Here is a 53827-nt window from a genome sequence, read left to right on the forward strand (position 1 = left end):
AACATATATTATAATATTAATAAAAATAATAAAATTTTAGGTTTAAAAGATGAATAATTTTTATTCACCTAATAGAACTAATTTGTGGTATTTAATATGACTGATGTAAAAAAAGAGTTACTTTATACAGGAAAAGCTAAAAACGTTTATAAAACAGAAAATGATGATGAAGTTCTAATAGAATTCAGAGATGATATTACAGCTTTAGATGGTGGAAAAAAGGATACTTTAAATAAGAAAGGTGCATATAATGCTCTTATTTCATCTAAATTCTTTAAAATACTTGAAGATGAGGGTATATTAACTCAATTTATAAAATTAATTAATGAAAATGAAATGATTGCAAAATCTCTTGATATGATACCTTTAGAAGTTATTTGTCGTAATATTGCAACAGGTAGCTTACTACGTAAATATCCATTCCACAAAAATCAACACTTACAACCACCAGTATTACAGTTTGATTATAAAAATGATGTTTATCATGATCCAATGCTAAATGATAGTATTATTATAGCATTAGAAATAGCAACTGAAGAACAACTACAACAAATACGCCAGATAACACTAAAAATAAATAAAGTATTATCAGAATTCCTATATGAACGTGGATTAATTCTTGTTGACTTTAAAGTAGAATTTGGATTTGATAAAGATGGAAACATTGTACTTGGAGATGAAATAAGTCCAGATACAACAAGACTATGGGATTCAGAAACACATAAAAACTTTGATAAAGATATCTTCCGTAAAGGAGAAGAAGGAGTAGTAGATGCATACGAAGTAGTTGTAAATCTAGTACTTAATGATGAAGAAAAACAAAAATGGAACATAGATTAAAAAAAAACATATATGAATAAAAGGAATGTGTAGAATATGAGTTATTTAGTTGAAGTAAAAACAAGCTTAAAAAAAGGAATGTTAAATCCTGAAGCATCTACAATACAAAAAGCATTAGCACTACTAAATTATGAAGTAGATGATACAAAAACAAGTAACATAATCACATTTAAAATGGATGCAGATGACATAAAAACAGCAGAAGCAGAAGTTGATGAAATGTGTCAAAAACTATTATGTAACCCAGTAATTCATGATTATGAAATAACTATTAGTGAGGAATAAATATTGACAGATAAAGATGTAAATGTTGGTATAATAAGATTTCCAGGAACAAACTGTGATCGTGACATAGAATATGCAGTAAACCTGGCAGGAGCAAAATCTGAATATATTAACTGGAATCAAAAAGATTTATCTGATGTAGATGTTGTAATAATTCCTGGTGGATTTTCATATGGTGACTATCTACGAGCAGGTGCAATAGCAGGAAACACACCAATTATTGATGCAATAAAAGAATTTGCAAAAGGTGGTAATCCTGTACTTGGAATATGTAATGGTGCACAAATTCTTGGTGAAATTGACCTTGTTCCTGGTGTATTTATTGAAAATGAAAATGCAAAATTCATATGTGAAAGTATGAAACTAAAAGTAAATACAACAAGAACACCATTTACAAAACTATATAAAAAAGATCAAATAATAGAACTTCCAATAGCACACAAAGAAGGACGTTACTACACAGAAGATGTAGAACAACTCTATGATGATGATCAAATAGTATTAAGTTTTGCTGAAGAAAATCCTAATGGTTCACTTGAAAACATAACAGGTGTATGTAACAAAGAAGCAAATGTAGTAGCTGTAATGCCACACCCTGAACGTGCAGTAGAACCACTACTTAGATCAACAGATGGTCTTAAATTCTTTGAAGGATTTCTAGATTAAAAATTATATACTACATGACCACCAACCCCTTTTTTTTAAACATTTTTTTTTAATTATAACTTATTTTCAATAAAAAAAAAAATCTATTTTCTATAAAAAAAACTAAAAATAACGTAAGAAACTATAATATATTAATTCATACTAAAATGATATTAGTTAATTCTAACAAAACTAATTAATAGATTATTACATTAAATAGTAAAATTTTTTAACAAAACAACCAAAAAAAATATAGGTGAAATATAATGACCGTATACATGTTAGGAGCAGGACCAGGAGATCCTGATTTAATAACCCTTAAAGCAATTAAAATACTCGAAAAAGCAGATGTTGTACTTTATGATAGTCTTGCAAATGACTCACTTCTTGAATATGCACCAACAACAGCAAGACTTATATATGTAGGAAAAAGAGCAGGAGAACACTACAGAAAACAACCAGAAATAAATCAACTACTAATTGATGAAGGTAAAAAATGTGAAACTGTAGTACGACTTAAAGGTGGAGATCCATTCATATTTGGACGTGGAGGCGAAGAAGAACTAGCATTACTACGTGAAGGAATAGATGTGGAAGTTGTACCAGGAATAAACTCAGCACTAGGATCAGCTGCAATGATAGGATTACCACTAACACATCGTGCAATAGCAACCAGCTTAACACTTGTAACAGGACATGAAGACCCTGAAAAATCAGAAAAACAAGTAAATTGGGATTACACAGCAGATACACTTGTAATATTCATGGGAGTAGGATTACTTAAAAAGTATGTGCCAAAACTACTTGAATATCGTGATGCTGACACACCAGTATGTGTAATAGAAAATGGAACACTTCCAGATCAAAAAGTAATCACAGGAACACTTGGAGATATTACAGAAAAGAAAATCAGACCACCAGCACTTGTAATAATTGGTGAAGTTGTAGATATTTACCTGGAAGCTGAAAAACTAAGGAGTAAACTTGAATAATGACAGACTTTAACAATAAGAAAGTTGTAATTACAAGACCAATACAACGATCTGAAGTACTTGCAGATCTCATTAAACAAAACAATGGAATACCAGTAATAATTCCAACATTAGAACTTAAAGTTGTAGAATCTGATGAACTACGCTATATTACAGAAAATATTGATGAATTTGACTGGATTATATTCACATCACCATCAGGTGTTGAATCATTCTTTAATCTTTATGGAGAACATGAAATTCCATCAAAAATAGCAGTAATCGGCGTTAAAACTGAAGAAGAGCTAAAAAAACATGCAAATAATGCAACTATGATACCTGAGAAATTCACAGCAGAAGGTCTTCTTGAAGTATTTGCAGAATATGACATGAAAGATAAAAAAGTTGCACTTCCACGCACACTAAGTGCACGTAAAATACTACCTGAAACACTAGAGAAATTTGGTGCTAAAGTATATGTTGCAGAAGCTTATAAATCAGCAATACCAGATGATACAACAGATATACTATCACTTGCAGATGATATAATAAATTCAAATATTGATATTATAACATTTACAAGTCCACTTACATTTACAAATCTACTAGATGTTATTAGAAATTCAGATGAAGATAAATATAACCAACTTCTTGATGCATTACGTGAAAATGTAGTAGTAGCATCAATAGGACCAATTACAGGAGCAAAAATCAGAGAACATAATATAACTCCAATTGAACCTAGCAGATATACAGTTATAGATATGATAAATTCAATTCTAAGTAGCATTTAAACTAAAAATTAATATTAATAAAAGAAGGATGATAGTAAATGGAAACAATTATTTGGCCAATATACATAGATTCATCAGTTTCAAGAAAACAAGGACGTAAAATATCACAACAAGAAGGTGTAGAAGAACCTAAAACTCGTGAAATAACACAAGCTTTAAGAAAGCTTAAATTAAACTACACAGTAGATCATAGTAAATCATACCCATCATCATGGTGGAAAAAATCAGGACGTGTAGTTGTAAATCAAGATCAAAAAACTAAACTTGAACTACTACGTGCTATTGCAAAGAATGTTAAATACATAAGACGAGAATCAAAATAATAAGGGAAAATAAATAAATTAAATTATATGACCACCACATAAAAAAAAAATAACCCCTTATTTTTTTTTAAAACACAATTTTTCTTATTTATAATAATCAACATATTTTTAGCATATTATTTTAAAATAATAAATAAGATTCTTATTTTTTAAATTATACTTATTATGGAGCTTTTAAAATTGACTATGGCAGATACAACTTATGAAGTTACACAACAAAGAGATCAGATGGATGATCTATTTAATAATGCAAAAGAAAAAATATTAGACTCAGAGGATGTTACAATTTACACTCATACAGATTGTGATGGAGTAACAGCAGGATCAATTCTCTCAACAATACTTGATAGACTAGAAATACAACATGATGTAAACTTTGTTGAAATAAATGAACTTGAAGATCAAAGATGTGAATCTGATCTTGCAATAATATCAGATCTTGGAGCAGGACAAGATGTTTCAAAAATAGTAGGACCTGACCAGAAAATGGTAATACTAGATCATCATCCTCCAATACGTAAAGTAGGTGAAGATCTAAACTTTGATTATGTTGAAATAAATCCAAATCATTACAATCTTGATGGATCATACACAATATCAGGTGGAGGATTATCATATCTTCTTGCAAAAAGCTTTGGATTTTATGATTTAAGCTGGATGGGAATACTAAGTGCAATAGGTGATATGCAAAATAGTATGACAGGAAAACTAAGAGGATTAAATCGTGAAATACTAGCTGATGCAAATGAAGTGGGAGTTGTAAATTATCAGGAAGACTTAATGCTTTATGGACGTCATACAAGACCTTTATTTGTTGCATTATCATACTTTGGTGATATTCATTTACCTTTAACAAATAATCGTAATGAATGTATATACTTTCTTGAAAATCTAAATATTCCTGTAAAAGATCAACTTGGAAATGTACGTTATCTTTATGATTTATCACAAGCTGAGAAAGGAAAGCTTTTTAATGCTCTTCTTAAGATGATGGTACGTGAAGTTCCAAATAAATACATAGAACATGTACCAAAACTTATCATGGGAGAAAGCTATGAATTTACATTTGAAGATCCATACACATCATTTAAGGATGCATCAGAATATAGTACTGTTGTAAATGCATGTGCACGTAATAAAAAATATAATCTTGCAATGGAAGTTATAAAATCACAGGATCGATCACATATTCAAGATGAACTTGAAAGCTTAGTAAAAGGTCATAAACAATACTTAGCTCAAAGTTTAAGTAATTTATCTAGTAATGGTGATGTTGAAATTCTTGATAATCTTCAATACTTTAATGCTGATGGAATACGTGCAAATGTAGTAGGAACAATTGCTGGAATGCTTCTTAGTAACTATGACTGGCAAAAGCCAATAATTGGATATACTCATGTTGACTCTGATGAACCTATGTATAAGGTGTCTCTTCGTTGTTCTAAACTTCTTAGTTATGATGGAATTCATTTTGGTCATATTGTATCTGATATAGCAGCTAAATGTGGAGGTTCTGGTGGTGGACATAGTGTTGCATGTGGAGCATATATTCCAGAGGATAATATGGATCAATTTATAAATTTACTTAATAATTCAATAAACCTAGTTTAGTAATATTTTAAAGTATTAGGTTTTAGTTTTTACATTACATGATAATATTAATTTACAAAAAAATACCAATTGACTTGAAAAAAGTTTCCTATTTTTGTAAATATTTAAATAAAATTATACTTATAATTAATAAGTAAGAAATGAAATTTATTGAATTAAAAAAATTTTTTAACATTTAATGGTTTTATGAAATTAAATAAATAGATAGAGGTATAAATACTATGAGAATCTTTAAAAATAAAGGGGAATTTACAAAATTCCAAATTCTAGCAAAAATTGCACAGCAAGAGCCTCACCTTAAACAAAAAGATATTGCTGATGAATTAGGTATAACAGTTCAAGCAGTTTCAGAAAATATTAAAGCACTTGTAAAAGAGGGCTATGTTGAAACTGGAAGTTCTAATTTCAGATATAAAATTACCAAGTATGGTATTGATAAAGTTAAAACTGAAGCAATTAATCTTAAATCATACTCTGATATGGTTCTTACAACAATGAATGGTTATAAATCAATATGGCCTGCTATTGCAGCTGAAGATTTACACCAAGGAGAACAAGTATGGCTAAATATGGAAGATGGAATATTATATGCAGATTTAGAAGATAAATCTAATGCTTATGCTGAAGTATTTAGTGATGTATGTGAAGGAGAAGATGTAACACTAATTAATCTTGGTGGAGAAATAGATATTGTTCCTAAAGATGTTGTTATAGTAAAAATACCTCCAATAGCTGAAGGTGGATCACGTGCATGTGATATGGATAAAATAGAAGAAATTTATGCACAAGAGTTTGATAGAATTGGTGTACTTGGTACAAGTGCTCGTGCTATTACAAATCATTTAAATGTATATCCAGACTTTGAGTTTGCAACAGCAGAAGCTACAGCTAGTGCTGCTGAGAAAGGTTTAAGAGTATTAGTATTTGCTGTGGGAAAAATGACTAATCGTGTAACATCAAGACTTGAAGAAAAAGGTATTATTTATTGTATTGAAGATGTTAAAAAAGTTTAAAGAAGAAAAAAAATAATTTCTTTTAAATTCAGATAAAGAGTTTTGTATAATGAATATAATAATTGGAGAAGATAAATAGAGTATTCTCCAAATAATTTTTTTTTTGTAACCACCATCTATTTTTTAAATTACATACTCTCTTTTTTTTAACTCATTTTTTTATTTAAAAAATAAAAGTATTTTTTTTATTTATTTTTGAGTGATATATTTAACACCACTCATATTAAGGCGTGTTATTATACAGTCTTCTATTGATATATCAGGTGTATATGATAGTGCAAATGCTGTATTTCCAAGCATTGCCATTGATGCACCTAGTGTTTCATCACGCATTATGTCTATAATTTCATTTAGTTCTGGATTTATTAGTTCTGTGTTTTTTGCAAATTTATATGATAAGTTAATAAAATTTTCAATATTAGGATTCCTTATTAAAGCATCAAGTAAACTACTACCACTACTATTAATTTTCATCTGATATGAAGGATCATCAATAATTCCACTAGTCTCTAAAGATCCTAGAGTTTTACAAATAACGTATATAGGTTGAGGAGTTATAATTTTATCAATTATGCCAAAACGAGGAGAACCCTCACGAAGACGAACTACACAACCACCCTCCATAGCAGCTATAACATCACCAAGTCCAGATGATAAACGAATCTCAGCAAGATGAGCAATTTCACCAGCCATATGATATGAAACATCAATACCTAAAAGAGTAGGAAGTGTAAAACTAACACCTAATGCAAAACCTGCACTAGTACCAAAACCAGAACCAACAGGAAAAGTATGTGAATGTTCAATAAAAATATCATAACATGACAAATCAACATTAAATAAATCACAAATCACATCAATTGTAGTTTGACTAACAGTATTAAGCTCATTTTTATGACCATTAACTAAAATTTCAACACGACCACTACCTGGTGTAACCTTAGTATGAGTAACTACACCCTCATCAAGTGTGATACCAGCACCACGAGATCCCTTAAATCTAGGATCATCATTTGTAATAATTTCAAAAAAACCCGTAATATGAGCAGGTAGAAATACTTTAAGTTCATTAATCATATAATTAATTATATAATTTCTTATTCATAAACCTAAATAATAATAAAATAATAAAAAAGGAGAGATAAAAGTAAATGTCTGAAAATAAAAGAATAGACTTACACACCCACAGCCTATTTAGTGATGGAGAATTACTACCATCAGAACTAGTACGAAGAGCAGATATACTAGGACATAAAGCAATAGCAATAACAGACCATGTAGATGCATCAAACATAGAAGTAGCAGGAAAAATAGCACAAGCAGCAAATGACATACGAGATTACTGGGATATAGAAGTAATACCAGGTGTTGAAATAACCCACACACCAATAGAAGTAATAGACAAACTAGCAAACAAAGCACGAAGTCTAGGAGCTGAAATAGTAGTAGTACACGGCGAAACACCTGTTGAACCTGTAAAACCAGGAACTAACATGATGGCAGCACAATCACCATCAGTTGACATAATAGGACACCCAGGACTAATCACAGAAGAAGAAGTACAAATTGCAGTAGATAATGATGTGGCACTAGAAATTAGTTACCGTGGAGGACACTGTCTTGGAAACGGACATGTAGCAGAATTAGGACTAAAATATGGAGCTGACCTAGTAGTTGATACAGATACACATGCACCAGGTGATCTGATAGATTATAAAATGTCAGAAGTAGTAGCACTAGGTGCAGGAATACCAGAATCAGAACTTGAAAATGTACTTAAGAAAAACCCTGAAAAAATACTTAAAAAACATTAAACAAAAATAATAATTGAAGAGAAGATTATGTAATATTTAAAAAAAAGAGGGGTTTTTTAAAATAATCTTCCTTCTTTTTAAAAAAAAAATTAAAAAACTAATTTTCATAAATTATCCTATATTCAACTAAGATATCATCATCTATTTTTTCAATATTTTCAATTTTAAGATTAATACATTCACTTGGATTAAATCCTTCACCATCAACAAGAGTTTTAGAATCAAATCCTCCAAGAATCTTAGAACCTACACATACTGATAATTTATCAACCAGTTTATCTTTAAGCATTGAAAAATTAAGAGTTGATCCACCCTCAAGAAGAATACTTAAAATACCCATATCATAAAGCTTACTCATAGCTAAAGGTAAATCTATTTGATCTTCACCTGCAACTATTACATTACACATATTTTTAAGTTTATCTACACGATCTTCTGGTGCTTTTTTTGATACTACAATAACACTATCAGCATCATCATTTAAAACACGTGCATTTAGTGGTGTTCGTGCTTTACTATCAATAATTATACGTGTAGGATTATCCTCTTTTTTTGCATCAATTTTATGTATTGTAAGTTTAGGATCATCAATTAATACAGTATTAATTCCCACCATAATACCATCATACTTACATCGAAGTTTATGTACACGTATCAGATCATCTTTTGATGATATTTGAAGTGATGAATTACTAGTTGCTATTTTTCCATCTGCTGTCATTGCAGAGTTAAGATGTATGTAGGGTTTCAAGTTTAATCACTCATAGTTTACTTTTAATTGTTTAAGTGTGTTAACTATGTTTTCTGCATTACGCACAGCATTTATTAGAACTTCCTTAAATCCTTCCTTAATTAGTTGATCATTTTGAATAATCCACATGATAAGATCAGGATTTTCTGTTATTGTAAGTTCACAAAGTGGTATTTCTGTAGGATTTTCATTTGTATATACTGCAATGTGTTTTTCATCATCTTTCATTATTGCCTTAATTGTTATTAGAAGTTCATCATTTTGTACACTAAAGTAGTCTCCTACTTCTGCTATGTCAATTGCTGATTTTTCGATTTTTTTGAGATCTTGTTGTATTTTTGCTTCGTATTTGTGTCTTTTTTCTATGTACATTTTAATCATGTCATCTGCCATAATGCTTCACCTTCTATATTTTTTTTTAAAATTTTTATGTAACATTGTACTTTTATTATATTTATAAGTTAAATACTTCTTTTGCATTTTTTTCTGTTTGTTTTTCTATTTCATCAAAACTAACATCTTTTTTAGTTCTTTCAATTCTTTCAATTGTCATCTTGATATTTAATGGCCGGTTATTTTCACCTTTTTGTGGTGAAAGATATGGACTATCAGTTTCTGTTAACATATTTTCTAGTGGTACAGCTTTTATGTTCTTTTTATGCTTTTTTGAATAAAGTGCATTAGTTGCAAATGATATGTAATATCCACAATCTACAGCATCAAGTGCTGTTTGTTTTGATCCACTAAAGCAGTGGAAAACAACATCAGGAATATTTGGATATTCTTTAATAATTTCAAGTGCATGAGCTTCTGCATTACGAACATGTAATACTACTGGCATATCGTATTCTTCTGCCATTTTAAGTAGTTGATGGAAGATGTCATGCTGTCTTTTAAGTTCATCTTCTGGTCTTTCTTTTGAAAAGTCAAGTCCTATTTCACCTATAGCTTGAATGTTATCTATATTCTCTGTTATCTGTTTTAGTGTTTTTTCCTGAATTTCTTTAACATTAGTTCCTGCATATTCAGGGTGATATCCCATTGTTGTTTTTATAATTTCAGGATATTGTTGGCTTAACTCATATGATCGTATGTTACTATCATAGCTTGCCCCTGAGTCTATGATGTATGAGAATTTATCTTTTGAATTTTCAATTATAGTATCTCGTTGTTCATTAAATTCTGGAAAGTTTAGATGACAGTGTACATCTATCATTACTTATTCACCTCATATTTTTTGTAAATTATTAAAATGTCCTCTTTTTTATTTTCCAAATCTTCGATCACGTTGTGTGTATGATCTTATTGCACGAAGGAAATCTACTTTTCTAAGTTCTGGCCATAAGCTATCTGTGAAGTATAACTCTGAATATGATGATTGCCAAAGTAAAAATCCACTTAGACGTTCTTCTCCACTTGTACGTATTACAAGGTTTGGATCTTCAAGTCCTGCAGTATATAAGTTATCATTTATCATTTCTTCATTTATTTCACTTGGCTCTATTTTACCACTTTTTATATCTTCTGCAATCTTTTTTAGTGCATCTACTATTTCAACCCTTCCATCATATCCTAGTGCAATATTTATTTGGTGGCTATCATAATCTTTTGTTTTATCTTCTGCATATTTTATTGCATCACGTACTTCTTGTGGAAATAGTTCTAGTTTTCCCACAGCTTTGATTCGTACTTTATTTTTATGTATTTTCTTATTTGTTGCAATATCTGTGAATGATTCAACAAATAGATTCATAAGTCCTTCAACTTCTTGTGGTGGTCTGTTAAAGTTTTCTGTTGAAAATGCATATACTGTTACAATTTCAATTCCAAGATCTATACACCATTCAAGTACATTTTCAAGTGTACTTACTCCTTTTTTATGTCCTTCAATAACATTCATATTTCCTTGAAGCTTTGAGTATCTGCGATTTCCATCCATGATTATTGCTACATGTTTTGGCATCTTATCTTTATCTAAGTTTCTTGAAATATACCATTCATATATGGAATATATGGGTTGTAATAGTGTCATTTTCTTTTGATTCCCTTTTTTTTGTTAATTGTTCTTGTTGTTTATTTTTATTTTTTAAAATTAAAATATGTTTATTTTATTTTTCTTCACCTATTAGATGTGAAAGTAGTTTAATTGCATTAACATATCCTTCAGTTGTCTGGGAGCGTGATGTGTCAATAAAGAGGTTTGGCTGTTTAAGTGTTAATGCTCCATAGCTTCGAACTTCAGATACTAATACTAGGCTTCTGAATATTATGTTTCCTATTATTCCATCTGGTGCTACTATTATGTTTGCTTGATCTTTTATTGCTTCTTCAATTAGGATGTAATAGTGTTTTATGTTGTATTGATCTTTAAGTTCAGATGTTAGTTGTTCACATTCATCTATTGTTTGATCAATCTTTGCACTTCGTCCTTTATCTTGTTTTCGTCCACCTGATATTAGAGCTATTTTAGGTTCAAGTCCTAGATTTTCTATCATCTTTGATGATTCTTCAATTATTACTCTTTTTGCACGTATTGTATCACATTCATCTATTCCAACTGGTGTTAAAAGAAAGATATGTCCATCTTTTTCAAGTATTGATGCTCGGAAGATGTGTGGATGTTTCTTTTTTAGATCCATTATGATGTTTGATTCAAGTGATCCTCGTATTACTCCATCTATTGTTGGATCTTCGATGTATTTTAGTAGTTCTTCATTTGTTTTTGCAATTTTTATATCATCAAATGGAAACATTTCCACAGCTTCTAATACATTTTTATTTTCGCCAAGTCCTATTGCAATTTTCATAGTTTTACAAAATCCTTTTACATTTATTTATATATTAATCCACTTTTTTTTCATGATTTAGAGAGGAAAAATTTTCTTTATTAAAATAAAACAATTATTTATAAAATGTGGTGTGGAATTTAAAAAAAATAATTTATGGGGGAGGTGAGTATATTTTTTTTCTATTTTTTAACTACTTTTTTTAGTGCAATTTCTATAGCATTTAGTGTTTTATCAATATCTTCTTTTGTATGTTGTATTGATAAGAATGCACATTCATATTGTGATGGTGCAATAAATACTCCATTATCAAGAAGTACATGGAAATATTTAAGGAAACCTTCAGTATCTGATGTTTGTGCTGTTTTATAATCATATACATCAACATCTGTAAAGTATATTTGTGTCATTGATTCAACACCATTTATCTGGTAGTTAATATCAAGTTTTTCTAGAATATCACTCATTCCACTACGTAAGTATTTTCCACTATCATGTAGTGTTTTATATGCTTTCATATCAAGTATCTTGAATGCTGAGAGTCCACCTGTTATTGACATTGGATTTCCACTAAATGTACCAGCCTGATATATTCCTCCACTTGGTGCAAATTGTTCCATAAGTTCACGACGTCCACATATAGCACCAATTGGGAATCCTCCACCAATAATTTTACCAAATGTAGCAAGATCAGGTGTAATACCATAGTATTCCTGAGCTCCTCCACGACTAAGTCTAAAACCTGTAATTACTTCATCAAAAATTAGAATAATATCATTTTCTTCTGTAATCTCACGTAAAAACTGTAAGAATCCATCTTTTGGAGGTACACATCCAATATTTCCCATGATAGGTTCAACAATAATACATGCAATCTCACCTTTATTATCATTTATCATACGTGTTAGTGCATCTTCATCATTAAATGGTACAAGAAGAGTATTACGTGTACTTTCTTCTGGTATTCCTGGTGAATCTGGTTTTCCTATTGCACCTGATCCTGACTTAACTAGTACTGCATCATGTGCTCCATGATATGCTCCTTCAAATTTGATTATTTTCTTACGATTTGTTACTCCACGTGCAAGTCTTATTGCACTCATTGTAGCTTCAGTTCCTGAGTTTGTAAATCTTACCATTTCAGCACATGGTACACGTTCTACTACTTCTTGTGCAAGTTCAAGTTCTTTTTGTGATGGTACACCATAATCTGTACCAAGTTTTAGTTGATTGGTTGCATCTTTTATGATTTGTTCATTTGCATGTCCAAATACAACAGGACCATATCCAAGACAATAGTCTATGTATTCATTTTCATCTACATCATATATTTTAGATCCTTTTGCTTTTTTAGCAAAAAATGGGTATGGCTTATATGCACGTACAGGTGAATTTACACCTCCTGGTAAGTAGTTCACTGATTCTTCATATAATTGTTTTGATCTTTCACGATTCATAATATATCACATATTCAACCTTTTTTTTATTTTTCCTAATTTTATTTTCTTATGTTAAGTAATGAATTAACCACAGCTACAGCAATAGGTGTTCCACCTTTAGGTCCTTCTGTTATAACATATGGAATATCAGTTTGACTAAGTGCAGCTTTAGAATCAGCAGCACCAACAAATCCTACAGGTACACCTACAACAGCACGTGCATCCATTTGACCTTCCTCAACAAGATTCATAACTTCAAAAAGAGCTGTTGGAGCATTACCAATAGCAACAATTCCTTTAAATCCATCTTCTGCTGCAACACGCATAGCAGCTGCAGAACGGGTAATTTCCTCTTTTTTTGCAAGTTTAACAGCACGTTCATCACGAATATAACACATTACATTACCATCATAACGTGTAATACCAGATTTTACCATGTTAATATCTGTTAAAATATCTTCATTATTATCAAAACATGTAAGGGCAGTATTTACAAAAGATGGTGAAATTTTAACAAGTTTTGCATATTCAGGATCTGCTGTAGAATGAACAACACGTTCTACAATATCTCGTTCTTCATAACTTAAATTCTTAGTATCTTCATCAATTAATGATTTAATAATTTCTCTACTTTTATTTGCAATATCATAGCCGGGTTTTGTAGAAGCTCCCATATTATATGAGTTCATATAAATTCACATCCTATATTTTTTTTGGAATATAATTTTTTTTTTAATAAAATAAATTAATTATGTATAAATTTACTTTTTTTTCATTTATTTGAATAATTATATATAACATATTATTTTCTTAATAATATATTATTTTAAGCATAAAAAAAGAGAATAAAACAATAATATAATTAAAGTTTACTTAAAAAAAAGGTGGAGGTTAGGAATTATTTTTTACTATCTCCAATTTTATGATCAATTTCTGCACTTTCAAATATCATAAAATCTTCATCAATTCCTAGTTTTTCAAATCTATTTTTAATATCTGGATGATCTTCTAGAAATTCTTCAGCTTTTTCTTTATCATGATCTACAATAGTTCCTGTCTTATTTACTTCATCATTAAGTTCTTTAATTTTTTGATAACTTTCAGAATATGGAGCTTTTCCATGATAATAATTTTCTAGAACTTCATACTCTTTATATAAAGTTTTCCAATGAGTTTTTTCATCTTCCATTCTAGTAATTTCTAAGTTAACATACTCTTTTAATGTTTCATTATGCAGTGATTTATTAAGATCTTTAAGTGTATTAATAGAATTATTCATAGTTTTTATACTTTGATTACAATCATACATTAAAAAAGTATTATTATTCGGAATTATTTTGAATAAATTCAGCTGCTCCTTTATCTGAATTATTTTCAGCATTACTTACATTCTTAATAGTTTCATAAAAGTTATTTTGTTCCATCTGATTTGATAGTGTAGTAGCTGTAAAATATATTACAGGAATAAGTATGAGGATTAATATTATAATTAGAATTTTGAATTTTTTATTCATATATTATCACATCATAGGGGTATTTTTTTTTAATCTTTAAAGTAGTCTTCATCTATCATCTTTATTTCATATTCTTGTATTTTGATTCCTACTTTGTATTTTATCATTAGTTTTATTAGGGTTTTTCCATCTATTAGTCTGATGTTTGCTGTTTTTGCTGTTTCTATTGCTCCTTTTGTAAAGCTTGATGTTGTTATGTATATTCCTGTATCTGCTAATTTGTCATTTAATGCTCCTACGAATTTTTGCATTTCTGGTCTTGATATGTTGTTTTTCCATCTTTTGGATTGGAAGTAGACTGGTTTTATGCTTAGTGGATCTAGGTATATTAGTCCATCTACTCCTCCGTCATTTGATTTTGCTGTTAGTTCTCCTTTAAATGATTTGACTTTGTAGAATTCCATTTTATTTAGCAAGTCTAATGATAGTTTTTCAAAGAAGTATGGGTTGCATGTTTTAACTTTTTCTAAAAGTTTTGCAGGTAGTGATTGGTTGTTTTGTTTGTATGTTTTGTTAAATATTGTTAGTGGATTTTCAGGTTTGGTTTGTGTTTTGAAGTGGGGTTTTTTTGGTGTTGTATCCTGGTTTAGTTGTATGAATCCATTTTCTGTTATTTCATAGTTATCATCTTTATTTTTGATTATGAGTTGTTTTTGTAGCATTTGTTTTAGTATTTTATGTACTTGGTTTTTAAATAGTTCAAATACGGATTTATCATAGTTATCTGGCATTATTATATTTAGTATGTTTTGTGTTATTGTGTTAATGTCTGATGAGTAGTTGTTACTTAGAATTTTAAATATCATTTCACAATACATGTTAAATGTAGCTACATTTGGAATATCTTCATTGATTGTATTGTTGTTATCTTCTATTTTAACTGGTTTTTTTACAGTTTTAATGTCTTGTGTTTGTTTTATTTTTGGTTTTTTACTACTTTGGTGTTCTTTTTTTGATTTTATTATTTTATACAGATTTTTTTCTTTTTTAATTAATCCATCGTTTTGTAGTTTTTCAAATGCATGATATAAACGATTGATGATAGCTGAATTTTTACTTCCATTAATAATTCCAATAAGAACTCCTAGTTGATCTTCTGTAAAATTATACTTCTCATCTACCATAGTTTTTATTATCTGAATTCTTGTTTTACTGCTTGGATGATGATAAAGATAATCTAGAATATCTTTATAGAAGAATTGTTGATTTGGTATTTCATATGCTTTTTTAATTTGTGTGTTGATTTGTTTTGTATATTTTATATCAATATCTCTTATTTTAGAGTTATATGATGGGTCATCTTCATTAATTTGATTTTTTTCATCTTTAATAGAATTTAAAATATCTATAGCCCATGGTGTAATTTGAAATTCATCATTTTCAAGTTCAACAAATCCAGATTTTTGTAGGTATTTAAGAGTTTTTTGAACTTGCATAAGAAGATCTTCATTGGAATATTTTTCAAATAACTTATTTTCTTTAAGTATTATGAAAAGATCATCAGATGTCCAGTTTACAAGTTCAAGTTCACCTAGAACAGGTATTATAAGTTCAATATAGGTTAATGTATTATCAAAGTCAGGTTTCATCCTTCATTCTCCTTTTTGAAGTATTCTTCATCTATCATATCAATGTTATATTCTTGTGTTTTTATTCCTACTTTGTATTCTATCATTAATTCTACAAGTTTTTCTCCATCAATAAGTTTAATATTTGCTGTTTTTGCACTATCACATGCTCCTTTTGTAAAGTTTGATGTTGTTATAAATATTCCTGTATCTGCTGATTTATCATATAATGCTCCTACAAATTTTTGCATTTCAGGTCTTGATATTGAACCTTTCCATCTTTTAGATTGGAAGTATACAGGCTTTATACTTAATGGGTCAAGATAGATTACTCCATCTACTCCTCCATCATTTGACTTAGAGGTTACTTCTCCATGTATTGTTTTAACTTTATAGAAGTCCATTTTTTTAAGAAGATCTAATGATAGTTTTTCAAAAAAGTATGGATCACAATTTTGAACTTTTTTAAGAAGTTTTTTAGGAAGTGTTTTATTTATTTTATTATATGATCTATTAAACACATCTAGTGGATCTGATTTTACTTGTTTTGGTATGTTTATTGGTTCTTCAGGTCTTACTGTTAATTTTTTATCTAATGTTTCTTCAGGATTTTCATCTTTAACTTCTTCTGTTTTTAAATTTTTAATATTACTACTATTAATTAAATTGAGTCCTTTTTGTGTAATTTTATAGTATCCTGTTTTTGGTGCATGTGTTATAAGTTCATCTTGTAGCATATGATAGGTTGTTTTTTCAACTTCTTTTCTAAATAAGTTGATAGTTTCTTGACTTTCATTACCTGGTATCATAAGATTAATTATATTATTTGTAATTATACTTTTTTTATATGGTAATTTGTTACTTAAGATACGTAGAATTAGGTTTAAGTAGATATTAAATGAGTTAAGTTCATTATTTTCAGATAAACTAGGAAGTTTTATATTTTCATCCTTATTTACTATTTTTCTCACATGTTTACCTAGATCTGGTCTTTCTATATTTTCTAATCCTTTTTGTGTTATGTGGAATTTTTTATCACTAGTTTCTTCTATATATTCTGCAACTTTTAAATTTCCAATAGAATGATATGCTCGTGATATTATAGTACTATATTTTTCTCCACCACAAGTACCTAGTAATACTTGCATTTGTTTATCAGTAAAGTTATATTTTTGATTGATAAATTCCTCTGTTAGTTGTTCTCTACCTTTAATAGATTCAGGATTATCACGTATATATTCAAGAATATCTTTATAGAAGAATGGTTGTTTTGGAATATTAAATTCTTCTTTAATTTTATCATTCACACGACTTATATTTCGTTTATTAGCTTTTATTACTTCTTTTTGTTTATCTGTATCATTAAGATTTTTTTTATCAATTTGTATAAGTTCATCTTGAAATGTATCTAGGAAATCTATTGCATCTTCTGTAAGTTGAAGTTGATTATCAATAACTTCAATGTATCCTATTTTTTGAAGATAAAATAATGTATTTTCAACTTCAACTGGAATACTATTTACAGGATAATCTTTAAATGCAGTATCATTTTCTATAAACTTATTAAGTTCATCTGATGTTTTTGAAGAATTCTTAAGTTCTCTTAAAACAGGTATTATAAGTTCAATATAGGTTAATTCATCTTTTTTTCTTTTTAATGTGTTTTTATTTTTCTTTCTATAATTGTCCCAGTATTCTTTAAGATCTGAATTTATCATATCAATGAGATTTTCATCATTAAGATATTCTAGTCCTTTTTGTGTTATGTGGAATTTATGATCATTTGTCTCTTCAACTAGTCCTGTATTTTTAAGGTCAATATGTGCTATAGTTGCTCTTGAATTAACCATGATCTCTTTTATTCCTATTGTTAAAATACCTAGTTGTTCATCTGAGTAATTTTGTGATTTAATAAAATCAACTACTACATTTTTATTTTTTGTAGGAGTATTATATGGATTATTTTTTATAAAACTAAGAAGATCATAATAAAGCATGTTAGTTGATGGAATATCATACTTTTTAACTAGTTCTCGATTTATTTTATTTGTATACCTTTTCTGAGTTTTTATGATTTGTTTATTAAGTTCATCTGGTGTAAGATCTTTTTGTCTGATTTTCTGTATTTTTTTGTTAAGTTCATTTTGATACTCAATACCTTTTTGTGTTATTTTTATTTCATTATTAATAGTAGGAGCTGTATAGTTAAGTTGTGTTATGTAAAATATTGTTTTTCTAATCTTTTTTAAAATTAAATCATCATCATATTTTTTAAATTTATCAATACTTCTAGTTTTTTCAAAAAGAAGATTCTCACCTATTGTATTTTCATTAATAATATTAATTACAGGTATTATAAGATCAAGGTAGGTTATTTCATCTTTAAATATGGTTTTAAATTCATTATTTTTTTTATCATCTATGGTTTGTGTTTTATCAGATTTTGAATTTTTAGATTTTTCATATTCTTCATATTCTTTTTCTACAATATCAGCTAAATTAGGATTATCTATATTTTCAAGTCCTTTATTTGTTATAAAGTATTCTTTTCCTTTCTTAGTTATGTAATTTGTATGGAATAGATAATAAACTGCGAAATCTACTCGTGAATATACAACAATTCCTTTTTTTGCTGTTATAATACTTAATATTTCAGGTGGATAATTACTTAAAATGATGTCTTTTTGCATATTTTTTCTATTTAAGTGATGATTTGGATTTTCTTTAAGATATTCTAATGTAAGTTTATAGAAATCTTGTCTTGTAGGAACATTATAATACTGATTTATTTTTTGAATAATTTTATTTAGTTGTGCATTTTCATTTTTTATGAGTCTTTTTTGTTTTTCTTCATAACGTATGTCTTTTTTCATGATTTTATTTTCTTCATGATAAAGATTTTCAATAAAATTAGAACCTGTAGTTGTTATCTGGTATTGATCATCATTATTTTGGTTAATATATTCCGTTTTTTGAAGATAATCTAATGTATTTTCTAGTTCATCTGTAATTGTTTGTTTATTATATGAACGATATTTATCATTTTTAAGTATTTCTATAAGTTCGTTTTCTGTTTTTGTTTCATTACCTAGAAGTTTTAATGTTGGTAAGAGAAGATCAACATATTTTAACTCATCATTAAATTCAGTTTTCATTTTTTTCTAATCTCCTTTCCTCTAAAATATTTATTTCAGATTTATTATTCAAAATATTCTTCATCAACAACTTCTATTGTTTTTGTTCCTATTTTAAATTCAATCATAAAATTAACAAGTTCTTTTCCATTAATTAATTCAATATTTGCAGATTTTGCTAATTCTTTTGCACCAGTTGAAAAATCAGATGTTGTTATGAAAATACCTGTATTTGCTGATTTTTCATATAAAGCTCCTATAAATTTATGAATTTCAGGTTTTTGAACATTGTTATTCCATCTTTTTGCCTGAAAATATATAGGATTTGTATTAAGACGTCCTAGATATATTATTCCATCAATTCCATTATCATGAGTTTTAGGAGTAAGTTCTCCATGATTGGGAGTAATTCCACTATAATCCATTTTCATTAGTAAATCATATACAATCTTTTCAAAAAATCTTGGATTACATGATTTCACTTTAGATGATAATTTTTCTGAAAGTGATTGACTGCTTTTATTATCTTCTTCCTCTTTAGAATTTAAAAAATTATTTTCCGGTTGATTTATTAATTTTTTATCTTCCTTTTCTATTTTAGTTGAGATGACTGATTTTTTATCTTTATTCTTATCATTAGACTTATTTTTATTTTTATATTCTTTCTCTACAATGTTAATGAGGTCAGGATTATCAATATATTCTAAACCTTTTTGTGTTACATAATATTCTCCATTTTTATCATTTGAAATAAATTTTATATTTTTAAGATAAGCAACAGCAAAGTTTAGTCTAACATATAATGAAATTGTTTTTCCTCTAGTTAAAACACCCATTTCTTCATCAGAATAATTTAATTTTGATAAAATATCTAAATTCATATTTTTTCTATTAAAAGCATGATTTGGATTTTCGTTAAGATAATCTAATATAACTTTATAAAAAAATTGTCTTGAAGGAATATTGTAATAATTATCAATTTTTTTAATTATTTTATTTCTGTAGGTGTTTTCTTTTTTTATAATTGCTTCTTCTATTTCATGTTGAGGTTTATTTCTTTTCAGAATTTTGTTTTTTTCATGATCAAGATCATTCATAAAGATTAATCCATCTTTAGTAATTTGAAATTGATTATTGTTATTATAGCTTACATAATTTGTTTTAGAAATATAAAAAAGAGCATCTGTAGTTTCTTGAACAATACTATTTGGATTATATTTTCTAAATCTCTCATTTTCCTGAAAAATGTTTATTATTTCATTTTCTGTTTTATTTTTATTATCAGAAAGAATTTCTAATGTAGGTAATAGAAGATCAGTATATTTCAGTTCATTTTCAAATTCAACTTTCATTATTTTTAAAACCTCATTATTATTTTTAATCAGTCATTTTTTTTTCTATATATTATTTTTTCATTTTTCTAAGATTATAATTTATGTTTTATAAAATATCTTAGTTTTAGATAAAGTATTATATATTGTAAAAGATAAAAGTTAGAAATTATAAAATTTAATTTATAGAATATAAATAGAATAATAAAACAATTTAATTATAATAAATTTTTTAGAAAAGAGAACATAATTTTTAAGGAAAATTTATTTTTTTTATATAATGATAATATGATAATTTTAAGACGTAATAAGAAGGTAATTGAGGTTTATCCTATTGGATCTCCTAAAGGTGCTTTAAATCATAGACGTGAACCATTGTTTTTTGGCTATTTTAAGTTAGTTGATGTTGATGGTAAGATTAGACCACAACGTTTTATTATACGCCAGGATAATGTTGAAACTTTTAAATCTCCTAAGGAACTTATTAAGATTTTACGTAAACAGAAGATTTTATTAGCAACTAAAGATGAGGAACTTGAAGAGATGTTAAATTCTCTTAATATTGCATATCAGTATGCTAATATTTGTCGTCATTGTACATTTGATGGATATATTACACTCCTTAGGAAGGATGATTCATATAAGTTATATGATGAGTATATCTGTAAAAATTGTGCAGAAAAAGAAATTAAGCGTGTGATGGATTTACGTGGTTATAGTAGTGTGTCTTATCCTCGTTTTAAGAAGCTTCTTGATGAAACTCATAATCTTGAAAAAGTTCTTAGTATGTTTGATCCTAAGTTTAATCCAATTAAGCATGATAAACTTACAATATATGATAAGATACGGGTAAAAAAGAAGAATTATCCAAAAATATCTGTTAAACAACTTAAACTTCCAAATAAATTTAAAAATATATTAAGCAAACGTGTAAAACACTTGCTTCCTGTACAGATACTATCTCTTAATGCAGGATTACTAAGTGGTGAAAATCAGCTTGTTGTATCAGCAACTGCTTCTGGTAAAACATTAGTTGGAGAACTTGCTGGAATTCCTAAAGCAATGAGAAAACAGAAATTCATTTATATCACACCACTAGTTGCACTTGCAAACCAGAAATATCGTGATTTTAAGGCACAGTATTCAAAGCTTGGACTTAAAGTTGCAATAAAGGTAGGGTCAAATCGTGTGAAAGCTAAAGGTGAATTAACTCTTAAAAATAAGTCAGTAAAAGATGCTGATATTATTGTTGCAACATATGAAGGACTTGACTTTATGCTAAGAGCAGGTCATTCAAATCAACTTAAAAATCTTGGATGTGTTGTAATTGATGAAATTCACATGCTTGATGCAGAAGAAAGAGGTCCAAGACTTAATGGACTTGTTCAACGTCTTATTTCAATGTTTCCAAAAGCACAGCTTATAGGTCTTTCAGCTACTATTAAAAATCCAAAACAAATAGCTAGTGATTTTAATATGAATCTAGTTGAATATAAAGAAAGACCAGTACCACTAGAACGTCATCTTATATTTGCAAAATCTGAGTATGAAAAACGTAACTTACTTGCAGAACTTGCTAAAAAAGAATATGATAGAAAATCATCTAAAGGGTTTAGAGGACAAACTATTATATTTACAAATTCCCGTCGTAAAACACACCAGATAGCACAAAGTGTAGAAAAAAAGGGAATAACTACAGCAGCATATCATGCAGGTTTATCATATGCAAAGAAAGTAAAAATAGAAAAAGACTTTGCAGCTCAGAAGATATCAACAGTTGTAACAACAGCAGCACTAGCAGCTGGTGTGGATTTCCCAGCATCACAGGTATTATTTGAAACACTACGTATGGGTAATGATTGGCTTACAAATAATGAATTTTCACAGATGATAGGACGTGCAGGACGACCAACATATCATGATATAGGACGAGTATACCTGATACCAGAACTTAACAAGGAATTTGATGGGGTATCTGAAGAACGTATTGCAATTGATTTGCTTGATAGTGATGTTGATAATATTAATGTTGAATATACAGAAGATGATCTTTATGAACAAGTACTTGCTGATATTTCAGCTATGCAGAATATAAGTGTTGATGATCTTAAAAAACGTTATACTAACATTGAAGCTCCAATACTATTTGATGAAGTGATGGATAAATTAGTAGATGTTAAATTAATACAACATTCAAAAAATGATAAACAACTTTATCATCCCACACGTTATGGTAGAGCAGTTTCAATGTCATTTCTTAAGATATATAAGGCTGAATATATTAGAACTCATCTTAAGCAACATCCACTTATTACAGTTGAAAATATTGAACCTTTTGAAAGTGCATATCTAGCTAACAGGATAATTAATAGACTTTCAAGTATTCTTAAAACTAATGTAAGTTCAAGGCTTTTTGCTGATTCAACTCGTGATATTATTACAACAGGTGAGGTTATTGCAAAACTTGACCCACAATATGCTGATAAACTCATCACATTACAGATGGATTTCTTATCTTGTAGTTGTAAAGAAAAACCTTTCTGTAACTGTTTTGAGGTAAATATATCTGATAAGATAATACATCAACGTCTTAATGGGTGGAGTCCTGATCGTATAAGTAAGTATTTTATGACAAACTATGATATTCACATCTATCCTGGTGATATTTTCACATGGCTTGATCAAGTAATTCGTACACTTGATGCAATATCACGTATTGCTTTAGCATTTAATAATAAGAAAACTAGTAATTTTACAAAAAGTTTAATTAAAAAAATAGAACGAGGAAAATAAATAAAAAAAAAGTAGAGTAATAAAAAAAATGGGCTAATTAACTTTAATTTTAAATTAGTCTTTTTATTACATCTATTATATCTTCTTGTGCTTTATTTAGAAGATTAAGTCCGAGTTCTTCATCTATCATGATGCCCTCAGCTTCCACAATTTGTGCTTCTTCATCTATTAAGGGCTCATTTTCACGTGCTTCTTTTAATCCTACCATTCCCACTTCTGGATTTAGATCAAAATTAGTATGTTCTTCTATCATTGTATCATCAATTATTCCAAGAACTTTTCCCATTGATAATTCACCAGTACATGCATGTGGTCCTTCATTTTCAATGATTGAATTGTTAAATATTATTTGAAGTTGTGTTTCATCTGCAATATATTTGAGACTATCTATTATTTGATTGTTTCCACCATGTCCATTTACGATTATTACTGTTTTTATATCTAGCATGTCGCGTATATTTTTTAGTTGTGGTATTATCTGATCATCTATAAGTTCATCTTTATCTAGGTGAATTCCATGTTTTACATAGTCATATTCTGTTGCTCCATAGAATATTCCTAGAAATGTTGCACCTGTTTTTATTGATACATTTAATGCTACAGTTGCTGCTATTTTTGAGTCTGTATCTATTGGTAATGCTGTTCCATGGTTTTCTCTGTGTGATCCTAGTGCTATTATTCCTATTTTATGGACTTCTTGGGATATTACATTTCCTGAGTTATATTTTAGTTTTATATTGTTTTTGTTTTTCATAGTTTAATAAACACACTCCTATATTTCTAGTGTCCAGATTGGATCTCCTACATAATGGAGGTTTTTTATAGCTTTTCCTTTGTTGTTTTCTACCATTTCAGGTCCTGTAATTAGTGCTGTTCCTATTGCTAGTGGTTTATGGTGTTGTTCATCGACTATTACTACTGTGTCACCTTCTGTAATTGTGTCTTGTGCATCTACTATTCCTGGTGACATGATGTCTGCTCCTTTTATTACAAAGTTTATTGCTCCCATATCAACTACTACTTCATTTTCGATTGTCTTTTGATTTAGTATTGCTTTTAGTGTTGGGATTATTTTATCTTCTGTTTGCATTAGTAGTGGTTCACCATCTATTAGGTAGATGTCTGGCATGTCTTCTACTTTTATATATTCTACTTGTGATTTTTTTGGTATTATGTTTTCATATATTCCAAGTTGATTTTTAATTTCTTTTATTTTTTTATTTTTTAGAAAGTTTCTTTTTTTAGTTTTCATTATTATCTCACGCACTTATTTGTAAATTTTTTTTTCTTTTGATAATTATTTTTTTTATAGTTTTTATAGTATAAAAGTTTATTATGTTATTTATATATAAATAGTAGTATAATACATTAAATCATTATTTTATGTTTTTTGGATTTTTATATGCATGCAATAAAAAAAATAGTAATATTTTTATATTATAAAGTATTAAATAGATACATTTAAATATAATTCAAAACATATAATAGATATATATTATTGATAAGGTGATTAATAGTGAACGACCAAAAAAATAGTAACAATACATCTAGACCTCTAGATGCGTTAGGACAAGCTTTAAATTCACAAGTTCTTATCAACCTTAAAGGTGGAAAAGAATTCAGAGGAGTTTTACAAAGCTTTGATATGCACATGAATTTAGTAATAAACGACGCAGAAGAACTAAAAGATGGAGAATCCGAACGCCGATTAGGTGTTGTTTTAGTTCGTGGAGATAACATAGTCTACATATCACCAGGATAATTAGTTAAAGGACATTTCTTTAGAATTAATCGTCCTTATTAAAAAAGAACTTTCTTATTTATTATTTTTATTAACATAAATAAGATTTATTTGGAGATATAAACGATCGTATATCTAAGGAATAAGATTTTAGTCTTATTCTCTTTTTTTATACCTTTTTTTAATTAAAAAGGTTTTATTTATAATAATTATTTATTTTTATTAATTATATTGGAGGAGATACTGTGAAAGGAACACCATCATTTGGGAAACGTAATAAAATCAATCACGTAAGATGTAGAAGATGTGGTAGAAACGCATACAATGCAACTAAAAAGTTCTGTGCTTCATGTGGTTTTGGAAGATCCAAAAGACTAAGAAGATACAGTTGGCAAAATAAAAAACCTACAACACGTCAAAGATTAAAATAGATAAGATGAAATAATTCTTATCTTTTAAACCATTTTTTTTAAAGTAGTATCAAAAGGTCTTATAATTATTACTTTTATTTTATAAATACTAAAAATTTCTTTTTTTTAAAAATATTTAATTTTCATAAAAAAATAACACTAATTTTTCTATTAATATTATTATTATTAAATAAAATAAGTACTTCTCTTTTTTTTAGATTTAACTACTATTTTTTTATATAAAATAATTTTTTGAATAATTTTTATAATAAATAGAAAAATAGGTATATTACTTTAAACAAATTATATAAATAGATTATAAAATAATGAATAAAAAGAATAATGGGATATTAAGTTAATATAAAAATTTTTACACAAAAAAATAAATGACGCGAAAAAAAGTATAAAATTACATAATAAAAAAAAATAAGTATAAAAAAAGTAGAATATCCCCCCTCAAAAGAGATAAAAAAATATAAAAGGAATTCTTTTTATAAAAAAAACTTTTTTAACAAAAAAAATAACAGTAGGTGTTGTAATGGCAAAAGTAAAAATAATCGAAACAGCCTTACGTGATGCTCACCAATCATTAATCGCAACAAGAATGAGAACAGAAGATATGGTGCCAATCCTTCAAGATATGGATAAAGTAGGCTATTTTTCACTAGAAGCATGGGGAGGAGCAACCTTTGATACATGTATCAGATTCCTAAATGAAGATCCATGGGAAAGACTCAGAGTATTTAAAGAAAACCTAAAAAACACTCCAATACAAATGCTACTAAGAGGACAAAACCTAGTAGGATACAAACACTACGCAGATGATGTAGTAGAAGAATTTGTAGCAAAATCATATGAAAATGGAGTAGATATCTTTAGAATATTTGATGCACTAAATGATATTAGAAACATGCAAACAGCAATAAAAACAGCAAAAGATGTAGGTGGATATGTACAAGGAACAATAAGCTACACAATAAGCCCAGTACATACAATAGATACATATGTAGAATTTGCAAAACAACTAGAAGAATTAGATTGTGATGCAATAACAATAAAAGATATGGCAGGACTTATAACACCATCAATGGCACGTGATCTAATCACAGCACTAAAAGATGAAGTAAGTCTTGATGTAAACTTACACAGTCACTGTACTAGTGGAATGACACTCATGAGCTATGAAGCAGCAATAGAAGCTGGAGTAGACATGCTTGATACTGCAATATCACCATTTTCAGGTGGAACATCACAACCACCAACAGAAAGTGTAGTAGCAGCACTACAAGGAACAAAATATGACACAGGAATAAATCTTGAAAGTTTAACACCTGTAAAAGAATACTTTGTAGAACTAGATGAAAAATACAAAGCATTACTTGATCCACTATCATCAAAAGTAGATGCAGATGTACTACTCTATCAAGTACCTGGTGGAATGCTATCAAATCTTGTATCACAACTAAAACAACAAGATGCTATAGATAAATATGATGATGTACTAGATGAAATACCAAAAGTACGAGAAGACCTTGGATACCCACCACTTGTAACACCAACAAGTCAAATTGTAGGAGTACAAGCTGTAATGAATGTACTAACAGGTGAAAGATACTCAAACATCACAAAAGAAGTAAAAGATTATCTACGTGGATTATACGGAAAACCACCAGCACCAATAAACCAAGACTTATATAAAAAAGCAAATGGTGATGAAGAACCTGTAACAGGAAGACCAGCAGACTTACTTGAACCTGAACTTCCAGAAGCACGTAAAAAACTTGAAGATGAAAAACTAATGAATAAAGAAGAAGATCTTCTAACATACGTACTTTATCCAACAGTAGCAGAAAAATTCCTAAAAGGTGAAGCTGTAGCTGAAGAAATACCAGAACCAAACAAAATAGAATATGCACCAACATCCATACCAACATCATATGATGTAGAAGTAGATGGAGAAACATTTAATGTAAAAGTACTTCCAACAGGATACATGGAAATGGAACCAGCATCTGAGAAAATCAAAGGATCAGTTGAAGGTGGACTTCAAGCAGCAATGCAAGGAATGATTGTAAAACTCAAAGTAAACAAAGGAGATAAAGTAGAAATCGGAGATACAGTAGCAGTACTAGAAGCTATGAAAATGGAAAATGATGTAAAATCCGATAAAGCAGGAGAAGTAACAGATATCTTCATATCAGAAGGAGATACAGTAGAAAAAGATGAAGTACTTATGGTAATAAAATAAATTACTTCATAAAATTAAATACTCTCCTTTTTAACCACCTAAACTCTTTTTTTTCTTATAATATTAAATAAAAAAACATATATCTGAAAAATGTATTACAGTATTACATTATGATGTATTACAGTATTACAAATATGTGATCTTACATTTTTTAACATCAATGCTAATTTTTATCATAATTTTAACAATTTCATATTGGAAATTTGTATTTACTGTGTTATCTAATAATAATAATTATTTATTTATATAATAATAAAAAACATATATCTAAGAAATGTATTACAGTATTACATTATGATGTATTACAGTATTACAAATCCTCATTGCTCATAATTTATTATCTAAAAAAATGTGTTATGGTGTCATAAAAATATATAACTTCATATTTTTCAACATTTAACAATACTAGTTTTTTATCATTTTTAGCAGATATTTTAATTATTTAAAAAAAAGAGGTAAGATTTTAAAAATTTATATAATAATAAAAAAAATAAAATAAAATGAAATAAACTATATTATTCTACATATGTCATAATTTGACACATATTTTTTTTCAACATACTATTTTTTAATCATATAATATAGCAGATACATTATTCATATAACGTGGTAATGTGCCTGGTTTAATAAGAATTAACTCAATATCAAATAAGTCATCTAAAATTAATTCTGAATCAAAGCCTAGTGCTGAGAGTGAATATCGTCTATGTTCGGGATGAAGACATTTATCAAACTTATTTTTACAATCAACTTGTGTTTTAAATTCATTTTTAAAATCTTCTTTACAGTATGTACATGGTCCTGTAATACTTTCAGATCGTAAATAGTTTTTTTCTTCATCTAGTAGTTTTTGTTTAATATTGCTTTTTTCTTTCATAAATGTATCATTAATGATACTATTAAGTTCATCTTGTGAATATTTCTTATTATAAACATCTTTTGTAAAGTCAAGTTTTGTTATTATAATATCCACATTATCAAAACTTGTTATATATTCTTGAATGTTGATATCTAGAGGTGAACAGGAGTAGTTCTGGTTGTAGTTAAAACATTCACGACAAAATCCTTGTGTTTTTTCATAGTTATTATATTTATCATAAAATTCATCTGTACTAAGGGTTTTACGTAGGGTTGTTAGAGTGTATGGTTTCATTTTTTTATGCATCCTTTTTTTTTAATTCAATTTTTAGTTTTAACGTATAAAAATTATAAGAAAGGGGTGATGATTTAAAAAAGTGGGGAGAGTGGTTATATTAGTTTTCATATTCTGTTGGATCTTCAATTTTTAGTTTTTCAAATGCTCGTCTTCGTCTTTTACATGATTCACATACTCCACAATGTAATTCACTTCCAGTGTAGCATGAGTAACTATCTTCAATTGGTGCATTATACTCAATTCCAGTTCTTACGATATCATCTTTATCAAGGTTAATTAATGGTGCTTTTATTTGTATAGAGTCAAAAGATCCATATTCTATTGTTTTATTAAATGCATCAAGGTATTCTTTTGAGTTATCAGGGAATGTTATTGCTTCTTCATAATCCCATCCTACAATTATAATCTTTGCACCCATAGCTTCTGCATATGCTAATGCTATTGAGCAAAATACTGTGTTTCGTGCTGGAACCCATACTGATTTTGCAGTTTGTTGTGCAACTTCTATGTTATCTAGATCTTCATCTGTTGGTGTTGGTATTTCATCATCTGTTGTTAGTGATGAGTTACTTATTTCTTTAAGCCATGGTAGATCTATTATGATATGTTCCATTTCTAGTTTTTCACATACCTTTTTTGCTGCTTTAACTTCACGATCGAAGCTTTGTTGTCCATAGTTAAATGTTATAGCTGTAATATCATATTTATCACTATATATGGATGTTGCTACTGTACAATCTAGTCCTCCTGAGAGTACTGATATTGCTTTAGGTTTTGACATTTATTCTTCTCCTTCATATTGTTTTATTGCCAGGGTTGTTAGTTGTTGTATTGTAAGATTTGTGATTTTTGATATTTTTTTAATATCTTCATATTCAGGTGTACATTTTATTATTTTATCATCTGTATATCCTATCTTGAAATTTACAGGATATGTTTTATCTTCTATTGTGATTTTACTTTCTACATTTTTTCGTGTTATTGCTGAGCGGTGTAGTGTTGGTATTATTCGTACACCCAGTGTTCCTGTATGTTTAATTAAAACATCACATAAGTGTTCTGCATCCTTATTTTTACAAATTATTTTAATTATATGTCCTGGTCTGTTTTTTTTCATGATTGTTGGTGTTATACTTATATCTCGTGCACCTTCACTTAGCATTGTATCAAATAAGCTTCCAAGAACTTCACCTGTTAGTGTATCAACATTTGTTTCAAGTACTGTGATTGTATCTTTTGGTGTCATACTAGTAGCATGTATTAATCTTAGTGCATTTAGTATTTTAAGATCTTTAGCTCCTGCTCCATATCCAATCTTCATATCTACTATTGTAGGTGTGGATTCTATGTATTCATCTGTTATATTAACAAGTATTGCTGAACCTGTTGGTGTTGCAAGTTCACATTCAGCTTCACCTGTATGTACTGGTGTGTGTGAGAGTATATTTGCTACTGCTGGTGCTGGTACTGGTAGTATTCCATGTTGTGTATTTACAGATCCATATCCTGTTGCAACAGGTAATGAGTATATTTTTTCATCATCAAGTTTAAGATCATAATAAGCATATGCTGATCCTATCACATCACATACAGCATCTGCATTTCCTACTTCATGAAAATGTATTTTATCAATACTCATGTTATGTGCCTTACATTCTGCATCAGCTATTGTTTTAAATATTTTCTTTGTAAGTTGTATTGTTTTATGTATCTTTTCATTCTCCGGGTAATGTTTTTGTGTGATCATATCAAGATTTTCTATAATATCATGATAATGACGTGCTTTATTGTTATCTTCAGCTTTGATCTGTGCATATGTTGTCATTATTCCTGCTTTTAGTTTTTTTTCTATTTTAACATCAATTTTTCCAAAGTATTCACCATAGGTTTTAATTACTTCAACTATTTTTTCCTGGTTTGCTCCAAGATCTATGAATGCTCCTATGAACATGTTTCCTGCTACTCCTGAAACTTGTGGATCTATGATTAATACCATTATCTATTCTCCTCCTAATAAAGTAATTTATTTTTTTTTAGTTATTTTAGCATGAGTAAGTTAATCTTTTTTTTATAAATATGATTTTTGAAAATTATATTTTATATATATGCTATTATGTAATTTTTAAAGTTTTCTTAATAAAATAAGACTATTTTTAAAGCAAATTTCCATATAAAATGAAATATTAGTTAAAATACTTTTATGATACAACAAATAAATCTATTAATTACATGTTTGTTAAAAAAAATAGTTGGAGGTGAGTTAAGAATATAATTATGAAAATTGACATTGAAGGAATATCTACATCAAAAATAGATAATGGAATAAAAATAGAATCAGATGAAGATATGTATATTCTTGGAAATATACATGGATATGATTTTCAAAATAAAAAATCATTTAACAACCACTATTCAAACAATCCAGAACTTAAACGTGTAGTAATCCAAAGACATGGAATATCAGTAATTTCATCAATTGAGAAATTTAAAGATAAATTCTTTACAAACATATCAGTACTTATTGATGAAAAACTTGATAATATAACAATGCTATTCATATATAATACAATACATCAGACAATATCAACTACACTCTGGAAAAACAATGCAATAGCAAAAGATAAGCTAGATAATGAACTAGGAAACTTCTATAATGTAGTGTACATAGCATGCAGGGGAAAATCAGAAAAATACCTACCATATGATATATCACTATTTTATGAAGTTAAAGAAATATTAGATGAAGCACTAAATGAATCACTACAAAATCTAAACTATCCTATAAAGATCATACAAACACTCGAAGATCATCATATAACACTAGATATGATAGATAAATTAGCTCTAAAATTTGATAAAAACATAGACATACAACAATTTAACAATATACTTCTAGAACTACTTAAAAATCCTGACATAATAGCATATCTTAACATGAGCTTACATCTAAAAGATGACATAAAAAATAATACAATATCTGAACTACAAACACAAAAGCCAGACTATAAAAAAATAATAACAAAACCAATAGCAAACATAACAAAAGACACAACAAACACACTCAACTTAATATATCAAAAACTACCACACATAACAATTGATGATAATATAATAATAGGCTTAATCACAGCAACAATAACAAATATGACTAATAAAACATAATAAATTATGGAGGTGAAATATAACATGGCAAAGGCAAAGTATAGAAAAAATGCAATAATTAAACCATCAATAAATGGAATACTTGGAATAATAGGATTTTCAACAAGAATACCAATAAAAAGATTTGTAACACTCGAAGAGATGCAAGGAAATGTATTCATCTGGCCATATGTAGGACTACTAATTGGAGTAATTGGAGCTATCATAGCATACATTGTATATGATCTACTTAGTTTACCATTAATATTATCTGCAGCAATAGTTTATTCATTTTTAATATGGTTTACAGGATTTAATCATATTGATGGTGTAATGGACTTAGGTGATGGTCTCATGGTACATGGAGATCACCAGAAACGATTAAATGTAATGCGAGATTCAATGGTGGGAACAGGTGGAATTGCAACATTTTTTATTGTAGCAATTATCACAATAGCAGCACTAGCATCAGTACCTGTAAATGAAATAATTCAAACTGTAATTCTTATGGAATTATGTGCAAAAACAGGAATGATAACAACCATGGAATTTGGATCAACAGATGATACTGGAATTGCACGAGACATAAAAAAAGGTATTGATTATAAAGTATTATCAATAAACATTATAATAGCATTCATAATTGCATATCTACTACTAGGAGAGATAGGAGTAATATCATTACTTGCAACAGTAATATTTGCACTATATCTTGCAATGGTAGCTGAGAAAAACTTCGGTTGTGTAACAGGAGATATGCTAGGAGCATCAAATGAAATAGGACGAGCTGTAGCACTAATATTTGTAGTACTAAACATGAGCATAGCAATCCTATAATGAATTTTGATGATTTATTTTTTTTGAGGTATAAGATATAATGATAACAGTATTAAGATTAGATCATAGATTAGGAAGAGACACAAGAATAACAACACATGTATGTCTAACATCACGAGCATTTGGAGCAGACAAAGTAATACTCAGTGGAGAACGAGATAGACACATCATAGAATCAGTAGAAAGCGTAGTAGACAACTGGGGAGGAGACTTCCAAGTAGAATATGATCCAAAAGCAATTAAAGTAATAAAAGACCATAAAAAACAAGGATATGAAATAATCCACCTAACAATGTATGGAAAACATGTGGAAGATGTAATACCAGAAATAAGAGATAATGGTAAAGATAAACTAATCATCGTAGGAGGATCACGAGTACCAACAGAAGTCTATGAACTAGCAGACTGGAATCTAAGTGTAACAAACCAACCTCACTCAGAAGTAGCAGCACTTGCAATATGCCTACACTACGCAATGAATGGTGAAGAACTAAATGTAACATATCCTGATGGAAAAATGCAAGTAATACCAAATAATGAGCATAAACAGGTAATAAAAAACGAATAAAAAAAACTATTATACTCACCACCACTACTTTCTCTTTTTAAAAAAAATACTAATTTTATAAAAACTTAGAAAAAATAGCTAATTTTTTTTTAATGAAATAGGTTAAAAAATAGGAAAATTAAAATGGGGGTTAAAAGAAGTGGTTATATGTTTATCCTTCTCCAATTTCTTTAAGAGTTCGAATAACTTCTTTTCTTGAAGTTCCTTTTGGGAATTGTCCTTCAAAAGCAGTTCTACCATTACTATCATACCATCCACCATATTCATTATCATACCAAAGTCCACCAGAGGATGATTTAGATGATTTTACTGAAGATTTTGATGATGATTTGGATGATTTTGTTGTTTGTGCTGATGATGATTTACTATTTGTTGTATCTTCTTTTACTGTTTCATTTGTATCATTACTTGTTTTTACTTCTAGTGGTTCTACTTTTAGAGTTTGTAGTATGTGTATTAGTGTGTTTTCATTTGGTGTGGTTATTAGTACGTTTCGTCCTGAGTAGTTTCCATAGTAACTACATAGTCCACTTTGTGATTTGTTATAGGTTACATTTGCTTTTGTTAGGCTTGTTATATTAGTTTGTGCTGTGTTTTTTACTTTATCAAAGCTTGTGGTTTCATTTGTATTGTTTGTTTCATATTCATCATATACTATTATTTTAAGATTATCTTTTGTATTATCATATATCTGGTAATCACTGCTATTTGTTATGTTAACATTACTTTCTGGAACTTCACATTTAAGTCCATTCATTGTAATGTTTTGATAGTTTTCATAGGATGTGTATGAATATATTCCTGCTATAAGTGCAATGATTATGAGTATTATGATAATAATTTTACTTCGATTACGCATCTTTTTTTCAAAACTCCCTTTTTTTTGTTATTATCAATGATATTGTTGTTATAATATTTAATTTTTAAAATATAAACTTTTTTAGGGGTACGTTTTAATTATTACCTTTTTATGAACCTTAAAATTAGTAAATATGACTTAAATAGGTATGAATTTAGTTAAAAAAATTAGAATATTTTCGAAAAAAAGATATGATTTAGATATAAAATAAAAAAAAGATATTTGAAAGAAGGAATTTGTATTCTATCTTTCAAGTTTTCCTTCGATGAATTCATCTACTTTATCATGTGCAATATCATCAGGATATTGGATTGGTGGATGTTTCATTACATATGAGGATATTGATGTGAGTGCTCCGCTAATTCCACGATCTAATGCTAGTTTACAACATCTAATTGCATCTATTACACAACCTGCACTATTTGGGCTATCTTCTACACTTAGTCTTAGTTCAATGTTCATTGGTACATCACCAAAGGTTCTTCCTTCCATTCTTAGGAAGCATAGTTTATTATCTTTTTGCCATGGTACATAGTCACTAGGACCTATGTGTATGTCATCATCATCAAGTCTTTGTGCAAGTACTGATTGTACAGCTTCTGTTTTTGATTCACGTTTTGATGCTAAACGATCATGATTAAGCATGTTTAAGAAATCTGTATTTCCACCAGTGTTAAGTTGGTATGTTCTATCAAGTTTTACTCCACGGTCTGCAAATAGGCTTGCAAGTGTTCTGTGTGTAATTGTTGCACCAATTTGTGCTTTAATATCATCACCAACACATGGTATTCCAGCATCTCTAAATTTTGCTTCATATTCAGGATCACTTACAATAAATATTGGTACACAGTTAATAAATGCAATTCCAGCTTCAAGTGCACAGTCTGCATAGAATTTTCCTGCTTCATCAGATCCTACAGGTAGATAGTTTACAAGCATTTCTGCTCCACTTTCTTTTAATACTTTTACAATTTCATCTTTACCATTTTCAGGTTCTTCTGATATTATAAAGGTTGAATCATCTTTGTACTCTTTCATATGTGGTGCTACACCATCAAGTACTTTTCCCATTGTAACTGTTACATTTGTTTTATCCATATCAGGGTAGAATATTGTTGTACAGTTTGGTTTTGCATAGATTGCTTCACTTACATCTTTTCCTACTTTTCTAGCATCAATATCAAATGCTGCCACTACTTCAATGTCTGATGGTTTATAGCCATCAATTGACCAATGCATTAATCCATCTACGTCTTCTTCTGTTTTATCTGCATAATAGTTTATTCCCTGAATTAATGAACTAGCACAGTTACCTAGTCCTACTACTGCTATTTTGATTTTGTCCATTTCGACACCTTTTGTGTTTTTTTTAATTAAAAATATAAGTATTTTTTAATTTTTAAATATTATTTGATTTTTCTATTATTATTTTATTAATTTAATTTATATTAAAACTATTTATAAATTTATTTTTCAATAAAAAAATATTTCTTTTCATCTATTTTGTTGCTTTTGCTAGTTTTGCACTTATATCATCAGCATAATGTAATGCTATGGCTTCAGGAATTTTAGGATCTACAGTTGAACCCCATCCTAGAGATTTTTCTCCATGATGTGATAGTATCATATGTATTAATTGTACTTTAAGTTTATCATCAATATCAAGATTACTTAGTTTACTTTCTAGCATATTAGCACCAATATAAAGATGATCAAGCATTTGTCCTTCATAATTTATGTCAATAATATTTGTATCATATGAGTATGTTTTTATTTTTCCAATATCATGAAGTAATGCTCCTGTAACTAGAAGTTGTCGGTCAAGTTCTGGGTAAATATCAGATAAAGCATTACATATTTTTACAACTTCATTTGTATGTATAAGTAGTCCACCTAGGTAGTTGTGATGATGAATTTTTGCTGCTGGTGCTTGTATAAACTTATCATAAAATTCAGGATCTTTAAAGAATGCATCAAGTACTATAGTTAGTTGTGTATCTTCAACTGAATCAAGAGTATCTTGTAGATATTTCAGGTTTTTTTCATAGTTTTCAGCCTTTTGTATGAAGTCATTTTCATCATATTTTCTTGATGGAAATATTGTATCTATTAGTATGTTAAAATTTCCTGATTCTGGTGGATATTCCTGGATTTTTCCTTTTATTGTAATAACCTGGTTTATCTGGTATTTTTCATATATTTTTCGTGGTCTTCCATCAAACATCCGAGCTTTTATATTTCCAGTTTTATCTTGTATTGTAAGTTCTAGGTATGGTTTGTTTGTTTTTGTTTTTCTGATTTGTTTTTCAATTAATAGAAATTGGCTGGTAATTTCCCTATCTTCATTAAAGTTTTTTATAAAATCGTTTTCTTTTTTCAATTTTTCACATCATCCTCAAATATTTTTTTGATTGTATTGTTTAATAGTTTTCTTTTTTCTATTATTTTATCCTTTTTTTTATATGGTAGGTTCCATGTTTTTAATGAAGATTATTATAAGTATTATGATAAGTGGGAAAAATATAAGATATAATAGTACTACTAGTTCTCCTTGTATTATAGGACCCATTACTGTTGTTGCTGCAATTATCATGATAAATAGTATTATAGGTATTAATACAGCTATAAACATGTACATGAGCATTACAGAGTTTAGTTTTTCTGAGTATTCTTTATACTTAATTTTCATGTTACGTGTATGTTCATTTGCTATTGTATTTAGAATATCAGCAAGATTTCCTCCATTTGTAAGTGTTCGTGTTATCTGATTTATTACGTTGTCAAATATCTGGGAATTAACACGTTTTGATAGGTTGTTAAATGCATCAATGTAGTTTGTTGAGTATTGTATTTCATTAAGTGTTATTTTAAATTCTTCAGATAATTCACCATAATTACTTTCAACTATGCTTTGGAGTGCATCAAAGAGTCCTATTCCTGCTTTTAGTTGTGTTGACATTTCACGTAGTGCAAATGGTAGTACTTTTAGTATGTTTTTTTGTCTTTTTTGCTGTTTTATTTCTGGCATCTTATATTTAACAAAGATTAAAAGTGCTATGATGATAAGTATTTCTATGCCTATTTGTGGTTGTATTATAAGTAATATTAATGGTATTATAAGTAGTGGTAGTAAGATTTTTCTTATATTTATTTTATTTTCATGTGTTTTTATTAGCTCATCTGTTATTTTATTATCAACTGAAGGTATTTCTTTTTTATTTAAAGTAATGGTGGTCTTTTTGTGTTTTAGTGTTATTTTTCCGATTTTTATTAATAATTGTTTCATAATATAACTTTTTTTTATCTGTAGTAGTATTGATCGATGTATTGTTGTACTTTTTTGATGTTATGATTTTTGTTGGTGTATTGTTTTAGGTAGTTTTGTCTTTTTATAAGTTCTTCATTTATTTGTTGTTTTGTCATGTTTTTATGTTGAGCTATTATATTTAGTGTATTTGTATTGATTGCCACATATTCTATTGTATCTTTTTGTGGGTTGTATTGGTATATTTTATTTAGTTGTATTTTGTTATTTTCCATTCCTACAACTTCTGCTACTTCTGTTATTCTTCTTATTGTTCCAAGATGTGGATTGTATAATCTTTTTTGCATTATGATGAAGTTTATTGAGTTTATCATTATGTTTGGTACATTCATTGGTGGATTTGTTAGGCGTGTTATGGTTTCATGTGTTGAGTTTGCATGAAGTGTTCCCATTCCACTGTGTCCTGTGTTAAGTGCACTAAAGAGTGTTATTGCTTCTTTTGATCTTACTTCTCCTACTATTATTCTATCTGGGCGTTGTCTAAGTGAGTTTTTTAGAAGCAGATCCATTGTTATTTCTCCTTTATTTTCTATATTAGGTGGTCTTGTCTCGGTTCGTATTATGTGTTTGTGTGGTATTTGCATCTCTAGTGTATCTTCAATTGATATTATTCTTTCATATGGTGGGATGAATTGTGTTAGTGTATTTAGTGTTGTTGTTTTTCCAGATCCAGTTCCTCCAGCAATTATGATGTTTGATGGATTTACTCCACATCCTTCAATTACAAGCCATAGAAATGCTGCTAGTTCATATGTTAGTGTTTTATTTTCTATTAGATCGATTATTGTTAGTGGATCTTTTTTGAATTTTCGTATTGTGAGTGTTGGTCCATCTGCACTTATGGGTGGTATTGTTGCATTTATACGACTTCCGTCATCTAATCTTGCATCAAGTAGTGGTGTTTGTTTGTCTATTTTTCTTTGTGTGTTGTTTGCTATTTTATCTATTATTTGTCGTATTTCTGTGTTTTTTAGTGTTATGTCTGTTATCATCATACCTATTGTTCTATGATATACATAGATTGGCTTGTTATCTCCTATTATCATGATTTCTTCGAGTTCATCATCATTTAGAAGTGGGTCTATTTTTCCGTATTGATTTATGTCTGATATTAGTTTTTGTATTATTTTGGTATTTTTTGTGTTTTCTTGGATTTTTTGTTTTAGTGTGGTTTGTGTATTGTCTGTGATGTTTTGTTGTATTATTTTTTGTTTGATTTGTTGGTATTGTTGTATTTCATTTTCTGTTAGTTTTTCTATTTTTTGGGTTTTATATTGTGGTATTTGTTTCATAATGTGTTTTTTTATAATATATTATTTATTACTTTAAATTATAAAAGTATTACTTTTTATTTTGTTATATAACTATCTAAAAACAAATATAAAAAACATGAAATGCCAATGTGATGAAAACTGTATAGAAAATTTAGATGAACTACTAAAAACAATAGATGAAAAATACACACCATGTAAAGAATGTAGCAAGAAAACATTTAAAAAAGCAATGCCACTACGAAAACAGATAAAACTTGAAAAATTAACCACACAATATGAAAGATGTCCAACATGTAACAAAAGACACATTGATGTTGTAATGGCACATGTTCTTAAAATAATGATAGAAAATGAACAAATCATAAAAACAGCATCAATAAGAAAAGCAGCAATGCCACTAATAACACCAGCAATAGAACTAACACAACCACCATATTTACCAGAGAGAAGTCTTGTAATAATAACACCACAAATAGATCTAAAAACTTCACAACAAATATATGAACAAGTTCCTGAAATAAAAGCAGTTATAAAAGGAGATATAAATCAAACACTTGGAATAAAAGATGAAAATACACAAAAACACAACTACCAACTAATGAGTGGCTGTCCAATACGCTGTGACATACAAAAAACAGATAAAGGATATATTCCAATTTATAAAGATCAAAGTAAACTACACATAGAATATGCAAAATCAAACAACGAAAAAATAGAACAAATATCACAAATACTCACAAATTATGAAAATCCAAAGATAATAGATGCAATGTGTGGACCTGGAACACTTGGAATATATGCACTAAAAAATAATGCACAAAAAGTACTATTTAATGACATAAACTCAGATTCAACAAATACAACACAGATAAATCTTAAAATAAATAACATCACAGATAACTATGAAATTATGAATGAAAACATATTAGATCTTCCAAATTTAGTTGATGAAAAATATGACATTGGCTTTATTGATGCATTTCCAGGAATTGATGTTGATAAATATGTAAATTGTCTTAAAAAAATATGTAATGAAGTTATAATAATCTAGATAACTCCAAGATATGTTAAAATAGATGGAATAATTAGTACTCCCATCAGTAAACTTTTATTTAAACCAAGCACATTTACCATAATTCCAAGTGCAATACTAACAACATAACAAATACCAACATACCATACACATCCACCCACATAAAAAGTATAACAAAATATGAAAAAAGTAATACCAACAATAAGTATCAAGTTAAGCTTCCTAAAATTAACACGATTCATGTGTGAAATAATATAATCACCAATAATAATTGACATCATACAACAAACACTAACAACCACAAGACTAATAAAAATAAAAAATACAATATGGGCTAATGTAATATCAGATATTAAATTTGAAACATAAACACTAATAGCACTACGAGGATTACTAATAAGATAAATTGCAATTAAAGAAAACAAAGTATCAGAAATATTAATACCACTATTTGTAATAAGAAAATCCTCAGATGTAACATGCTTATTTAATGTTAAACCTTGAGCAATCATCGTACCTTGTGCAGGTCCAAGTCCTGGAAGAAGACCAAGAATACAACCTGAAATACTACCTGCAAAAACAGATCTTTTAAAATTATTATCTACATTAACACTATGAACCTCTTTTTGAGGTGGAATAATGTTATTTGAATTAAAATTATAAATCAAATTACTAACACTAAAAAGACCTGAAAGCATACATAATAGACTAATATTACTACTAACGTTACCTGTTAGCATAATACAGCCAAGAATACCAGATATTAGAAATACTAAAATTGACAAAAGCTTGATATTATAATTACCACGCGTTTTAATAAAAATAATACACATGATAAAAATAAGAAGATATCCAATATAATCCTTTAATAAATCATATATCATTGGTAGAATTATAAATAAAAATGGCATTATTATAATAAGAAGTACTATTGAAAGATATCCACCAAAACTAACAAGTCTTATAACCTCATATGCTCGTCCTTCAAAAAGAAGCTTATGTGCAGGTTGAATTGACATAACGGTATCTTCTGATGGAATTGCTACTGTTATTGATGGTATAAATTCAAACATAGCATGAGTAATTGCAATTGATATAAGAAAACTTGCAATTGTCAATGCTGAAATATAATTTAAAAGTAGTGTTGATGCTGAAAATATTACAATACCTACTGTATTAACATGTAATGAGGGAATCATTCCTGTTATTATTCCAGCAAGTATTCCTAGAATTATTGCTATAAATATATTAATCATAATAAAATAATAATACTAATTTTATAAAAAGTAATACTTATGTTTTTTGTGTAAATTATTTAAAATAAGAAAGTTCTAAAAAAAATAGTAGTTTTTTCAATATAAAAAAAAGAAGATAATATGTAAATAAACTTACATTAATCTTCTTACATCTGTAACTTCAACACTTTGAATATCATCAATGTTTGCTAAAGCTTCTTCTACAGGTTCTGTTCCACCTTCACCATCGTCAACAACAATAGTTACATTAAGTGCAACAAGTCCAAATCCAATAGGTTCTTCTTCAATTCTTTCAAGAACATCACTATCAACTGTATCTTGGATTGTTTGTTTTAATGCTTCTAAGTCTACTTCAGGACTTTCAGGCATAACTTTTAATATAGCTGCTACATCAGACATTATAGATTTCCTCCCTTTTAATTTTATATTTTTTTTTAAAGTTTTTAATTTAATAGACGAACTTATGGTCCTTTAAATCCACATTCACATTCGTATTCGTGACCAAAAGTTCTGCATTTAGGACATCTGTATATTACAGAATCACATTCTGGGCAGTGGAATTTAACGTATTCATCTATTGGTGAAATTTCTTGTTTACATGATGTACAAATCATTTCTTCTACCATTTTAGTTTTCCTCCTATATGTGTATAAAATTCATTTTCTGAAAATTGATTGTTTAAAAATCGAAAAATCCTATCTGGATATTTTCCATTTAATATAAAACAGTCTACTTGATAATCAAGTAGTAATCGTGGTAAACATTTATCTACACAAGTTTCATCAAAAAATAATAGTTCATTTGGACTTATATCTTGGATAAGCCTTTTGTTTTTTGAGTAAATGTTACCATTATATATACCATTTATATTTGTTAATATTAATAATTTCGCATTTAACTTATGTGCAATCCAACATGCAATAGAATCACTAGTCACATCCCAACTATGAGCAAGTGGATCTAATTTCTTTAGTAATTCATATGATAAAATAAGTGGAATTTTACCATTTTTATGTACTTCATCTATTTCATCAAAACTCCTAACTGCTATAATATCATCACACATATCACATATCTGACTTCCTATTATATCCATACACATTATAGCATTCCAGTGATTAGTATCATCTGTGAAGTTATATTTATTGTTATATTCACGGAGTTTATTTGCAAGTTCTCCTCCACCATTAATGAGGATAATCTTTTCATCTGATTTTCTAAATACCTCATATAAGTCCATTATATATTCAGGGTAAAGACTTCCTCCAACTTTAATGACATAAACCATTTTATAATCACTTTATAGTAGTTTTAAATGTCCAGTCATTGCATCTATTTCTTTATCAGAAGCTGGACCTATTCCTATACATGTTCTTGTTGATGGTTCTATTTGTGTGTGTCCTGCATCTGTTATTAGAGTACATGGTAGTGATGTTGTATTTTTTATTTCATGGAAAAGTTTTAGAAGTTCTTTTTCTGATCCTACTTTAAGTACTACTTTTTTTTGTCCTTCATGTTCCCATTTTCTTTTATCATAACGGTCTGCTTTTTTATATGCATTTAATGATGCATGACATGCTTGTGCTGCTATTTTTCCTTTTCCCATCTTAAGGTCTGTTCTCATTACTATTGCTTGTTTCATTATTATCTATTTCCTTGTAATTTATTTTTTTTAATAAAATCCATTTTCTGGTCTTAATCTTTCACCAATACGCATTGTATCAACACTATAAAGTTCCATTCCTGGTATTATTACACGTACAACAGGAATTTTAATATCACGTGTTAAATCAACATAGTATGCATCATTTACATCTGATTTTTCAAGTTGTTTCATTGTAAATTCTATATTTTCACGGAATGTATCATGTGACATGTTTGGCATATCTTCAAGATTTATTTGTTTATCTGATTGCATAAACCAGTGTTTATTTAATCTTTTCATACGATCATATCCTGCATTACGTAGTAAGTTTGCACGTGTTGTATCTTCACGTGTTCCATGTATCTGTGTTGCTCGGCTTTGTGCTACTTCTGTTATTGCACGTATTGCTGCTATTGTTGGATCAAGATGTGTTCCAATTCCAAGAGTTAGTAGTGCTGGATCTTTAAGAGTTAAATCTTCTGATACTGCTCCTATTGTTGGTATCTGATTATCAGATGTTAGATCTATTAGTTTTATTGATACATTTGCATCACTAAATTTCTTAAGTAATTCTTGTATGTATTCATTTTGAGTATTATCACATATAATTTCAGGTTTTACTTTTCTAAATGCTTCAAATAAACTCCATGCATCACGTTCTATTACTTCCATCATTCCATGAAATATTGCTTCTTCAATTGTATTTCCTGAGGCAAGTCCATTTGTATTTGAGTAGAATAAATGTTTAACATCACTACTATTATATGGGTGATATACTGCATTTGCTGGTATTAGTATTTCAGCACCTGTTTTTATTGAATATCCTTTTGTCCATTCAAGTGTATCATCATGGTATATGTCTTTTGGAAGTATGAGACTTTCAGGATCTAGTGATGTTTCAGGGTTATATTTTTGGTTTATGAATTTATCGCTATCCTGGATTTCTGCTGAGTATCTTTCTATAGCTTCCATGATTGATGATACTTTTGCATGTGTTTCATTTGGTCCTTTTCCTGCATATACACTTACAGCACCTTCCTCTGCCATTGGTCTTACTGATGTAAATACTGGTATTTTTATCCGGTCAAGATGGGTGATATTTGATGTTCTTGTTAATCCTATGTCTTTTGTGATTTTTTCAATATCATGTAGTGTATCTTCAGGCGATTGTGTGCGGTGTGTTGACTTTTTATATTTAATTTGTGATTCGTTTAACATAAAATAAAGTCTCTTTATAAAATTTTTTTTTATCAATATAATAGTTAGTTTTATGATTAATTGTATTTAAATAAGATTGATTAATAAATAAAATATTTTATAACTATAACTGTAGTTTAAATATAACTCATAAAAAGAAAAATTTAGATAAAAAAAAGAGGGGGGGGGGTGGGGGTTATAATTTATCGTCTTAGTGGCTCTGTTATTTTCCAACTGTTTGAATTTAGTAATTCATCTGCTTGTTTTTTAGCATGTTTATATTCACGTGTTTTTCTTTGGATAAGATTTTTGAAATAATGTACTCTTTGTGTTTCATCATATGCTTTTTTAATGAGTTTGTATTCTTCATAGTTATCTGCTATCATTACACGTTCAAAGACTTTCTTATTTCTATAATTTAAATACCTAAATATTTGATTATAAAGATTTGGATCATCTATTAGCTGTGTGAACTTTGATTTTATCTGATTGAAGTATGCTGGTTTATATTCTTCAGGTGTTTCTGAAAAATTGGTAAATTCATAAGTTAAAAGATCACGGAATAATATCTTCTTTTCATCCTCATTATCCATATCCTGTGCATATGCTTTACGAAGTAAGTCAAATTCTTCATGTGTTTCTGATATTATTACTTGTTGGAATATTTTCTTATTTGAATAATTTACATTACTAATTAAGTCATTATAGTATACAGAATCTTTTAGTATTAATAGGAAGTCATCACGTAGTGCTTGGTAGTATGTTTCTTTAAATTGTTCTTTGATTTTATTATATCTCATTATTCCAAGTGATACTTTACGATTTAGCAGATGTTTTTTATATCTTTCATACTGATCAAATTCCTTGAAAACTTTAATCATAAGATTTATTACATCTATTGAGTTAAGGAATCTTAGATCTCCTGCTGTTGTTGAACTTGTTGCATACCATCTTCTGATAAATAAAAATTCCTTAAGGAAGTATATTCTTTTAGCACAAAATAATGCTTTATAGAAGAAAACATTATCTTCAAAGATAAGTCCTTCAGGGAAGCGTATGTTATTATCCATTATGAATTTACGATTATATAGTTTACTCCATGGTGTTACACTTGCTTCAAACATTAAATCTCCAATATCCTCATGACTAAATACATTTTCGCCAACACATTTTGCTATTTTATCCATTGAGTAAACTTCTGTTTCATAGTAACGATCATTTGGATGATCATAGTTTATTGCCTTAAAAAGTACAAAGTCAACATTTTTTTCTTCAGCCTTTTTATAGGAATCTTCAAGAGCATTAAGTTCTAGTATATCATCTGAATCCATTAAGAATAGATATTTACCAGTTGCCATATCCATTCCACGATTTGTAGCTACAGCATGACCACCATTTTCTTGTCGTACTACAGTCATTCTTGGATCTTTTGCAGCATATTCATTTAGTATGTCAATTGAATTATCAGGTGATCCATCATCTATACAGATAATCTCAATATCTTCTAATGTTTGATTTACTATACTATCAAGGCAATCACGCAAGTAGTTTTCCACATTATATACTGGTATAACTACAGATACTTTTACCATTTTATATCATTTCCTCCACTTATCTTTTTTTTAGGTAAATCTTATTTGTTTCTGTTTCTTAGATTTCTTAGTACTTCTGTCATTTTCCAGCTGTTGGATGTCATGATTTCATCTTTGATTTTTCTTTGTTTTCTGATTTGTTTGTCAAGTTTTTCTGTATCATCCATTAGTGTTTCATATTCCTGGTTTACATCTGTTGCTATTTTTTGTATAACATTATATGATGCTTTTCTAACTTCATCCTCTGGGTATTTATCTTTTAATTCATCTTTATATTTAAGATATTTTTGTAGCATATCATATCCTATAAAGTTATCAGATAGTAGTATTTCTTCAAAGAGGCATTTTTTAATTTCCTTAAATTCATCAAGTTCAGGGTTTGTTTCAGGATTTTCCAGATATTTTATGAAGAACATTTCATCATCTTGGAAGTATTCATCAGGGTTATTGAAGATTTTTGGTACTATTTGTTGTAGTTGTTCATCATTTAAGTTATCCTGGAATTTCAGATAGTTAATGAATTCTTTTTTATATTCTCTAAGTGGAGATTCAAATCCTGCATCTTTTAGTATGTCCATTGTGTCTTTGAAGTGTTGAATGTATGCTTCCTTTTTTTCGTAAGTGTCGGTTTTTACATTTACTCCCCCACTTACTGAGTGGTTATATCCATATAAGTCTGTGTTTATTACATGTATTTCATCAAGTGTTGTTAGAATGTTTGCCAAGAATATTGGATCCTGTCCTCGTATAAGATCTGGGAATTGTATGTTGTTATCTTTTATGAAACTAGTTTTGTATATGTTTTTATAAAATGCCCATGGTATTCCATATTCTACTGGTTCTAGTACATCTTTTTGTATGAAGTAACTAAATCTTGCTGCTTTTGGATCATATTCTTTTTCAATACTTCTATCTTGTTTTATTCGTCTTAGGTTTGCACATACTATATCTGCATTGTTTTTATGTCCATACATGTACATTTTTTCTAATGCTTTTTCATCAAGGAAGCTATCATCTGCATCTAGAAATGCTATGTATTCACCAGTTGCTTGTTTAATCCCATAATTTCGTGCTTTTCCTGATCCTTGATTTTCTGTTTTATATATTTTTATGAATGGATATCTTATTTTAAGATTTTCTAGTGTTTGTTGTGCATCATCTGTTGAGCCATCATTTACACAAATTACTTCTATATCTTTTAGTGTTTGGTTTGTTATACTTTTAAATGTATCTTCTAGAAATTCTGCTTGATTATATACTGGCATTATTATTGAGATTTTTACCATTTTTCTTATTCCTCTTCTTTTTTTTATCTTATCTAAATTTTTTTTTATTCGATTATAAATAGTGGTGATGAGTATTTGTAGTATAGTTTTTGGAAGTTAGGTTTTAGTTTTTTAACTTTATTTTCATCTACTTGTTTTAGTACTTTATTTATACTTCTTCGTGTTGGCATATCGAGGTTTTTTATGTCCATATTGTTATTTTCAAGTATTATTTCAATGTATCTAAATAGTCTGTTATAAAATAGTTTTTCAACATCCTTATTTTTATAATCATGTTTATTAAATACATCAAATATGTCAAGAACTCGGTTCATTGGTAGTGTAAATGAACTAAATGTATTTGATGATGAGTTTGGATTTGATTCTCGATAGTAGTAGAATGCATCTGGAATATAACGGATTTTACGAGCTAGCATTGCTGTTTCATAGAAGAATGGATTATCAACCCATCCACCTGCTGGTTCTTCAAGAAGTTTGATATTATTTTCTTCTAAAAATTTTCTTCGATAGATTCCACTCCAAATTGATGGGTGTCCTTCAATAAATAATGGTTCATCATCTAATGTAAATGAGCTATTATTTTCTAATCTATCTTTTGCTTGATCTATATTTAGTGTGAAAGTATTATCTAAGTAGTCATATTGGTGGTAGAAGTTTCCTTTTATGATATCAACAGTGTTATTTTCATTCAGGTTATATAATGTTTCAAACATTTTAGGGTCAATATAGTCATCAGTTTCAACAATTGCAATATAATCTCCACGAGCTTTGCTTATTCCAAGATTTACTTGGTATCCATAGCTTTTCTTATCAGTATTTATTATTTGTATTCTTGAATCTTCTTTTGCATATTTTTGTAGTATTTCAACTGTCCCGTCTGTTGATCCTGCATCTATACATATTATTTCAAAATCAGTTAATGTTTGATCTAGTACACTTTTAATACATTGTTCTATGTAATTTCCAACATTTAATGATGGCATAATTACAGATATTTTTGGGTTATTTTGAGGCATGCTTTTTTGTTTCTCCGTTAAATTTATTTTTTTATTAATTATATATAAATTAAAAAATTAAGAATTCATAATTTAATGACTTTTATCTTAAAAGAAGCATATATCTCTCTTTTAACGTTTGTGAAAATAATAATATTATATTATTATTCTTGTTTTTTTTACTATTATATATTTTATTTAAAAATAGTAATAAAGTTAACTTTTTATCATGTTCAAGCATGTTTTAATTATTTAAAAAAAAGAAAATAAAAAGAGTGGAGTTTATATAAATGAAATCACTTGTGAAGCATATACGAGTAATGCTGAAAATATGATTGTTATAAGCCATATTGCTTTATTCCACTTAAATATTTTTGATCCATCAAACATTGGAATTGGTAATAGGTTAAAAAATGCAAGAAATGCGTTTACATTAAAACCTATTGCACAAATAAGGGATATATAAAACATTCCAAAAGTATGAATGTATGGTGCTATAATTAATCCAAGTGCAAGGAATATTATGGCAAGTACTAAGTTTATAACAGGTCCTGCTAGAGATATAATTCCATCTTCTTCATATGAAATTTGACCAGTAAGAGATGATATATATACAGCTCCTGGTGCTAGAAATACAAATCCAAAAAATGATGTTATTACTCCAAGAAGAAGACCTAAATTCCATTTTCTAAATTCTGCATAAAATCCATATTTCTGAGCTGCAAATTTATGTCCTAATTCATGAAGTAAGAAACTTAGTCCTACAGCAATAAATGATAATGGTATAAGTATAAGAAATAAGCCCATACTGCCATTGTCACTGAAAAGATATGCAAAAATTAGTGTTATTATAATGATTGTTATTGATAAATCCTTAATTTCAATACGTGAAAAATGAACTATTTTAATTTCCCCCATTTTATTTTTAAATTTAAGAAGTCCTTTATTATTCTATAAAAAAAATTAAAAAAAAGAGAAAGAAACAAATTAATTTTTTTTTTGCTTCTAGGATCCAATCTGTATAGTTTTTGATAACTTATTAAGTAAACTAGCAGCTGAAAATGCTGCAAGCATACTTGTTTTTGGATTTTCAGGACTACTTACATTTGATGTTATAGTGGTTAATTCACCAAAACTTCCTTTAAGATGAATTTCATGAGTATTATTCTTAATTTTAGGATCTGCAATTATTTTAACATCAACATTTATTCCTGAAGCTAAGCTAAGAGTTGATGATACATTAATATTTTTTGGAAACTTCTCTACTGCTTCTGATGCTTTTCCTTCAAATAAAACTTTTTCTTTATCATCATCTAATGTAATTCCAAGTGAAACAGGAGGTTTTCTAGTTGTAAGTGATACTTCATATATCTCACCCATACGTGCAGCTTTCACAGTATCAATACCTGTTATTGCACCTGTTGGAAGATATATTGTTGCATTATTATCTGATGCTAATTTTTCAAGATTACATCTAAATTCATCATCCATTAATGCTCCTACACTCATAATAACTACATCAACACCACTTTCTACTACTTGTGGTATTACTGATTTTACAGCACCTTGTGATGCTGATTCGAGTATTAAATCACTTTTTTCTATTAATTCATCAACAGAATTTATGGCTTTGGCTCCTATTTTGTCTGCTAGTTGTCTTGCATTTTCTATATTCATATCATAGAAGTATGCTAGATTAACATCCATCTTTCCTTCTAATTGAAAATTTACTAATGTTTTGGCAATAGATCCACAACCTATGATACCTATATTCATCAAATTATCCACTTTCTCCTAAATTTTTTTATTCTACTTTTTGTAATGATTGTTTTTTAATTGAAGATTTTTGGTTGTTGTTGAAGTGGTGCTTTTGCTTTTTTACTTAAAGCAGCATGGTATTGTGCAAGTTTATTTTGGTCAATAATTATAATATCTCCAACTGCTGTTACAATTTCATATGGAATATCAATTATATCTTCTGCTGCCATAATTGGTTGTTCTTCTTCTTCCTCATCTGGTACTAATCTCATTGAGTTTCTTAGTACATCACGTAGTCCACCAACACTTTTTGTATCTTCTGCCATTGGTTTGGTTTTGAAAAATGAAATTCTTCCTTTTTTAATGTTTAATACTACTTCTTTTACTTTCCCTACGTATTTTCCTTCTGTGTTGTAGATGCTTTTGTCATAAAAACTTTTTAAATGTATCATTTTATATCACACTCGATTTTTTTAAGTTAATCCTTAATTTTCTTTTATATAAATATTCTTTTACATTTTTCAAGTATCTAATAATATTTATATTAAATCCTATATTTTTTCTCTCTTTTTTTAATATTTTCCAATTAAAAAGAATATTTTCTAAACTGTTAATAATATATATTTGATTTATTATATATTTATTTTCTTTAAAAAAGTAAAGTTTAAATTAAATTTATCATTCATCATACTAAATTTAAGATAAAAGATAAAATAAACCCTAAATAATAAAATAAAATGAAAAACAAAAAATACTAATAGAATAACAAAATATTTTTTTAGAATATTATTATATATTTATTGAGAGATTAAACATGTGGGATACAAGTAAAGATTACAGATTAAAAGTTGCAGAAAAGTCAATAGAAGACTTTATACGAGTTGTTGAAGGATCAAATTTACGTGGATCATGGAATAAAAAAAAGGTACGACTTCTTGCAAAAGATATGAATCCTGATATTCAAACATTATATTATTCATACATTACACCAGCAGAAATGGCTCAAACACCACAAATGGAAAGTTTACTAAATAGTATTGATGAAATTATTGAAAATCTTGGTGGTGAAGATTACTCTAAGAAATTCCAAGCTGAACTAAATCGTGAAGAACGTGAAAAAATAGAACTTCCACTTTCTAAGATGAAATTCTTCTTTAATACATTTAGAGGATTACCTGATAGACTTAGACTTGGAGAAGTTGATGATCCTGTAATGGGTGTTGATATTAAAGTTGGTGAACTTGTAAGTGTAAGTAAACATCCAAGAACAGATAATTTAATGGTATGTAATGTTAATCTTGGAAGTCGAGCAATAACAGTTATAACAAATGATTTATCTGTAAAAGATAATGACCGTGTAGCTGTTGCTCTTCTTCCACCAACAGCATTTATGGGAATTTCAAGTGAAGGAATGTTTTTAGGTGCAGGTGAAGGAATTCTAAAAGATGTAGAAGGTGATCTTGGAGCACTTCCACAACATTTTGATGTAGCAGCACTTAATGAAACACGTAACATGGTAGATCAATATCTTAAAGATTAAGAAATTATACTTCATCTTATTTTTTTTCTTTTTTTTCTAATTTTTTATATGATTATTTATTTCATCAAGACTTGAAATAAGACTACTTAACTCATTTTCACGAATTTCAGTGTCCATATCAAGAAGATATGTTTTATAGATATTAATTGCAATAACAACTACAATTATTACAGATGCAAATATTAAAATTAATTCAACTGATATTTGAGCTTTATCATCGAGAAAATTCATATAAGTCCTCCAAGAAGTACAGTTTTAAAAAATATGCCACTTATATAATATATTCCAAGGGAGGTTGGTATTATTATGAGGCTAAATTGTAGTGCTTTTTTATAGTTTGAATACATTACAATTGAAAGTAGAAAACTTATAAGAATTGAATGAATAATGATATATCCAATACTGACAATTGGCATTATTCCAATTAGTGGATTTGTACGTCCTGCATGTTGAATAAATTCAGCATATAAACTTATCATTGAAAATGAAAATGGTATTGCTATAATTGATGATATTAAAAGAAACATTACAGACATCATAATACTTGCACGTCGTTCACGCTTTAGGATGATATTTTCTGTAAGATCTTCTGAAATCATAACTAGAATGTCAGCAAGGTTTGCTCCAGATTCTTTTGAATGTATTATTATTTCAAATGTATGATGTAAGTTTTCAGATTTATTTCGTTTTGCTATATTTAGTAGAGATTCATTAAATGGTTTTCCAAATCGTATTTCTGTTAATGCTCTTTTTATTTCATTATTAAGATATCCTTTTGTATTTTGTGATATTTCATATAGTGCTGATTCAAGTCCTAGTCCTACTTTAAGAAGACTTGAAAGTTGATTTAGGTATTGTGGTAGTTCTGATTCTATTTTGTCTTTAATTTTCTCATTTTTATAGATTATATAGTTTATAATTAGAATTGTTGGTATGAAAAATGCTATTATACAACTAAGTTTTGAGATATTTAATATCCATGATATTATGAATGTTATGATGGATAAAATTAAACTTATTAGTACTATTATTATGACTAGTTCTTCAATTTTTATATAGAAATTTATTTTTATGAGTGTTTCTTGTATTGAATTTAGTTTTTGTTCTGATATTGTGTTTTTTATGAGTTGTGATGTGATGTTGATTATTTTTTTATACATAACAAAATTATTACTAATATATCTTAAAAGTATTACATTTATATTTTTTTAAAATAAGCAAAAAAAATTATAAAAAAAGAAAAAAATAAAAAGCGATCTTTTAAATTTTAAATTACAAAATCAAGTTTTTTAGGAAGTTTACGTGTTAAAACTTCAGGATTATTAGAAACTAAAACATCATCCTCAATTCTTACACCCAGTTCTCCAGGAATATAAATACCAGGCTCAATTGTAATAACCATATTCTCCTCAAGTAAAGAATCATTATTAAATGATATATTTGGTGACTCATGAATATCTAAACCAAAACTATGACCAGTACTATGAATAAAATAATCACCATAACCATAATCTGCAATTACATCACGTGCAGCTTTATCAACATCACTACATTTAACACCAGGTGCTACTACATCATATGCTGCCTTTTGAGCTTCAAGTACAATATCCCATATTTCTTCTTGACGTTCTGTATCTATAAATGTACGTGTTATATCAGAACAGTAATGATCATAGCGTGCTCCCCAGTCAACCACAATAGGAGTTTCCACCTTATTATCTGTAGGAACACTATGTGGTGAACTTGAACGTACAGCTGATGCTACAATAGTATCAAAAGCAGGATTATTTGAACCATTAATATTCATATTAAATTCAAGTGTTGCAGCTGCATATTTTTCAGATTTTGTAAAGTCAATTTCATATATTGATTTTGAAGCAATTTCTATAGATTTTCGAATTTTATCAATTTCATCAGATGTTTTTATCATCCGTGCTTTTTCTATTGCATCAGACATTTTAAGCTTTGAAATGTCATTAGTTAAGTATTTTAGATATTCAAAGTCAACACTTCCTTCAACTGCAATATTACCTACTAGTAGATCTTTTATTTCTGATAATTTTTTAATATCACACGTTTCAATTTTACTTTGAGCTTCTGCATCTTGTTTATCAATACTATTTACATATAATATTGGTTCATCATTTGCTATTACTAGATATGCAAAGCTTGTTGGATAAAAGTCTGATATGTATTTAATATTTTCAGGTTTAAATACAAACATTGAATCAAAGTTTTCCTCAGTTAGTTTGTCTATTATTTTTTCATTATTCATTATAAATCATCTATATCTTTTTAGTTTTTTTTTTATATTAAAAATTTTAATTTTTTATATTTATATTATTATATAAGAT

The 53827-nt window shown here is 28.1% G+C and carries 56 protein-coding genes; 18 read left to right on the forward strand and 38 right to left on the reverse strand.

Annotated elements, in window-relative coordinates:
- Nucleotides 1-96: 96 nt before the first annotated feature.
- The 8 genes from purC (at nt 97) to MSCUN_RS07940 (ending at nt 6482) form a co-directional block, all read left to right on the forward strand.
- Entirely contained in the window at nt 97-840 is a 744-nt protein-coding gene (gene purC, locus MSCUN_RS07905; RefSeq protein ID WP_095609188.1) for a phosphoribosylaminoimidazolesuccinocarboxamide synthase, read from the forward strand.
- Nucleotides 841-876: 36 nt separating this feature from the next.
- Nucleotides 877-1125, forward strand: a complete 249-nt coding sequence (gene purS, locus MSCUN_RS07910) for a phosphoribosylformylglycinamidine synthase subunit PurS (RefSeq protein WP_095609187.1) — start codon at nt 877-879, stop codon at nt 1123-1125.
- 3 nt (nt 1126-1128) lie between these two features.
- Nucleotides 1129-1791 (forward strand): phosphoribosylformylglycinamidine synthase subunit PurQ, encoded by a 663-nt coding sequence (gene purQ, locus MSCUN_RS07915; RefSeq protein WP_095609186.1) that lies wholly within the window; start codon nt 1129-1131, stop codon nt 1789-1791.
- 245 nt (nt 1792-2036) lie between these two features.
- Complete coding sequence (cobA, locus tag MSCUN_RS07920; protein WP_095609185.1) at nt 2037-2762, forward strand: uroporphyrinogen-III C-methyltransferase; 726 nt, start codon at nt 2037-2039, stop codon at nt 2760-2762.
- A complete protein-coding gene (locus MSCUN_RS07925; protein WP_095609184.1) occupies nt 2762-3535 on the forward strand; it encodes a uroporphyrinogen-III synthase in 774 nt (257 codons plus the stop codon). The genes cobA and MSCUN_RS07925 overlap by 1 nt, the downstream gene beginning before the upstream one ends.
- 38 nt (nt 3536-3573) lie before the next feature.
- Nucleotides 3574-3858 (forward strand): signal recognition particle subunit SRP19/SEC65 family protein, encoded by a 285-nt coding sequence (locus MSCUN_RS07930; protein ID WP_095609183.1) that lies wholly within the window; start codon nt 3574-3576, stop codon nt 3856-3858.
- Nucleotides 3859-4044: 186 nt separating this feature from the next.
- Nucleotides 4045-5469 (forward strand): single-stranded-DNA-specific exonuclease RecJ, encoded by a 1425-nt coding sequence (recJ, locus tag MSCUN_RS07935; RefSeq protein ID WP_095609182.1) that lies wholly within the window; start codon nt 4045-4047, stop codon nt 5467-5469.
- Between the two features lie 221 nt (nt 5470-5690).
- Nucleotides 5691-6482, forward strand: coding sequence for a DUF7839 domain-containing protein (locus MSCUN_RS07940; RefSeq protein WP_095609181.1), 792 nt, complete (start codon nt 5691-5693; stop codon nt 6480-6482).
- Nucleotides 6483-6671: 189 nt separating this feature from the next.
- On the opposite strand, the gene MSCUN_RS07945 is transcribed toward MSCUN_RS07940, so the two are convergent.
- The gene (locus MSCUN_RS07945; RefSeq protein ID WP_095609180.1) at nt 6672-7559 is read right to left on the reverse strand and encodes a pantoate kinase; all 888 of its coding nucleotides are present in this window, start codon (nt 7557-7559) and stop codon (nt 6672-6674) included.
- 74 nt (nt 7560-7633) lie between these two features.
- Between MSCUN_RS07945 and MSCUN_RS07950 the strand changes: the two genes are divergently transcribed.
- Nucleotides 7634-8296 (forward strand): histidinol phosphate phosphatase domain-containing protein, encoded by a 663-nt coding sequence (locus tag MSCUN_RS07950; RefSeq protein WP_095609179.1) that lies wholly within the window; start codon nt 7634-7636, stop codon nt 8294-8296.
- A gap of 97 nt (nt 8297-8393) precedes the next feature.
- Here the strand turns inward: MSCUN_RS07950 and MSCUN_RS07955 are convergent, their stop codons facing one another.
- From MSCUN_RS07955 to MSCUN_RS08010, 12 genes are all read right to left on the reverse strand, one after another.
- On the reverse strand, nt 8394-9047 hold the full coding sequence (locus tag MSCUN_RS07955; protein WP_095609178.1) for a 2,5-diamino-6-(ribosylamino)-4(3H)-pyrimidinone 5'-phosphate reductase: 654 nt from the start codon (nt 9045-9047) through the stop codon (nt 8394-8396).
- Between the two features lie 6 nt (nt 9048-9053).
- Entirely contained in the window at nt 9054-9440 is a 387-nt protein-coding gene (locus tag MSCUN_RS07960; RefSeq protein ID WP_095609177.1) for a hypothetical protein, read from the reverse strand.
- Between the two features lie 61 nt (nt 9441-9501).
- Entirely contained in the window at nt 9502-10263 is a 762-nt protein-coding gene (locus MSCUN_RS07965; protein ID WP_095609176.1) for a TatD family hydrolase, read from the reverse strand.
- A 48-nt stretch (nt 10264-10311) separates the two neighbouring features.
- Complete coding sequence (gene uppS, locus MSCUN_RS07970; RefSeq protein ID WP_095609175.1) at nt 10312-11079, reverse strand: polyprenyl diphosphate synthase; 768 nt, start codon at nt 11077-11079, stop codon at nt 10312-10314.
- A 76-nt stretch (nt 11080-11155) separates the two neighbouring features.
- Nucleotides 11156-11854 carry a methanogenesis marker protein Mmp4/MtxX gene (gene mtxX / locus MSCUN_RS07975; RefSeq protein WP_095609174.1) on the reverse strand — a complete coding sequence of 233 codons (699 nt, stop codon included), beginning with the start codon at nt 11852-11854 and terminating at the stop codon, nt 11156-11158.
- A gap of 161 nt (nt 11855-12015) precedes the next feature.
- Nucleotides 12016-13290: a glutamate-1-semialdehyde 2,1-aminomutase gene (gene hemL, locus MSCUN_RS07980; protein ID WP_095609173.1), complete on the reverse strand. Its 1275-nt coding sequence runs from the start codon at nt 13288-13290 to the stop codon at nt 12016-12018.
- Nucleotides 13291-13331: 41 nt separating this feature from the next.
- Nucleotides 13332-13961 (reverse strand): cobalt-precorrin-8 methylmutase, encoded by a 630-nt coding sequence (locus tag MSCUN_RS07985; protein WP_095609172.1) that lies wholly within the window; start codon nt 13959-13961, stop codon nt 13332-13334.
- Nucleotides 13962-14170: 209 nt separating this feature from the next.
- Nucleotides 14171-14581: a hypothetical protein gene (locus MSCUN_RS07990; RefSeq protein ID WP_095609171.1), complete on the reverse strand. Its 411-nt coding sequence runs from the start codon at nt 14579-14581 to the stop codon at nt 14171-14173.
- Nucleotides 14582-14594: 13 nt separating this feature from the next.
- Nucleotides 14595-14786: a hypothetical protein gene (locus MSCUN_RS07995; protein ID WP_095609170.1), complete on the reverse strand. Its 192-nt coding sequence runs from the start codon at nt 14784-14786 to the stop codon at nt 14595-14597.
- Nucleotides 14787-14815: 29 nt separating this feature from the next.
- Nucleotides 14816-16375, reverse strand: a complete 1560-nt coding sequence (locus MSCUN_RS08000) for a restriction endonuclease (RefSeq protein WP_095609169.1) — start codon at nt 16373-16375, stop codon at nt 14816-14818.
- Nucleotides 16372-19509: a restriction endonuclease gene (locus MSCUN_RS08005; protein WP_095609168.1), complete on the reverse strand. Its 3138-nt coding sequence runs from the start codon at nt 19507-19509 to the stop codon at nt 16372-16374. Before MSCUN_RS08005 ends, MSCUN_RS08000 begins: the two co-directional genes overlap by 4 nt.
- A gap of 44 nt (nt 19510-19553) precedes the next feature.
- Nucleotides 19554-20840, reverse strand: coding sequence for a restriction endonuclease (locus MSCUN_RS08010; protein ID WP_095609167.1), 1287 nt, complete (start codon nt 20838-20840; stop codon nt 19554-19556).
- 267 nt (nt 20841-21107) lie between these two features.
- On the opposite strand from MSCUN_RS08010, the gene MSCUN_RS08015 reads away from it, so the two are divergent.
- Nucleotides 21108-23612, forward strand: coding sequence for a DUF5814 domain-containing protein (locus tag MSCUN_RS08015; protein WP_095609166.1), 2505 nt, complete (start codon nt 21108-21110; stop codon nt 23610-23612).
- Nucleotides 23613-23661: 49 nt separating this feature from the next.
- Here the strand turns inward: MSCUN_RS08015 and arfB are convergent, their stop codons facing one another.
- Together arfB and MSCUN_RS08025 are read right to left on the reverse strand one after the other, a co-directional pair.
- On the reverse strand, nt 23662-24366 hold the full coding sequence (gene arfB, locus MSCUN_RS08020) for a 2-amino-5-formylamino-6-ribosylaminopyrimidin-4(3H)-one 5'-monophosphate deformylase (RefSeq protein ID WP_095609165.1): 705 nt from the start codon (nt 24364-24366) through the stop codon (nt 23662-23664).
- Nucleotides 24367-24384: 18 nt separating this feature from the next.
- Nucleotides 24385-24870 (reverse strand): RNA-binding protein, encoded by a 486-nt coding sequence (locus tag MSCUN_RS08025; RefSeq protein ID WP_211305563.1) that lies wholly within the window; start codon nt 24868-24870, stop codon nt 24385-24387.
- A gap of 258 nt (nt 24871-25128) precedes the next feature.
- On the opposite strand from MSCUN_RS08025, the gene MSCUN_RS08030 reads away from it, so the two are divergent.
- From MSCUN_RS08030 to oadA, 3 genes are all read left to right on the forward strand, one after another.
- Nucleotides 25129-25374, forward strand: a complete 246-nt coding sequence (locus MSCUN_RS08030; RefSeq protein WP_095609163.1) for an LSm family protein — start codon at nt 25129-25131, stop codon at nt 25372-25374.
- Between the two features lie 224 nt (nt 25375-25598).
- Complete coding sequence (locus tag MSCUN_RS08035) at nt 25599-25784, forward strand: 50S ribosomal protein L37e (protein ID WP_095609162.1); 186 nt, start codon at nt 25599-25601, stop codon at nt 25782-25784.
- Nucleotides 25785-26301: 517 nt separating this feature from the next.
- On the forward strand, nt 26302-28011 hold the full coding sequence (oadA, locus tag MSCUN_RS08040) for a sodium-extruding oxaloacetate decarboxylase subunit alpha (RefSeq protein ID WP_095609161.1): 1710 nt from the start codon (nt 26302-26304) through the stop codon (nt 28009-28011).
- A 568-nt stretch (nt 28012-28579) separates the two neighbouring features.
- Here the strand turns inward: oadA and MSCUN_RS08045 are convergent.
- From MSCUN_RS08045 to larC, 3 genes are all read right to left on the reverse strand, one after another.
- Nucleotides 28580-29164: a DUF2284 domain-containing protein gene (locus MSCUN_RS08045; protein ID WP_170104132.1), complete on the reverse strand. Its 585-nt coding sequence runs from the start codon at nt 29162-29164 to the stop codon at nt 28580-28582.
- 100 nt (nt 29165-29264) lie between these two features.
- A complete protein-coding gene (gene queC / locus MSCUN_RS08050) occupies nt 29265-29948 on the reverse strand; it encodes a 7-cyano-7-deazaguanine synthase QueC (protein ID WP_095609159.1) in 684 nt (227 codons plus the stop codon).
- Nucleotides 29949-31163 carry a nickel pincer cofactor biosynthesis protein LarC gene (gene larC / locus MSCUN_RS08055; RefSeq protein WP_095609158.1) on the reverse strand — a complete coding sequence of 405 codons (1215 nt, stop codon included), beginning with the start codon at nt 31161-31163 and terminating at the stop codon, nt 29949-29951.
- Between the two features lie 278 nt (nt 31164-31441).
- Between larC and MSCUN_RS08060 the strand changes: the two genes are divergently transcribed.
- Genes MSCUN_RS08060 through MSCUN_RS08070 form a run of 3 tightly spaced genes read left to right on the forward strand, consistent with a single transcriptional unit; the run spans nt 31442 to nt 33713 of the window.
- Complete coding sequence (locus MSCUN_RS08060; RefSeq protein ID WP_095609157.1) at nt 31442-32329, forward strand: hypothetical protein; 888 nt, start codon at nt 31442-31444, stop codon at nt 32327-32329.
- 24 nt (nt 32330-32353) lie between these two features.
- The gene (cobS, locus tag MSCUN_RS08065) at nt 32354-33145 is read left to right on the forward strand and encodes an adenosylcobinamide-GDP ribazoletransferase (RefSeq protein ID WP_170104134.1); all 792 of its coding nucleotides are present in this window, start codon (nt 32354-32356) and stop codon (nt 33143-33145) included.
- A gap of 40 nt (nt 33146-33185) precedes the next feature.
- On the forward strand, nt 33186-33713 hold the full coding sequence (locus MSCUN_RS08070) for a tRNA (cytidine(56)-2'-O)-methyltransferase (protein WP_095609155.1): 528 nt from the start codon (nt 33186-33188) through the stop codon (nt 33711-33713).
- A 151-nt stretch (nt 33714-33864) separates the two neighbouring features.
- On the opposite strand, the gene MSCUN_RS08075 is transcribed toward MSCUN_RS08070, so the two are convergent.
- The 5 genes from MSCUN_RS08075 to MSCUN_RS08095 form a co-directional block, all read right to left on the reverse strand.
- Entirely contained in the window at nt 33865-34572 is a 708-nt protein-coding gene (locus MSCUN_RS08075) for a hypothetical protein (protein ID WP_095609154.1), read from the reverse strand.
- A gap of 243 nt (nt 34573-34815) precedes the next feature.
- Complete coding sequence (locus MSCUN_RS08080; RefSeq protein ID WP_095609153.1) at nt 34816-35919, reverse strand: inositol-3-phosphate synthase; 1104 nt, start codon at nt 35917-35919, stop codon at nt 34816-34818.
- A gap of 151 nt (nt 35920-36070) precedes the next feature.
- On the reverse strand, nt 36071-36952 hold the full coding sequence (locus tag MSCUN_RS08085) for a 3'-5' exoribonuclease YhaM family protein (RefSeq protein WP_095609152.1): 882 nt from the start codon (nt 36950-36952) through the stop codon (nt 36071-36073).
- Nucleotides 36953-37030: 78 nt separating this feature from the next.
- Nucleotides 37031-37858 (reverse strand): type II secretion system F family protein, encoded by an 828-nt coding sequence (locus tag MSCUN_RS08090; RefSeq protein WP_095609151.1) that lies wholly within the window; start codon nt 37856-37858, stop codon nt 37031-37033.
- Nucleotides 37859-37872: 14 nt separating this feature from the next.
- Nucleotides 37873-39189: a CpaF family protein gene (locus MSCUN_RS08095; RefSeq protein ID WP_095609150.1), complete on the reverse strand. Its 1317-nt coding sequence runs from the start codon at nt 39187-39189 to the stop codon at nt 37873-37875.
- Nucleotides 39190-39286: 97 nt separating this feature from the next.
- Here MSCUN_RS08095 and MSCUN_RS08100 point away from each other — a divergent pair, with 97 nt between their 5' ends.
- Complete coding sequence (locus MSCUN_RS08100) at nt 39287-40222, forward strand: 50S ribosomal protein L11 methyltransferase (protein ID WP_143744878.1); 936 nt, start codon at nt 39287-39289, stop codon at nt 40220-40222.
- On the opposite strand, the gene MSCUN_RS08105 is transcribed toward MSCUN_RS08100, so the two are convergent.
- The 12 genes from MSCUN_RS08105 to MSCUN_RS08160 all read right to left on the reverse strand — a co-directional run bounded on the left by MSCUN_RS08105 (nt 40219) and on the right by MSCUN_RS08160 (nt 50385).
- Entirely contained in the window at nt 40219-41460 is a 1242-nt protein-coding gene (locus tag MSCUN_RS08105; protein ID WP_095609148.1) for a tripartite tricarboxylate transporter permease, read from the reverse strand. The two genes, MSCUN_RS08100 and MSCUN_RS08105, sit on opposite strands and share 4 nt — an antisense overlap.
- Nucleotides 41461-41592: 132 nt before the next feature.
- On the reverse strand, nt 41593-41859 hold the full coding sequence (locus MSCUN_RS08110; protein WP_095609147.1) for an elongation factor 1-beta: 267 nt from the start codon (nt 41857-41859) through the stop codon (nt 41593-41595).
- Nucleotides 41860-41921: 62 nt separating this feature from the next.
- Complete coding sequence (locus tag MSCUN_RS08115) at nt 41922-42086, reverse strand: zinc finger domain-containing protein (RefSeq protein WP_095609146.1); 165 nt, start codon at nt 42084-42086, stop codon at nt 41922-41924.
- On the reverse strand, nt 42080-42748 hold the full coding sequence (locus tag MSCUN_RS08120; RefSeq protein WP_095609145.1) for an amino acid kinase family protein: 669 nt from the start codon (nt 42746-42748) through the stop codon (nt 42080-42082). Before MSCUN_RS08120 ends, MSCUN_RS08115 begins: the two co-directional genes overlap by 7 nt.
- Before the next feature lie 12 nt (nt 42749-42760).
- Entirely contained in the window at nt 42761-43102 is a 342-nt protein-coding gene (pth2, locus tag MSCUN_RS08125) for a peptidyl-tRNA hydrolase Pth2 (RefSeq protein ID WP_211305562.1), read from the reverse strand.
- Nucleotides 43103-43132: 30 nt separating this feature from the next.
- Complete coding sequence (locus MSCUN_RS08130; RefSeq protein WP_095609143.1) at nt 43133-44323, reverse strand: YcaO-related McrA-glycine thioamidation protein; 1191 nt, start codon at nt 44321-44323, stop codon at nt 43133-43135.
- 182 nt (nt 44324-44505) lie between these two features.
- Nucleotides 44506-45894, reverse strand: a complete 1389-nt coding sequence (locus MSCUN_RS08135) for a glycosyltransferase family 2 protein (protein ID WP_095608905.1) — start codon at nt 45892-45894, stop codon at nt 44506-44508.
- A 41-nt stretch (nt 45895-45935) separates the two neighbouring features.
- On the reverse strand, nt 45936-47180 hold the full coding sequence (locus tag MSCUN_RS08140) for a glycosyltransferase family 2 protein (RefSeq protein ID WP_095608906.1): 1245 nt from the start codon (nt 47178-47180) through the stop codon (nt 45936-45938).
- 44 nt (nt 47181-47224) lie between these two features.
- Nucleotides 47225-48196 carry a glycosyltransferase family 2 protein gene (locus MSCUN_RS08145; protein WP_095608907.1) on the reverse strand — a complete coding sequence of 324 codons (972 nt, stop codon included), beginning with the start codon at nt 48194-48196 and terminating at the stop codon, nt 47225-47227.
- A gap of 261 nt (nt 48197-48457) precedes the next feature.
- Nucleotides 48458-49093, reverse strand: a complete 636-nt coding sequence (locus MSCUN_RS08150; protein WP_245837657.1) for a site-2 protease family protein — start codon at nt 49091-49093, stop codon at nt 48458-48460.
- 87 nt (nt 49094-49180) lie between these two features.
- Nucleotides 49181-49951, reverse strand: coding sequence for an aspartate dehydrogenase (locus MSCUN_RS08155; protein ID WP_095608908.1), 771 nt, complete (start codon nt 49949-49951; stop codon nt 49181-49183).
- Nucleotides 49952-50007: 56 nt separating this feature from the next.
- Nucleotides 50008-50385 (reverse strand): PRC-barrel domain-containing protein, encoded by a 378-nt coding sequence (locus tag MSCUN_RS08160; protein ID WP_095608909.1) that lies wholly within the window; start codon nt 50383-50385, stop codon nt 50008-50010.
- 362 nt (nt 50386-50747) lie between these two features.
- Here MSCUN_RS08160 and MSCUN_RS08165 point away from each other — a divergent pair, with 362 nt between their 5' ends.
- Nucleotides 50748-51473, forward strand: a complete 726-nt coding sequence (locus tag MSCUN_RS08165; protein ID WP_095608910.1) for a tRNA-binding protein — start codon at nt 50748-50750, stop codon at nt 51471-51473.
- Between the two features lie 36 nt (nt 51474-51509).
- Here MSCUN_RS08165 and MSCUN_RS08170 read toward each other — a convergent pair whose 3' ends face one another.
- The 3 genes from MSCUN_RS08170 to MSCUN_RS08180 form a co-directional block, all read right to left on the reverse strand.
- The gene (locus tag MSCUN_RS08170) at nt 51510-51704 is read right to left on the reverse strand and encodes a class III signal peptide-containing protein (protein ID WP_095608911.1); all 195 of its coding nucleotides are present in this window, start codon (nt 51702-51704) and stop codon (nt 51510-51512) included.
- A complete protein-coding gene (locus tag MSCUN_RS08175; RefSeq protein ID WP_095608912.1) occupies nt 51701-52633 on the reverse strand; it encodes a type II secretion system F family protein in 933 nt (310 codons plus the stop codon). Before MSCUN_RS08175 ends, MSCUN_RS08170 begins: the two co-directional genes overlap by 4 nt.
- 107 nt (nt 52634-52740) lie before the next feature.
- Nucleotides 52741-53748, reverse strand: a complete 1008-nt coding sequence (locus MSCUN_RS08180; RefSeq protein ID WP_095608913.1) for a M24 family metallopeptidase — start codon at nt 53746-53748, stop codon at nt 52741-52743.
- Nucleotides 53749-53827 lie beyond the last annotated feature (79 nt).

The organism is Methanosphaera cuniculi (genome assembly GCF_003149675.1).
Classification (GTDB): domain Archaea; phylum Methanobacteriota; class Methanobacteria; order Methanobacteriales; family Methanobacteriaceae; genus Methanosphaera; species Methanosphaera cuniculi.

Coding starts and splice junctions, on each gene's coding strand:
- MSCUN_RS08000 (WP_095609169.1), bottom strand. CDS start 16,375: ATGAAACCTGACTTTGATAATACATTAACCTATATTGAACTTATAATA.
- purS (WP_095609187.1), top strand. CDS start 877: ATGAGTTATTTAGTTGAAGTAAAAACAAGCTTAAAAAAAGGAATGTTA.
- MSCUN_RS08180 (WP_095608913.1), bottom strand. CDS start 53,748: ATGAATAATGAAAAAATAATAGACAAACTAACTGAGGAAAACTTTGAT.
- MSCUN_RS08105 (WP_095609148.1), bottom strand. CDS start 41,460: ATGATTAATATATTTATAGCAATAATTCTAGGAATACTTGCTGGAATA.
- MSCUN_RS08080 (WP_095609153.1), bottom strand. CDS start 35,919: ATGGACAAAATCAAAATAGCAGTAGTAGGACTAGGTAACTGTGCTAGT.
- MSCUN_RS08095 (WP_095609150.1), bottom strand. CDS start 39,189: ATGAAACAAATACCACAATATAAAACCCAAAAAATAGAAAAACTAACA.
- MSCUN_RS07960 (WP_095609177.1), bottom strand. CDS start 9,440: ATGGCAGATGACATGATTAAAATGTACATAGAAAAAAGACACAAATAC.
- MSCUN_RS08135 (WP_095608905.1), bottom strand. CDS start 45,894: ATGGTAAAAGTATCTGTAGTTATACCAGTATATAATGTGGAAAACTAC.
- cobS (WP_170104134.1), top strand. CDS start 32,354: ATGGCAAAGGCAAAGTATAGAAAAAATGCAATAATTAAACCATCAATA.
- MSCUN_RS08075 (WP_095609154.1), bottom strand. CDS start 34,572: ATGCGTAATCGAAGTAAAATTATTATCATAATACTCATAATCATTGCA.
- MSCUN_RS07925 (WP_095609184.1), top strand. CDS start 2,762: ATGACAGACTTTAACAATAAGAAAGTTGTAATTACAAGACCAATACAA.
- MSCUN_RS07940 (WP_095609181.1), top strand. CDS start 5,691: ATGAGAATCTTTAAAAATAAAGGGGAATTTACAAAATTCCAAATTCTA.
- MSCUN_RS08100 (WP_143744878.1), top strand. CDS start 39,287: ATGAAATGCCAATGTGATGAAAACTGTATAGAAAATTTAGATGAACTA.
- MSCUN_RS08165 (WP_095608910.1), top strand. CDS start 50,748: ATGTGGGATACAAGTAAAGATTACAGATTAAAAGTTGCAGAAAAGTCA.
- MSCUN_RS08005 (WP_095609168.1), bottom strand. CDS start 19,509: ATGAAAACTGAATTTAATGATGAGTTAAAATATGTTGATCTTCTCTTA.
- MSCUN_RS07945 (WP_095609180.1), bottom strand. CDS start 7,559: ATGATTAATGAACTTAAAGTATTTCTACCTGCTCATATTACGGGTTTT.
- purC (WP_095609188.1), top strand. CDS start 97: ATGACTGATGTAAAAAAAGAGTTACTTTATACAGGAAAAGCTAAAAAC.
- uppS (WP_095609175.1), bottom strand. CDS start 11,079: ATGACACTATTACAACCCATATATTCCATATATGAATGGTATATTTCA.
- mtxX (WP_095609174.1), bottom strand. CDS start 11,854: ATGAAAATTGCAATAGGACTTGGCGAAAATAAAAATGTATTAGAAGCT.
- MSCUN_RS08115 (WP_095609146.1), bottom strand. CDS start 42,086: ATGGTAGAAGAAATGATTTGTACATCATGTAAACAAGAAATTTCACCA.
- cobA (WP_095609185.1), top strand. CDS start 2,037: ATGACCGTATACATGTTAGGAGCAGGACCAGGAGATCCTGATTTAATA.
- MSCUN_RS08155 (WP_095608908.1), bottom strand. CDS start 49,951: ATGAATATAGGTATCATAGGTTGTGGATCTATTGCCAAAACATTAGTA.
- MSCUN_RS07990 (WP_095609171.1), bottom strand. CDS start 14,581: ATGTATGATTGTAATCAAAGTATAAAAACTATGAATAATTCTATTAAT.
- queC (WP_095609159.1), bottom strand. CDS start 29,948: ATGTCAAAACCTAAAGCAATATCAGTACTCTCAGGAGGACTAGATTGT.
- MSCUN_RS08090 (WP_095609151.1), bottom strand. CDS start 37,858: ATGAAACAATTATTAATAAAAATCGGAAAAATAACACTAAAACACAAA.
- MSCUN_RS08170 (WP_095608911.1), bottom strand. CDS start 51,704: ATGAATTTTCTCGATGATAAAGCTCAAATATCAGTTGAATTAATTTTA.
- MSCUN_RS08010 (WP_095609167.1), bottom strand. CDS start 20,840: ATGAAAGTTGAATTTGAAAATGAACTGAAATATACTGATCTTCTATTA.
- arfB (WP_095609165.1), bottom strand. CDS start 24,366: ATGAAAAACAAAAACAATATAAAACTAAAATATAACTCAGGAAATGTA.
- MSCUN_RS08015 (WP_095609166.1), top strand. CDS start 21,108: ATGATAATTTTAAGACGTAATAAGAAGGTAATTGAGGTTTATCCTATT.
- MSCUN_RS08060 (WP_095609157.1), top strand. CDS start 31,442: ATGAAAATTGACATTGAAGGAATATCTACATCAAAAATAGATAATGGA.
- MSCUN_RS08110 (WP_095609147.1), bottom strand. CDS start 41,859: ATGTCTGATGTAGCAGCTATATTAAAAGTTATGCCTGAAAGTCCTGAA.
- MSCUN_RS08160 (WP_095608909.1), bottom strand. CDS start 50,385: ATGATACATTTAAAAAGTTTTTATGACAAAAGCATCTACAACACAGAA.
- MSCUN_RS07995 (WP_095609170.1), bottom strand. CDS start 14,786: ATGAATAAAAAATTCAAAATTCTAATTATAATATTAATCCTCATACTT.
- MSCUN_RS08175 (WP_095608912.1), bottom strand. CDS start 52,633: ATGTATAAAAAAATAATCAACATCACATCACAACTCATAAAAAACACA.
- oadA (WP_095609161.1), top strand. CDS start 26,302: ATGGCAAAAGTAAAAATAATCGAAACAGCCTTACGTGATGCTCACCAA.
- MSCUN_RS08150 (WP_245837657.1), bottom strand. CDS start 49,093: ATGGGGGAAATTAAAATAGTTCATTTTTCACGTATTGAAATTAAGGAT.
- MSCUN_RS08140 (WP_095608906.1), bottom strand. CDS start 47,180: ATGGTAAAAATCTCAATAATAATGCCAGTATATAATCAAGCAGAATTT.
- MSCUN_RS08130 (WP_095609143.1), bottom strand. CDS start 44,323: ATGTTAAACGAATCACAAATTAAATATAAAAAGTCAACACACCGCACA.
- MSCUN_RS08145 (WP_095608907.1), bottom strand. CDS start 48,196: ATGCCTCAAAATAACCCAAAAATATCTGTAATTATGCCATCATTAAAT.
- larC (WP_095609158.1), bottom strand. CDS start 31,163: ATGGTATTAATCATAGATCCACAAGTTTCAGGAGTAGCAGGAAACATG.
- MSCUN_RS08120 (WP_095609145.1), bottom strand. CDS start 42,748: ATGGTTTATGTCATTAAAGTTGGAGGAAGTCTTTACCCTGAATATATA.
- MSCUN_RS08045 (WP_170104132.1), bottom strand. CDS start 29,164: ATGAAACCATACACTCTAACAACCCTACGTAAAACCCTTAGTACAGAT.
- hemL (WP_095609173.1), bottom strand. CDS start 13,290: ATGAATCGTGAAAGATCAAAACAATTATATGAAGAATCAGTGAACTAC.
- MSCUN_RS07965 (WP_095609176.1), bottom strand. CDS start 10,263: ATGATAGATGTACACTGTCATCTAAACTTTCCAGAATTTAATGAACAA.
- MSCUN_RS07930 (WP_095609183.1), top strand. CDS start 3,574: ATGGAAACAATTATTTGGCCAATATACATAGATTCATCAGTTTCAAGA.
- MSCUN_RS07985 (WP_095609172.1), bottom strand. CDS start 13,961: ATGAACTCATATAATATGGGAGCTTCTACAAAACCCGGCTATGATATT.
- recJ (WP_095609182.1), top strand. CDS start 4,045: ATGGCAGATACAACTTATGAAGTTACACAACAAAGAGATCAGATGGAT.
- MSCUN_RS08070 (WP_095609155.1), top strand. CDS start 33,186: ATGATAACAGTATTAAGATTAGATCATAGATTAGGAAGAGACACAAGA.
- pth2 (WP_211305562.1), bottom strand. CDS start 43,102: ATGAAACAAGCAATAGTAATGAGAACAGACCTTAAGATGGGAAAAGGA.
- MSCUN_RS07950 (WP_095609179.1), top strand. CDS start 7,634: ATGTCTGAAAATAAAAGAATAGACTTACACACCCACAGCCTATTTAGT.